We start from the raw sequence: 57189 nt of genomic DNA, 5'->3' as shown, positions 1-57189 counted from the left end.
CGGGCGAGCCGACATGCTGGACCCACTGGATGCCGAGCCATTCTCCGACCCAGGGAAGGCCGGTGATCCAGGCGGGCGGCGGGGCGCCGAAACGGTTCACTTCGGCCGCCCAGACGATCCACTGACGCACCTCGCCGATCGTATAGGAGATCGCGATGCCGATCGGCACGATCAGGAAGGTCAGGATGAAGATGATGGCGAGCGAGGCGCCGATGGTGGTGTTGCCGCCAATCCGGCGCAGCAGCTCGCGGTAGAGCGGCCAGCTTGCGAAACCGATCACCAGAGCGGCGAGAACCGGGACCAGGAAGCCATGGAAGAAATAGATGCCGGCAGCAGCGACAAGCACGAGAAGCCAGCGAGCAGCGGAGATCGGCGGGATGAGCGCAACCCTGCTCGGCGCGACTGGCCCAAGCCAGCGCGGCTCCTTCGGGCCCTTGCGATCGTTATTTCCGCTCACCACATTTCCTTTTTTCATTTTCACCATCATATGGCTTATGAGGTTCCCTGGTACAAGCCTAATGCGTCATCCATTAAAAGGAAGCTTACTCCTTGCCCTAGACGGCAGATGCGATAAAAATATGAAATCACCTTGCGGCACGGCCGGAATTACGATGCAAACCTTCTTGCCGAACTTTTCCGAACCTTAAGGATGCCGAAGCGTCTGCTGTCCCCATTCTATTGGTCGGACTGTCTTCAGGGACTTGTAATATGCCTCACAGGGACGCGGTCGACCTTAGCAATTGCGACCGAGAGCCGATCCACATCCCCGGCAGCATTCAACCTCATGGATGCCTTATCGCCTGCGACGCCGCTGGAGCGGAGATCGTGCAACACTCCGCCAATGTGGCGGACATGCTTTCGATCACGGGAGATATCAACGGCCGGCGGCTGGAGGAGATCGTCGGCGGGGAGGCGGCGCATACATTGCGCAATGCGCTCGCCACGTCCGACAACCCGGCGAGGCCGGCGCTTCGGCATGGTCTCAGGTTTGCCTCGGGAGCCGCGTTCGACGTCTCGATCCATCGTTTCGAATCCAAGGTGATCCTGGAGTTCGAGCCGGCATCGACCGATTCCGACCAGCCGCTCGAAGTGGCGCGCATGCTGATCAGCCGCATCCGCAATGTCGCCAGCCTCGACCGGCTGATCGAAAGCTCGGCGCGGCTGATCTATGCCATGCTCGGCTACGATCGGGTAATGATCTATCGTTTCGAGGAGGACGGTTCCGGAAAGGTCGTCAGCGAATACAAGAGGCGCGACCTCGAAAGCTTCAAGGGGCAGTATTTCCCGGCAGGCGACATCCCGAAACAGGCCCGCGCGCTTTACGTCAAGAACACCGTGCGGGTGATTTCCGACGCCGGCAACCCGCGCATCCCGATCGTGCCGGAAACCGACGAGGCAGGCGAGGCGCTGGATCTGTCCTTCGCGCATCTGCGCAGCGTTTCGCCCATCCATTGCGAATATCTGCGCAACATGGGTGTCGCGGCTTCGATGTCGATCTCGGTCGTGGTGGACAACGAGCTCTGGGGCCTGATCGCCTGCCACCACTATTCTCCGAAAGTGCTCTCGATGCCGCAGCGGGTGGCGGCGGAAACCTTCGGTGAATTTTTCTCGCTGCATCTGAGCGCATTGAAGCAACGGCAACTCATGGAGACGGCAGGCCAGGCGCGACGGTCGCTCGATCGCTTCCTGCAGGCAGCCTCCCACCATCCGAACATTACCGGGCTGCTGCGCAATTCGCTTGGCGAATTCAGTAAGATGCTGGCCTGCGACGGCGTCGGCCTGCTGCTCGACGGCACATGGACCGGCGAAGGGGTAGTGCCGCCGCAGAACCTGATAGCAAAGCTCGCAGAATTGGTCGGCGATGCCGCGGGCGGCAGGATCTGGTCCAGCTTCCAGCTTTCCGTGGATCTGCCGGGGCTGCACATTTCTCCGGACACGATCTGCGGCGTGCTGGCTATCCCGCTCTCGCAGCGACCGCGCGACTACCTGTTCTTCTTCCGCCGGGAAATGGTGCAGACGCTCAACTGGGCGGGCAATCCTGAAAAAACCTACGAGACGGGGCCGCTCGGAGACCGGCTGACACCCCGCAGGAGTTTCGCCGTCTGGAAGGAGATGGTGCATCAGCAGGCCCCGCCCTGGACCGATGGCGACCGTGAGATCGCCGACGCCATCCGTGCCGTGCTTGTCGAAGTGGTTCTGCATCACAACGAGTTGCTGGCCGACGAACGCGGCAAGGCGGACGTGCGTCAGCGGATGCTGAACGAGGAGCTCAACCATCGGGTCAAGAACATCCTTGCGGTGATCAAGGCGCTGGTCGGGCATTCGGTCGACGCCGACGTCAGCCTCAAGGATTATGTCGGCTCGCTCAAGGGACGCATCCAGGCGCTTGCCTTCGCTCATGACCAGGTCGTGCGCGGCGGCGACGGCGGCGTGTTGTCCGATCTTCTGGAAGCGGAGCTGAAGCCCTACAGGGAGGGAACGCGCAACGTCACGCTCAGGGGGCCGCGCATATGGCTCGACAGCCGTGCCTTTTCGGTGATGGCGCTGGTCTTGCACGAGATGTCGACCAACGCTGCAAAATACGGTTCGCTCTCGGTCAATGGCGGACGGCTGGATGTCGAGTGGCGACGACTTGCCAACCACGATTGCGAACTCGTCTGGACAGAAAAAGACGGGCCGCCGGTAAACCTCCCGTCACGCGCCGGTTTTGGCAGCGTCCTGATCACCCGCAGCGTGCCGTACGAGCTGGAGGGCGAGGCGAAGATCGAATATCCGCCCGAAGGGGTGAGGGCGCGCTTCGTGGTGCCGTCGAAACACATCCATGGCGATGAGGAGTTGGCGGAAGTCGAATCCGAGGAGCGCAGCAGCGCTGTTGGCCAGGACAAAGCTGCGCCCCGGCTTCAGGACCTCGAATTCCTGTTGGTGGAGGACCAGATGCTGATTGCCGCGGACGTGGAAGCGATGCTTGCCGAGCATGGCATCGACAAGGTGACGACGACGCCCTCAGTTGCCGACGCTTTCCGAAAGCTCAAGGAGTTCACGTTCGATGTCGCGATCCTCGACGTCAATCTCGGCTCCGGCACATCGCTGCCGATCGCCGAGGAACTGATCCGCCGGGACATTCCTTTCATTTTCGCGACAGGCTACAGCGACAGGTCGATCATCCCGGCAAGTTTTTCCGCGCCTGTCGTCCTCAAGCCTTATGAGGCGGCGGCATTGATCGGCGCCGTTACCAAGGTGCTCGGCGAACGGAGCTGACTTTCATGGCCGCGGCGGAATTCCTGATGGTCTTCGGACGCATGCTCATCGGGGGCATTTTCGTGGTGGCCGGCGTCCGGCATTTATTCATCCTCCCCACGGTGACCGCGCCGATGGCGGCGCGCGGGATACCGCGTCCGCGGCAAGTTTTGATCACCGGCAGTATCTTCGAGGCGTTTGCGGGCTTGATGGTGATCTTCGGTTTTTACGCCGGCTGGGCGGCGCTTGGCCTTGTCGCCTTCACGCTTATCGCCTCGTGGATCATCCTCGATTTCTGGAACAAGGACGGCTTTGCCCGGGAGGGCGCGATCAATGGCTGGATCGCCAATATCGGCGTGGTGGGCGGCCTGCTGATCGTGGCCGCCCAAGGTTTCTAAGGCTATCCAAGCCGGAAGTCCGGCTCAGATATCGAGGTTTTCGGCAAACGCTGCACGCTCCTGGATGAAGCGGAAGCGCGCATCCGCCTTGGTGCCCATCAGGTTGTCGACTGCCTCGCGAGTACCTTCGAAATCCACGTCGTCGATCGAAACACGAAGCAGCGTACGATGGGCAGGATCCATCGTGGTTTCCTTGAGCTGCGCCGCCATCATCTCGCCAAGGCCTTTGAAGCGGCCGATCTCGACCTTCTTGCCCTTGAACACCGTTTCCATCAGTTCCGCCCGGTGGGCATCGTCGCGAGCATAGACGGTCTTGCCGCCCTGGCGCAGAACGTAGAGCGGCGGCACCGCCAGGTAGAGATGGTTGCCGCGGATCAACTCGGGCATTTCCTGGTAGAAGAAGGTGATCAGCAGCGAGGCGATATGGGCGCCGTCGACGTCCGCATCGGTCATGATGATGATGCGCTCGTAACGGAGGTCTTCCTCGCGATATTTTGTCCGGGTGCCGCAGCCGAGCGCCTGGATGAGATCGGCGATCTGCTGGTTGGCTGAGAGCTTCTCACGGCTGGCGCTGCCGACGTTGAGGATTTTTCCACGCAAGGGCAAAATGGCTTGGTTGGCGCGGTTGCGGCCCTGCTTGGCGGAGCCTCCGGCCGAGTCCCCTTCGACGATGAAGAGTTCGGCACCCTCGGCGGTGTTCTGCGAGCAGTCGGCGAGTTTTCCAGGCAGGCGCAGCTTGCGCACGGCCGTCTTGCGGTTGACTTCCTTTTCCTTGCGGCGGCGCAGGCGCTCTTCGGCGCGCTCGATCACCCATTCGAGCAGTTTCGCGGCTTCGGCCGGGTTGCCGGCAAGATAGTGGTCGAAAGGATCGCGCAGGATGTTTTCGACGATGCGCTGGGCTTCGACGGTTGCAAGCTTGTCCTTGGTCTGGCCGACGAATTCCGGCTCGCGGATGAAGACCGAAAGCATGCCGACCGCCGAGATCATCACGTCGTCGGTGGTGATGTCCTTGGCACGCTTGTTCTGCGTCAGGTCCGCATAATTCTTGAGACCCTTGGTCAGCGCGATGCGGAGCCCCGCTTCGTGCGTGCCGCCTTCCGGTGTCGGAATGGTGTTGCAATAGGAATGCAGTTCGGGATCGCCGCCATACCAGGTGATCGCCCATTCCATCGCGCCATGGCCGCCGGTCTTTTCGGTGCGGCCGGCGAAGATTTCGCGCGTCACCGTGAAGTCCTTGCCGAGCGTGGCGGAGAGATAGTCCTTCAGGCCGCCGGGGAAGTGGAAGACCGCCTTTTCCGGGATGTCGCCGCCGGCGGGAACCATGCCCGGATCGCAGCTCCAGCGGATCTCGACGCCGCCGAACAGATAGGCTTTTGAGCGCGCCATGCGGAAGATACGGCCGGCATCGAATTTCGCATGATCGCCGAAAATCTGCGGGTCGGGATGGAAGCGCACCCGGGTCCCGCGGCGGTTATGGACGTCGCCGAGTTCTTCGAGGCCGCCCTGCGGCACGCCCCGCGAAAAGCGCTGGCGGTAGAGTTTGCGATTGCGGGCGACTTCCACTTCGAGAAGGTCGGACAGCGCGTTGACGACGGAAACGCCGACGCCGTGCAGGCCGCCTGACGTCTCGTAGGCCTTGCCGTCGAATTTACCGCCGGCATGCAGCTTGGTCATGATGACTTCGAGTGTCGACTTGCCCGGCACCTGGGGATGGTTCTCGACCGGGATGCCTCGGCCGTTGTCGGTGACCGTCAGGAAACCCTCGGCATCGAGATGGACGTCGATGAAGTCCGCATGGCCGGCAACCGCCTCATCCATCGAATTGTCGATGACTTCGGCGAAGAGGTGGTGCATCGCCTTTTCGTCGGTGCCGCCGATATACATGCCGGGGCGCATGCGCACCGGCTCCAGGCCCTCGAGCACGCGGATCGAGGAGGCGCCGTAGTCGTCGCCGGACAATGTCGTCGGAGCGGCGCGCGGTGTCGAAGGCTCCGCCTTGAGGGCGGGCGCGGGTTCGACGGCGATCGCCTTGGCTGTCACCGGCAGATCGGCAAAAAGGTCGTTATTGTCATCCATTGGCTGCGTCGGTACTACCTGTCGGGGTGCGGAAGAGGAAGCCATACCCATCTCGTGCTGTTTCGAATCACTCGCGATTCTGCCAGAAACCCGGCTTTTTCGCGATGCCGCATGGAAACGGTCGTTTTTCACCAATGCTGCGCCGATCGGGCCATGGCAAGCTTGCGAGGCTGAGGGAACCTGATGAAACCAAGCATGTCCACAGTTCATTTCGTTTTCGGCACGGTTCTTGCTGTCCTGGCAACTCTTGGCGCAGCTTCGGCGCAAGCGCAGGAAGGGCCGATAAAGCCCTTCAAGGACGAGCTTTTTTCCCGGATGACGGTGCTGCAATCCTCCGACGGCGGCGCCTACGAGGTGATCGACTACCAGGAAATGCGCGACATCAACGGCCGCGACCGCGAGCCGGAACGGCGCGTCAAGGACGAGTATGTTTCCCTGGGCGTCAGAGGCTCTCAGCAGAACGAGACGCTGGAGCTTGGCGGGCGCCGGCTCGATGTCACCAGGGTGGGACAGGCTAAGGGCGCCGCCTTCACGGTGATCTTCATCCACGGCCGCGGCGGCGACCGCCGGCTCGGCGTCAACGACTATACGTTCGGCGGCAATTTCAATCGCCTGAAAAACCTCGCGACCGGTAACGGCGGCACCTATTATTCGCCGAGCGTCACTTCATTCGACGACAAAGGGGTCGCCGATATCGCGGCGCTGATCCGCTATGCGTTCGACCAGTCGTCCGGACGGCCGGTGATCCTCGCCTGCGCCTCGATGGGCGGGTTCATCTGCCAGGGCATCAGCCGCGACAAACAGACGGTGGGGTATCTGAAGGGCATGGCGCTGCTCGGCGGCCCGCCGGACCCGGATTTGCCTAAATCGGCCCTGGCAAAGCGCAAGCTGCCCATCTATTTCGCGCATGGCGGCAGCGACAGCGTCTACAAGTCCGAGGATCAGGACGCGGTCTATCGCAAGCTGAAGACCGCACGCTATCCGACCCGGTTCACTCTGTTCGCGACCGGCAGCCACGGGACGCCGATCCGGATGGTGGACTGGCGGAAGGTCCTGAATTTTGTGCTGACCAGCCACTGAAAGGCGGCTCGTTAACCAAGGTCCTGAACCAAAACCTGTCTTTTGCATACCAATTCACGCAGGATATGTCTAAAACCAGTTTCCGAATAGACGGAGGCTTCGGTTTTGCTGGTCGGAACCGAACGGAGAGGAAATGTTTGCTTATGACGCCTGATGTGCGCCCGCTCGTTGCCGGAAACTGGAAAATGAACGGCACCCGCGAGTTCCTGACCGAAATCAAGGCGATTGCCGATGGCGTGATCGGACCGTTGTCGGAAAAGGTCGATACGCTGATCTGCCCGCCGGCGACGCTGCTCTATGTCGCAACCGCCCTGGCGACCGACAGCCCGCTGGAAATTGGCGGCCAGGATTGCCACCAGAACGTCAGCGGCGCCCATACGGGCGATATTTCCGCGGAGATGATCGCCGACTGCTTCGGCACCTATGTGATCGTCGGACATTCCGAACGCCGAGCCGACCATGCGGAGACCGATCATCTGGTCCGCGCCAAGGCGGAGGCCGCCTATGCCGCCGGCCTGACGGCGATCATCTGCATCGGCGAAACCGGCGACGAACGCGATGCCTACCAGACCCTCGACATCCTGAAACGCCAGATTTTCGGCTCGCTGCCCCTGTCGGCAAATGCTGACAACACCGTCGTCGCCTATGAACCGATCTGGGCGATCGGCACCGGACTGACGCCGACCGCCAAGGATATCGAGATCACCCATGCCTTCATGCGGGCAGAACTTATTCAGCGGTTCGGCGACGAAGGCAGACAGATGCGCATTCTCTATGGCGGTTCGGTCAAGCCGGGCAATGCCCGCGAGTTGATGGGCGTCGAGAATGTCGATGGCGCCCTGATCGGCGGCGCGAGCTTGAAAGCCGCGGACTTTCTCGCCATCTATCGGATCTATGAGGAACTGACGGCCTAAAGCTTTTGATAAGGGCTTGGAATGCGCGCGGGCCTCATGTAAAGAGCCGCCAATCTTCTTCTATTGCCTCGTCGAGGGGCAGGGATCTTTAATTCATGCAGACCGTTCTGATCGTTATTCATCTCATGATCGTGCTGGCGCTCGTCGGCGTCGTGCTGATCCAGCGCTCCGAAGGCGGCGGGCTCGGCATCGGCGGCGGCTCCGGCTTCATGTCGGCACGCGGCACCGCCAATGCGCTGACCCGCACGACCGCCATCCTCGCGACGCTGTTCTTCATCACCTCGCTGGCGCTCGGCATCCTGGCCCGGTACGAATCCCGCCCGAGCGACATCCTGAACCGCATCCCGCAGAGCCAGCAGGGCACGGGCGGCGGCATTCTCGACCAGCTCGGCCCGGCACCTGCGCCCGCTCCAGCAGGCAACGGCGTTCCGTCCGGCTCCGGCGCATCCGTTCCGGCGCCAGCAGCCCCGGCAACCGGTGCTGCGCCCGCACCCGCGGCCCCTGCGACCGGTTCGGCGCCCGCCGCTCCGGCTGCCCCGACGGGTGTTCCGACCGGCCAGTAAGGCGCGGTCGACGTTTCAAGCTCCGGCAGGCCAAAAGCCTGCCGGTTTTATTTTGTGAAGATTCCACAGCCGTTTTAACAAAGCGGACGATTTAGGCTGGCGGAATCACCAATGAAAAGGTATCCGGTGAATCCCATGGCGCGATATGTATTCATAACTGGCGGCGTGGTTTCTTCCCTCGGAAAAGGAATTGCGGCCGCGGCACTCGGAGCTTTGTTACAAGCACGAGGTTACCGGGTTCGGCTGAGAAAGCTCGATCCTTATCTCAACGTCGATCCGGGCACGATGAGCCCGACGCAGCACGGCGAGGTGTTCGTCACCGACGACGGGGCGGAAACCGACCTCGATCTCGGTCACTACGAGCGCTTCACTGGGCGTTCGGCGACCAAGACCGACAACATCACCACCGGCCGCATCTACAAGAACATCATCGACAAGGAACGCCGCGGCGACTATCTCGGCGCGACCGTCCAGGTGATCCCGCACGTCACCAACGAGATCAAGGATTTCGTTACCGAAGGCAATGACGACTACGATTTCGTCATCTGCGAGATCGGCGGCACGGTCGGCGACATCGAGGCGATGCCGTTCATGGAAGCAATCCGCCAGCTCGGCAACGACCTGCCGCGCGGCACCGCGATCTATCTTCACCTGACGCTGATGCCTTTCATTCCGGCCGCCGGCGAATTGAAGACCAAGCCAACCCAGCATTCCGTCAAGGAGTTGCAGGCGATGGGGATCGCCCCCGACATCCTGCTGGTGCGCGCCGACCGGGAAATTCCCGAAGCCGAACGCCGCAAGCTGTCGCTGTTCTGCAACGTGCGTCCGTCCGCCGTCATCCAGGCGCTCGACGTCGCCAATATCTACGACGTGCCGATGGCCTATCACAAGGAAGGCCTCGACAACGAGGTGCTCGCCGCTTTCGGCATCGAGCCGGCCCCCAAGCCGCGCCTTGAAGCCTGGGAAGAGGTCTGCAACCGCATCCGCACCCCGGAAGGCGAAGTGACGATCGCGATCGTCGGCAAGTACACCGGCCTTAAGGACGCCTACAAGTCGCTGATCGAGGCGCTGCATCACGGCGGTATCGCCAACCACGTCAAGGTAAACCTCGAATGGATCGAATCGGAGATCTTCGAGAAGGAAGATCCGGCGCCTTGGCTTGAGAAGGTTCACGGTATCCTGGTACCGGGAGGTTTCGGCGAACGCGGCTCGCAGGGCAAGATCCATGCGGCTCGTTTCGCACGCGAACGCAAGGTGCCGTATTTCGGCATCTGCTTCGGCATGCAGATGGCCGTCATCGAGGCTGCCCGCAACCTCGCCGGCATCGAGAAGGCGTCCTCGACGGAATTCGGCCCCTCCAGGGAGCCGGTGGTCGGCCTGATGACCGAATGGGTGAAGGGCAACGAGCTCGAAATCCGCTCGGCGGCGGGCGACCTCGGCGGCACGATGCGCCTCGGCGCCTACAAGGCGGCGCTCAAGAAGGACACCAAGATCGCCGAGATCTACGGTTCGACCGATATTTCCGAGCGTCACCGTCACCGTTACGAGGTGAATATCGACTACAAGGACCGGCTGGAAAGCTGCGGCCTGGTCTTCTCGGGCATGTCGCCGGATGGCGTGCTGCCGGAGACGATCGAATATCCGGACCATCCGTGGTTCATCGGCGTCCAATACCACCCGGAACTGAAGAGCCGGCCGCTCGATCCCCATCCGCTGTTTGCGAGCTTCATCGAAGCGGCCCTGGAACAGAGCCGCCTCGTCTGAGCAGATCGAAAAGGCAGGGTCTCGTATCCTGCCTTTTTTGCCGTCAGGCCAAGGCCTTGTGTTTTGGCACTGGCGGTATTGCTTCAACATCCCGTATGCTCGCGGAATTGCTCTTTTTCTATTCAGCGGTGCGATATGGCCATTTTCGACAGATTTTCTCTTAACGGACGCGTGGCCCTGGTGACCGGCAGCGGCCGGGGACTTGGCTTGCAGATGGCGAAGGCCATGGTGGAGGCCGGCGCGCATGTCGTGCTCAGCGGCCGCTCCGGCGACATGCTCGCACAGGCCGTGGCTTCGATCACCAGCGCGGGCGGCAAGGCAAGCGCAGCCGCCTTCGACGTCGCGGATCTCGATGCCGGACGCGAGGTGATCGCCAGGATTCACGCGGATCATGGCCGGCTGGATATCCTGATCAACAATGTCGGCGCCCGCGACCGGCGCCCATTTGCGGCATTCAGCGACGCCGATATCCTGAACCTGATCCAGACCGACCTGCTCTCGGCAATCGCGCTGTCCCGCAATGCCGCTGATATCATGAAGGTTCAGGGCCATGGCCGACTCATCTCGGTCACGTCGATCATCGGCAGCATGGCGCGTTCGGGCGATGCCATCTATCCGGTCGCCAAACAGGGCCTGACCGGTCTGGTGCGCAGTCTTGCGGCCGAATACGGCCCGTTCGGCGTCACCAGCAATGCGATTGCGCCTGGCATGTTCGCCACCGAGACCAATGCGGGGATTTCCGCAGATCCGGACATGATCGCCTTCATGCGGCAGCGCGTGCCTTTACAGCGGTGGGGCCAGCCCGAGGAGATCGCCGGCGCCGCGCTTTTTCTCGCAAGCGACGCCGGCTCCTTCGTCAACGGCCATGTGCTGACCGTCGATGGCGGCATGTCCATCCAGATGTGACCGCTCGTCATGCCGCCTGGGGCAGGGGGCCGACATAAACCGAACGTGGCCGGATCAGCCGGCCTTCCAGCGCCTGTTCGCGGGCATGGGCGATCCAGCCGACCGTGCGGCCGATCGCAAAGACGCCGGTGAAGGCAGCCCGCGGAAATTTCAGCGCATCGAGCAGCAGGGCCGTGTAAAATTCGACGTTGACGTCCAGCGGTCGGTCCGGCTTGCGCTCCTTGAGAATGGCGAGCGCCGCCTGCTCGACGGCTTCGGCGAGCCGGATGCGGTCGCGGTCCACCTGTCCGGTCACGACCAAGGGCCGCAATGCGCCTTTCAGCGCATCGGCGCGGGGATCGCGAACGCGGTAGATGCGGTGGCCGAACCCCATCAGCCGTTCGCCGCGATCCAGCGCCTTGTTGAGCCAGGTCTCGGCATTGTCCCCGCTGCCGATCGCATCCAGCATGTCGAGCACCGGTCCCGGCGCGCCGCCATGCAGCGGCCCTTTGAGCGCGCTGATCGCGGCAAGCACGCAGGAAGTGAGGCCGGCGCCGGTCGAGGAGACGACGCGCGAGGCGAAGGTCGAGGCGTTGAGACCGTGATCCGAGATCGTCACCAGATAGGCGTCGAGCGCTGCGACCTGTTCGCGCGTCGGCAGGCTGGCGTTCAGCATGGCGAGGATGTCGGCGGACTGGGAGAGCGACGGGCTGGGCGCGACCGGTGTCTTTCCCTTTCGGAGCCGCAGCACGGCCGGCAGGAAGACGGCGGGCGCGGCGAGCAGACGAAGAGCAGTTTCGAAATCCTCGCCGTCGGGCAGCCGCGCGATCAGGGCGCGCATCGCATCGACGGGCGGCAGGCTCAGCAGCGCGGGATCCGCGGCGCCCATATGAGTAAAAACCTCGGCGCGGGCTTGGCCGAGGCGGGCCTTGAGATCAGCCGCAGTGACCGGATGTTCCAGAAAGCCATCCAGCAGCAATGCGGCAGCGTCTTCATAGGTCGCGCGCTCGACAAGCAGGTCGAGCGATACGCCGCGAATGACGAGGCGACCCGCTTCTCCGTCCACGTCCGAAAGCCGGGTCTCGGCGGCGATGACATCTTCAAGTCCGTTGTTTTTCATGGGTGTTTCTCCTTTACGAACCTAATGATCCGACTTAGTCTTATTGACGTCAATCTTGATGCTATCGATCAATATGAACATGCTCTGGATCACCGCCGAAGAAGCGCTCTCCCGCCTCGGGACCAAGCCGCAGACGCTTTACGCCAATGTCAGCCGCGGCCGCATCCGCGCGAAGCCGGATCCTGCCGATCCCCGCCGCAGCCTCTACCAGGCAGACGACGTCAGGCGCCTCTCTGAACGGCATGCCGGGCGGCGGCAGTCGGCGGCGGTGGCAGCGGACGCGATCCGCTGGGGCGATCCGGTCCTGCCGACGACAATCTCGACGATTTCCGACGGGCGGCTTTTCTATCGCGGGCGCGATGCCGTCGAGTTGTGCGAGCGTGGGACGCTGGAGGAGGTGGCCGCGCTTCTCTGGGATACGGAAAGGGTGCAGGTTACGGCGGGGAAGGTGGGGTCGGACGGATCGAGCCGCATGGCTGCGGCTTTTGCCGGGCTGGCAGGCCGCGTGATGAACGACCTGCCGGCGCTGCGCCGCAAACCCTTCGTCCTGCGCGCCGAAGCAACGGACGTGCTCTCGACCGCCGGCATGGCGTTGGCGCCGTGGCCGGAACCGCTGCCCCTGCATGAACGGCTGGCCCTCGGCTGGCAGCGTCCCGATGCGGCCGAGCCGATCCGCAGGGCGCTGGTGCTGGCGGCCGAACATGAACTCAACGTTTCCGCCTTTGCAGCGCGCGTGACGGCGTCGTCGGGCGCCGCACTCTCCGCTGCGACGCTTTCCGGCCTTGCCACGCTCACCGGCCCGCGGCATGGCGGCGCCTGGATCAGCGTCACGGTGCTCGCCGAAAAGGCGGCGTCGATTGGCGTGCGCGAGGCAATCCGCGGCATGCTTTCCACGGAAGGCGTCGTCAGGCCTTTCGGCCACCGTCTCTATCCGCATGGCGATCCACGGGCGCGGGCGCTGATGGCGAGTTTCGAGGCGCCGCCGCTCTACACGTCGCTTGCCGAAGCAGGGGAGGAACTGCTCGGCGAACCGATCAACATCGATTTCGCGCTGGCATCGCTTGCCGCGGCGTTCAAGCTTCCGGAAGACGCCCCACTGGTCATCTTCGCGCTGTCGCGCACCGCCGGCTGGCTGGCGCATGCCATGGAGCAGGTCGAAAGCGGACACCTGATCCGGCCGCGGGCGCGCTATGCCGGGCCGGGCGGCGAATCCGGTGCATAGCGGCTGTTAAAGGCCGACAGCTTCCACAGCCGACATGACACCATCACAAAAACTCCTTTATCCTGCAGGGGGAATCACGGGTGAGCACGGACGATGTTGGGCAGCAATTTCAGCTTGAGTTTAAGCTTGTTCGTGGCACAGGGGCGCGAACGGCCAACCGCCGAGTTCTACAAGAACGTCTTCGGCGCCACGGAAACGAACTCCTATGAAATGCTGCGCCTGACGATGATCGAGCTGCAGTTCGGATCGATCGGCATCGTCGTCTGCGGATCCGACCCGGAGAGAGAGTCGGCGCCTTCCTATCAGGGTCCTTACCATCCGAAAAACGACGGCGCCGTCAGCACGATCTTCCAGCTGACGGTGCCGGATGTCGAAAGCGTCGTCGAGGCGGCGTTCGAATTCGGCGGCATGATGCGCGACAGGATCCAGACGGACATGAACGGCCGGCAGGTGGCGTCGATCTTCGATCCGGCCGGTCATGTCTGGGTATTGATCGAGCGCGGGCAGGACATCGAGCTCGGGCAGGACGAGGAATAGTTTCGTCCTGGCCGTTCGGCTCGATCAGCGGATGTTGCGGTAGGCAGCAAGAGCCCGGTCGCGGGCAAAAGCGTGATCGACGATCGGCTTCGGATAGGTTTTCCCGAGCTCGATACCCGCTTTTTCCAGGACATGCTCCGGCGCTTCGAAAGGCTTGTGGACGTATTTGCGATCCAGCCTTGCCAATTCCGGGACGTGCTCCCGGACATAATCACCATCCGGATCGAATTTCTCGCCCTGCAGGACGGGATTGAAGATCCGGAAGAACGGCGAGGCGTCGGCGCCGGAGCCCGCGACCCATTGCCAGTTGGCCGCATTATTGGCGGCATCTGCATCGACCAGCGTGTCGCGGAACCATCTCTCACCCTTGCGCCAGTCAATCATCAGGTCCTTGATCAGGAAGGACGCGGTGATCATACGGACGCGGTTGTGCATGAAGCCCGTGCGCCAGAGCTGGCGCATACCGGCATCGACGATGGGATAGCCCGTCAGGCCCATCGTCCAGGCGTTGAACTCCTTGGCGTCGTATTCCCATTTGAAGCCGTCGAACCTGTCGTCCCAGTTCCTGTCGTGAAGTTCGGGGAATTCGGTCAGCAGATTGTAGCAGAAGTCCCGCCAGGCGAGTTCGCGGCGGAAATGGACAACATCTTCAAAAGCCTCTGAGGGCAGGCCCCGGACGGCATGCCAGATGCGGGCGGCAGAGACCTCCCCATGCGCCAGGTGTGGCGAGAGGAGGGAGGTGGCATCGACTGACGGCAGATCGCGGCCGCGCCTGTAGTCGTGCAGTTCGCGATCCACGAAGTTGCGAAGCCTTTCCTGCGCTCCCGCTTCGCCCGGCGTCCACATTCTACCGAAATCCGCGGCCCAATCCGGTTTCTTCGGCAGCAGAGCCCAATGATCCAGGTTCTCGGCAGACGGTAGATATCCAGGCGAGGAGATTTTCGTCGGCGCGTCAGTTGGTTCCTGCGGCTCGCTTGCCTTCTGGAACGCATTCCAGAACGGCGTAAACACCTTGAAGGCGTTGCCGGCACCGGTGCGAATGGATTTCGGCTCGTGCAGGAGCTGTCCGTGGAAGGCGCGGATAGCGATGTCGCGCTTTTTCAATTCAATGGCGATGCCCCGATCGAACAGCGTCCGCTCACAGGCGCGGTTGACGAAGACGGTTTTCGCATCGGTCTTGCGGGAGAGATCGGTGAGCACGTCCTCGGCCTTGCCGGAGATGAGGATTAGGTCACTGCCCAGAGACTTGAGAGAAACCTTGAGTGCTGCGAGCGAGTGATGCAGCCACCACGCCTGCGCGGCACCGAGCGGTCCGATGTTCAGGCGTGCCGGCTCGCGGATATAGACCGGGATGACCGGGCCGCCGGCCTCGATCGCAGCGTGCAGCGCCGGATTGTCGTCGAGGCGCAGATCCTTGCGAAACCAGAGGATGGCGGGGGCCGATTTTTCGTGGGACACGGTCTTCTCCGTTCGGGGCATTGCTGCCCAAAGGTACGGATTTCGGAACGGATCGGATCAGTTCAGGGCCGGATCAGCAGGATCGGGCAGGGGGCGCCGGCCGGTAGTTCCGGCGCGTGCGCGGGGCGGATGATGAGGCCGCCGGAATGGGCGAAGATCTTCATCATCGACGAGTCCTGCTTCTCGAACGCCTCGGCGACCAGATTGCCGTCGCGGTCCCTCGTCAGCCTGGCGCGCAGATAATCCTGGCGCTGGTCGTTGGCGGCAAGCCTGTGCGCCGTGATACCCTGAACTTCGCGGCGCCTTTCCGGCAGGTGCGCGAGCTTGCGGATCAGGGGTTCGAGGAAGAGCAGGCTGGTAACGAGGCTCGCCACCGGATTGCCCGGCAGGCCGAGGACGTGCATGTCGCCGAGCGCGCCGACCATCAGCGGCTTGCCCGGACGCATGGCGATGCGCCAGAAATCCAGTTCCATGCCGGCGGCTTTCAGCGTCGCCTGTACCAGGTCGTGATCACCGACCGAGGCGCCGCCGAGGGTCACCAGCACGTCGGCCTTGGCCGCACGGGCCTTGTCGATGGCTGCGGTGATATCCGCGGACCGGTCGCGGACGATGCCGAGATCGAGGACTTCGCCGCCATTGTCGCGCACCAGGGCGCAAACGCCGAAGGTGTTGGAGGCAATGATCTGCGCTTGTCCGGGCGTGGCGCCGGGCGGGACAAGCTCATCTCCGGTCGCCAGGATCGCGACGCGCGGACGGCGATACACGGGCAGCTCCGGGTGGTTCATGGCCGCCGCCACCGTCAGGTGCGAGAAGTCGAGCAGCGTACCGGCGGGGAGCACGGTCTCGCCCTCCAGGAAGTCCTGGCCGCGAGGGCGCACATGCCTCCCCTTTGTGACTTCGAACCTGGTGCGGATGCGGTCGCCTTCAAGCTTTTCGGCGTCCTCCTGAATAAGGACCGAATCCGTTCCCTCCGGCAGAGGGGCACCGGTGAAGATACGTACCGTCTCGCCGTTGCCAACCGTGCCCTCAAACGCGTGTCCGGCAGCGGCAGTGCCGATCACCGACAGTTCGGCCCCGACCGTCGACGCATCCGAGGCGCTCAGCGCATAGCCATCCATGGCCGAAGCATGAAAAGGAGGCTGGGTGAGGCGGGCGACAAGATCAGCGGCCAGCACTCGGCCGCTCGCTTCGCCAAGAGCGACCGTCTCCACCGTGCCGACCGGGCTGGCTTTGCCAAGCAGGCGGCTTTTCGCCTCGGAAACCGGCAGCAATGCCATTTCTCAATCCTCTGCGCGGTAGGTTCCGGATTTGCCGCCGGTCTTTTCGAGAAGGCGGATACCACCGATCTCCATGGCCCGGTCGACGGCCTTCGCCATGTCGTAGATGGTCAGGCAGGCGACCGAGGCGGCCGTCAATGCTTCCATCTCGACACCGGTCTTGCCGGTCAGCTTGGCAGTGGCGGTCACCCGCAGACCCGGAAGAGTCTCGTCCTCGGCAATGTCCACGACCACTTTGGTCAGCACCAGCGGGTGGCAGAGCGGGATGAGATCGGATGTCTTCTTGGCGGCCATGATGCCGGCCAGCCGCGCGGTGCCGATCACGTCGCCCTTCTTGGCGTTGCCCTCGCGGATCAGTGCCAGCGTCTCGGGCAGCATTCGCACGTAACCTTCGGCGGTCGCCGAGCGGCTGGTCTCGGCCTTGTCGCCGACATCGACCATATGTGCCTCGCCGGAGGCACCGATATGGGTGAGGCCGGCCATCATTCCGCCGCCTGGGCCGCAGCCGGGCCGGTCAGGAGAAGACGCGTCGCGGCGGCGACGTCATCCTTGCGCATCAGGCTTTCGCCGACGAGGAAGGTGTTGATGCCGACCTTTTTCAGGCGCTGGCAGTCCTCATGGGTGAAGATGCCGCTTTCGCCGACGAGCAGCCGGTCGGCAGGCACCATCGGCGCCAGCCGCTCGCTCGTTTCGAGGTTGAGCTCGAACGTGCGCAGATTGCGGTTGTTGATGCCGATCAGGGGCGAGGGGAGCTTGAGAGCCCGCTCCGTTTCCTCTTCGTCATGCACCTCGATCAGCGCGTCCATGCCGAGTTCGGCCGTAACATCGTAGAGCTCACGCGCTTCGTCGTCGGAAAGCGAGGCCATGATCAGCAGTATGCAATCGGCGCCCCAGGCGCGGGCCTCGTGGATCTGGTAGGTGTCGAACATGAAATCCTTGCGCAGCGCCGGCAGCGAGCAGGCGTTGCGGGCAGCGGTCAGGAATTCGGGGGCGCCCTGGAAGCTCGGCCCATCGGTGAGAACGGAGAGGCAAGTGGCGCCGCCGGCTTCGTAAGCGGCGGCAAGCGACGGGGGATCGAAATCCGGGCGGATGAGGCCCTTGGAAGGACTTGCCTTCTTGATCTCGGCGATCAGGCCGAAGGCACCGCTATCCTGTCTGGCCTTCAGCGCGCGATGAAAGCCGCGTGGGGAGGGCTGGCCCGCGGCGCGGGCCTTCAGCTCCGCAAGCGGTACGCTCGCTTTGGCCGCGGCGATTTCCTCGCGCTTGTAGGCTTCGATCTTCTTGAGGATATCCGTCATGACCTCAATCCTTGTCGTTAGAGACGGCAACCAGACGGTCGAGCGCGGCAGCCGCCTCGCCGCCGTCCAGCGAACGGATGGCAAGCTTCATGCCCTCGGCGATCGTCTCCGCCTTGCCGGCAACGACCAGCGCGGCGGCGGCGTTGCAGAGCGAAATATCACGATAGGCATTCTTGGCACCGCCGAGCACGGCACGCAAGGCGGCGGCGTTGTGAACGCCATCGCCGCCCTTCAGCTCGTCGAGCGTTGCAGGCTGCACCCCGAAATCGATCGGCGTCAGCTCGAAGGAGCGAATCTTGCCGTCCTCCAGCGCCGTCACCTGGGTAACGCCGGTGGTGGTGATTTCGTCCATGCCGTCGCCATGCACGATCCAGACCGTCTCCGAACCGAGGTCGCGCAGGACCTCGGCGATCGGGCCAAGCCATTTCGGCGCGAAGACGCCGAGAAGCTGGCGCTTGGCGCCCGCCGGATTGGAAAGCGGGCCGAGCAGGTTGAAGATCGTCCGCGTGCCGAGCTCGACACGGCTCGGCCCGACATGGCGCATGGCCGCGTGGTGCATGGAGGCGAACATGAAGCCGATGCTGGCTTCCTTGATGCAGCGGGAGATGAGATCCGGGCCGATCTCCAGATTGACGCCCAGAACCGACAGCGTATCGGCCGTACCCGATTTCGAGCTGAGCGCCCGGTTGCCATGCTTGGCGACCGGGACGCGGCAGCCGGCGACGATCAGGGACGCCAGCGTGGAGATGTTGTAGGTGCCGAGGCCATCGCCACCGGTACCGACGATATCGATGGCATCGGCGGGGCCGGAGACCGGCAGCATCTTTGAGCGCATGGTTTCGACCGCGCCGGTGATCTCGGCAACCGTCTCGCCACGCACGCGCAGCGCCATCAGGAAGCCGCCGATCTGAGACGGCGTCGCTTCGCCGGACATCAGGATCTCGAAAGCGCCGCGCGCCTCTTCGTGACTGAGGCTCTCGCCATTGGCAACCTTGGCAAGCAGGGGTTTCAGCTCAGGCATGGTCGGCCGTCCCTCTGGTTTACTGGAGCATGGCCTGGTCGACCACGGTCTGGTTGACGGACACGCCATAGCTGTCCTTCAGACTGTTGACCATCTGATCGAGCATGTCGTCGCCGGCGGCGTTCGCCATCTGCTGCAACTGCTGGTCGCCGGAGAGCGCATCCGAAGTCGCCTGGTCGACGGCAACCACCTTCATCAGCAGGCGGCTTTCGCTATCGGAACCGAGCGCGGTCGCAGTGGTATTGACCGGACCGGCGAAGGCTGCCGCAATCGCCTCGTTGCCGAAGATCGGGTCCTCGGCACCGCGGCGCAGGCCCTGTTTATTCTCGACTGCAACGCCGAGTTCAGTCGCGATGGCGGCAAGCGTCTCGCCTTTGTCGAGGCGGCCCTTGAGTTCGGTCGCCTTGGCGGCAAGCGCCTGGCGCTGCTGTTCGGCGGTCCAGTCGGCAACGGCCTTGTCGCGCACGTCGGCGAGCGGGCGGTCGCGCTCGGGCACGATATTGCGCACCTCGAACCAGACATAACCGTCATTGCCGAGGCTGACCGGAATGGTGTCGGCGCCCGGATCGGTACGGAAAACCTCGCCGAGCAGCGCGTTCGAAGCCGGAAGCTCCGTGATCCGCTGCTCCTTTTCGTTGCGACCCGAAGCATCGGCGGTCACGGTGACGGCCTTGAGATTGAGCGCCTTGGCAGTGTCTTCGAGCGAGGTGCCGCCGCTGCGCATGTCTTCGAAACGGTCGTGGACGCTTAAGACTTCCTGCGACGCGGAAGAGACGGCAAGCCGCTTGCGGATATCTTCCTTGACCTCGTCGAAGGAACGCGTCGTCTCGGGGCGGATATTGGTAACGCGCAGGATGACCGGACCGAACGTGCCGTCGATGACGGGCGTCGTCCCACCGCTTGCGGCCACCTTGAAGGCCGGTTCGGCAAAGGCCGGATCGGGCATGCTCTCCCTGGTGAAATCGCCAAGCAGAACGTCCGTCGCGGTCTTGCCCTGATCCTTGATAATCTGGTCGAAAGTCGCGGTACCGTCCTTCAGCTGCGTCGCGGCCGCCTGGGCCATTTCCTTGTTGGGGAAGGGGAGCTGCTCGATCGTGCGCGTCTCGTGCGTCTTGTAGCTGTCCTTGCGCTTGTCATATTCGGCGCGCGCCGCTTCGTCGGTGATCGAAGACGCGTCGGCGATATCGCCCGCCTGCAGCTTCACATAGGTAAAGGTGCGGTATTCCGGTGCGCGGTAGCGGGTCTTCACGCCTTCGAACCAGGCAGCGAGCACATCGTTTGCCGGCGCCTTCACCGGATCGATATTGGCGTTGGACAGCAGGACATAGTCGATCGTGCGGGTTTCGTCGCGATAGCTCTTCAGGGCGTCGACCAGCACTTTCGGTGGCTGGAAGCCGTCCGAAACCGCCTCGACGATCTGGCTACGCACCGCGACCTTGCTGCGCTCCTTGATGTAATCGTCTTCGCGGATGCCGGCATTGCGCAGGCGAGAGGTGAAGAGGTTGCGGTCGAACTGGCCGTTGACGCCCTTGAAGGCCGGATCCTCGGCGATCAGGCCGGCGAGGCGCTCTTCCGAAAGACCGAGGTTCATGTCGTCGGAGAGCTGATCGAGTGCGGCGCCGGCGGCGAGCTGCGTGAAGACCTCGTTCTGGATCCCGAAGGCACGGGCCTGCTCGGGGGTTAGCTGCGTCCCGAACTGACGGCTGAGATTGGCGATCTGGCGCTGATAGGCGAGGCGGAATTCCTGGCTTGAAATCTGCTGCTCGCCGACGGTCATCACCGTATTGCTGTTGGCCGTCACCAGCGAGTGAGAAACACCCCAGATGGCAAACGAGGCAACCAGAAGCAGGAGAAGCGACTTGGCAACCCAGGAGCGGGCGGCGTTTCTGAGGGAATCAAGCATCGATCATCATACCTTGCGAACAGTCCTGCCGCCCGGAAAAGGCGGATTGAAGGACTGTCTCTAAATCAAACCGAGATAGAAATGAAGGCATGCTGGCGGAAAAGCGAAAACCTCCCGTTCAGGCGCGTCTGGCGGTCTTTGCAAGCGACGAAATCGGCCCCGCATCCAGCCGGTCGGCGAGGGCCTGCGCATCCCGCGGCGCGCGTACTTTCACGTCGTTGTCGAAATAGACATAGACATCCCGGCCATGCGCCTGCAACGGGGAGGGTGGCCCGACACGTTCGGCCTCCTTCGGGTCACGGCCCTTGGTCCATTGGCGGATAAGCTGCGCCCAGCGGTCGAGCGCCTCGTCATCGTAGCCGCTGACATAAAGCTGTTCGGAACCGTGCAGGCGGCAGTAGACGAAATCGGCGGTGAGATCCATCAGCAGCGGCCATTCGACCGTGTCTGCGACGACCAGGCCGATCTCGTGGTGACGCAACAGGTCGATGAAATCCTGCGAGCGAAAGCTGTCGTGGCGGATTTCCAGCGCGTGTCGGATCGGCCGGTCCGCGTCCGTTTCGACATGGGCGCGCCCGTCGAGACGCGAGTCGTGCCGCCCGGCGAGTTCTGCGGCATCTCCCGTGGTCTTCGGCAGCAGCTTCAGAAAGGGCTCGAAACGTTCGGTCGAAAATTTCATCCGCGGAGGAAACTGCCAGAGAATCGGCCCGAGCTTCTTGCCGAGACCGAGAACGCCGGATGCTAGGAAATTGGCAAGCGGCGTCTCGATGTCGATGAGGCGGCGCATATGGGTTATGTAGCGCGAACCTTTGATGGCGAAGACAAAGTCGTCGGGCGTCGCGTCATACCAGGCGGCGAAGCTCTCCGGCCGTTGAAGCCCATAGAAGGTGCCGTTGATCTCGATCGAGCGGAAATGTTCGGCGGCATAGGTCAGTTCCTGCTTCTGCGGCAGTCCTTCGGAATAAAAGACGCCGCGCCAGGGCTTGTAGGTCCAGCCCGAAATGCCGATCCGGATATCGCCCGACTGCTTCTTCATCGCACCACCTGATTTCATGGTGGTCGAACACATTTGCGGTGCCGTAGTTCCTGAATCCGCTCTATTTCGTGAAGATGAAGAAGGCTCCGAGCGCAATGAAACCGAAACCGACGATCTGCTTCCAGTGGATCGGCTCGCCGAGATAGAGCACGGAGAAGATCACGAACACCGAGAGGGTGATGATCTCCTGAATGGTCTTCAGCTGGGCGGCATTGAAATATCCGTAGCCGATGCGGTTGGCCGGCACCTGGGCGCAATATTCGAAGAAGGCAATGCCCCAGCTTACCAGGATGACCAGATAAAGCGGCTTGCTCTCGAATTTCAGGTGCCCGTACCAGGCGAAGGTCATGAAGACGTTCGACAGGATCAGAAGACCGATGGTGAGGAGAGGCGTGGCGCTTGCGAACATGATGGGAGAATCCGTGAGAGACTGCTGATGCGCTACGGCAAGCACGTTCGCACGCCAAACACAAGCCGGCTGGTCAAGGAGCGGCTGGATAGGCGGCGCCATGCCCCTCAGGTAAGAGCCCGCCTTTGCCGCCTGCAGATTTTGCCACTCGGCAGTCCCGCCGTAACGGGCATTCGCGGCAGAGCGGCGCTTCAAAACGGCAGGTCGTTTGGCCAAGGCGCTTTACGAGAACGTGAAACTCGGAAAAATCCGCAGCCGTCCAATCCGCAGCAGCGGTCATGACCCTGGCATAGGCGGCTGCGATATCCGCCTTGGCTCCGACGATGCCGAAGCGAGTGAGAACGCGCAGCACATGGGTATCCACCACGAATGCCGGCATGGCGAGCGTGCTGAAATTGAGAGTCGAAGCTGCGACCTTGGGGCCGACGCCCGGCAGCGTCTCGAGCCAGGCCAAAGCTTCGGGAACCGGCAAGTCTTCGAGAAACGACAGATCGAAATCGGCATTGCGCGCGGCGATAATGCCGAGCGCGGCCTTCAGATGCCGCGCTTTTTCATCCGCAAAGGTGACCTTGGCAATCACCGCCTCGATCTCGACCTCTGGCGCCTGCGCGAGATCAGACCAGCGGGGATAGCGGCGGACCAGGCGCTGGTAAGCGCGCAGAGAGACTTCATCCTTGGTGCGGCTGCTGATCAAGGATTTGATCATTTGCCCGATCGGTTCGCGCAGATTGTGCGGGCGGTAACCGCTGAGCTTCGAACGCAGGCGGTCACGCATCAATGCTATGTCTGTCGGCGTGCCGAAATCGAAAGCTGTCTGCATTCTTCACCATAAGAACAAATGGCGAACATTTCAAGCTGTTTTTCGCTCAGGCCCGAGTCTTGGCAGCCTGTGACCCGGTTGCCTTCATTCCCGAAACACATCCAAACAAGGTTGCTGTGGGCGAAGGTGACGGCATAGCGGTAACGGAACCTTTCCGCGATGTCCGAGCGAGGTGGCCCTCATGGCCAGGCGCAAAACATCACGGCAAGATTTAGTGGAGCGTTTCGGGACGGATTTCGTCTTCGAGAATGCGGAAGGCTTCGTAAAGCGCTTCGACCAGGATATCGGTCAGCTTGTCGGCGTCGTTATCCTGCAGGAACAGCGCGAGCGACTGTTCGGACGGCTGGTGGGTGGTTTCGTTCGACATATCATTGTCCTCAATCTGAACCGGAATCATTCCGGATGAGGCCGACGTTAGGGACGCTTGCTTGCGCCGAGCTTGACGATAAGGCCGACCGTCGGCAAGCCTCAGCGGGAGGGAACGGGCGTCCGTCGGTAACGTTCCCGAGTTGATACAATTATCGCATAAGATAGATTATGGAACTTATCGATATATCCAAAGGCCCGGGAAACAAGGGGTTCAGGACGCGACCAAAGATCAGGATCAGAGATCGACGGCAACTTCGAACGTCAAACCGTCATAGGCCGGTTCAACATGCGGCGGCGTTTCGGCCATCACCGTGTCGTAGTCGAGCGGAAGATGCATATGCGTCAGGATCGCGCGCTTGGGCGCAAATTTGGCGATCCATTCGAGCGCCTGTTCGAGCGACAGATGGCTCGGATGATACCTGTACTGCAGCGTATCGATGATCAGCACATCTAGGCCGCCGAGCCTCGAGACGCTTTCGGGCGGAAAATCGCTGACGTCGCTGCAATAGGCCACGTCGCCGATCCTAAAACCCAGCGAATGGATGTCGCCATGCACCTGCAGATGCGGCAGGAAACGGATCGGACCACCCGGCCCGTCTATGACGATCGGCTCGTCCATGGTCTCGATCAGGAACGGCCGGACGATCGGCGGATAATTGCCGCCCGGCGGCGTTTCCAGGCAATAGGCAAAACCCTGGCGGATGCGGTCCATGGTGAGCAGGTCGGCATGGATCGGAATGCGATGGTGCTGCAGGATGAAATAACCGCGCAGATCGTCGATGCCGTGCAGGTGGTCCGCATGCGCGTGAGTGTAGAGAACTGCGTCGACGCGCTGGACCTTGGCAGCGATCATCTGCTCGCGAAAATCCGGGCCGGTATCAACGACAACCACCGTGCTGCCGCCATCGGCTGCGATCTGCTCGACCATGAAGGCGGCGCGCGTGCGGCGGTTCTTCGGATTGGTCGGATCGCAGGCGCCCCAGTCACCATTCAGCCTTGGCACGCCGGGCGACGACGAGCAGCCAAGAATGGTGAAGCGCCGCCGATACCTCGCCACCGATCAAAGCCCCGGCATCTTGGAGAAGATGCGGAACGCGTTCTCCGTGGTGATCCTGGCGATTTCCTCGTAACTGACGTCCATGCATTCGGCGAGCACTTCGGCCGTGTTGACCACATAGGACGGCTCGTTGCGCTTGCCGCGCCAGCGTTTTGGCGCCAGATACGGCGCATCCGTCTCGACCAGCAAACGGTCGAGCGGCACTGTCTTGGCGATCGCGCGCAGATCTTCCGATTTCGGAAATGTCAGGATGCCTGAGAACGAGACGTAACCGCCGAGCTCGACGCCGATGCGGGCAAGCTCTGCGCCGGACGAAAAGCAATGCAGGATGAAAGGGAAGGCCCCCTTCCCGCTTTCAGCCGTCAATATCTCGCCCATGTCCTCGTCGGCGCTGCGGCTGTGAATGACCAGCGGTAGACCGGTTTCGCGAGCGGCGGCGATATGGCGGATCAGCCCGGTCTTCTGGTCGGCCGGTGTCTGCGTATCGTAGAAATAGTCGAGCCCGGCCTCGCCGATCGCGACGATCTTTTCATGCGCATTAGCGAGCCGCACCAGGTCTTCGGTCTGGATGTCCAGCTCTTCGCCGGCATTATTCGGATGTGTCCCAACCGAGCAGAAGACCGAGGGATATTGCTCGGTGAGCGCCAGCAGCCCGTCGAGTTTTCGCACCCGCGTCGAAATCGTCACCATCTGGCGGACGCCAGCCTCATGGGCACGTGACACGATCGCATCACGCTCCGCGGCGAAATCGGCAAAATCCAGATGGCAATGGGTATCAATCAGCATGGATAAGGCCTTATACGGTCGCTTCCGGCGCGACATAACGCGGGAAAACCGGCGCCGGCGCTTCGAGCGGCGTGCCGGGCTTCAGGCGTCCGGCTTCGCCGAGCGCCGCAAAGTCCCGTTTGTCCGCCGGAGCGGCCACCAGGTCCAGCAGCTTGGCCGACGATTCCGGCATGAACGGCTGCAGCAGGATGGCGATCTGGCGCACGACCTCCGCCGTCACGTAGAGCACCGTGCCCATGCGGGCGGTGTCGGTCTTTTTCAGCACCCACGGCGCCTGCGCCGCGAAATAACGGTCGGTATCGGAAACGACGCCGATGATCGCCGCCAGAGCCCGGTTGATCAGCTGCTTGTCCATTTCCTCCCGGCAGACGCCGATCAGGCCGTCGGCAGCCGCAAGCAGTTGCCTGTCGGCGTCGGTGAGCTCACCCGGTTCCGGAACATGGCCGTCGCAATTCTTGACGATCATCGACAGCGAGCGGCTGGCAAGGTTGCCGATGCCGTTGGCCAGATCCGCATTGACGCGGGTGGCGATCAGCTGGTCGTTGCAATTGCCGTCCTGGCCGAAGGAAATCTCGCGGCAGAGATAGTAGCGCACGTAGTCGAGACCGAACTTCTCCAGAAGCTCGAACGGATCGACGACATTGCCGACTGACTTCGACATCTTCTCGCCGGCATTCAGCACGAAACCGTGGGCAAAGACGCGCCTCGGCAGCGGCAGCTTGGCCGACATCAGGAAGGCCGGCCAGTAGACCGCGTGGAAGCGGATGATGTCCTTGCCGATGATATGCACATCCGCCGGCCAATACTTGGCGCGCGGGCCGTTCGGGTCTTCCATATAGCCCGTGGCGGTGATGTAATTGGTCAGCGCGTCGACCCAGACATACATGACGTGCGCGGGATCGTTCGGTACCTTGATACCCCAATCGAAGGTCGTGCGCGATACCGACAGGTCGCGCAGGCCGGACTTCACGAAGGAGATCACTTCGTTTCGGCGCTCGTTGGGGCCGATGAAATCCGGGTTCTCCTCGTAGTGTTTCAGCAGTTTGTCGCCATACTCGGAGAGCTTGAAGAAGTAGCTGGACTCCTCCACCCACTCCACCGGCGTTCCCTGCGGTCCGTAGCGGACGCCATCGCGCACCGATGTTTCGTCCTCGGCATAAAACGCCTCGTCACGCACCGAATACCAGCCGGCATAGGTGTCCTTGTAGATGTCGCCGTTGTCGGCCATCCGGTTCCAGATATCCCTGGAAGCCTCATGGTGACGCGGCTCGGTGGTGCGGATGAAATCGTCGTTGGACGCGTTGAGCAGCTTTCCCATCGCCCGGAATTCGCCGGAATTGCGCTCGGCAAGCTCTTCCGGTGCAATGCCTTCGGCGCGCGCCGTCTGCTGCATCTTCTGGCCATGCTCGTCCGTACCGGTCAGGAAGAAAACATCCTTGCCGTCGAGGCGCTGGAAGCGCGCCATGGCGTCCGTCGCGATCAACTCATAGGCATGGCCGATATGCGGCTTGCCGTTCGGGTAGGAAATCGCAGTGGTGATGTAATAGGGCGTCTTGTCGGACATCGGGGCACTCGTGCACTTGGGATTTGGGGCACTGGATTTGGATCATGCCGCTCTTAGCGCATGTTTCGCGGATGCGAAACACAAAGTTCCTTATGCGGCTCCAGCCCCTGCCCTTTGGATCAGCGCCGCGCGGCATCGAGGATCGACAGGATTGTCTGCTTGCGGTCGAGATTATAGGCCTGCGCTATGGTGATCTTCTTGGACATGTCGCTGACGAGTTTCGCCTGCCGGTCCGCCGTCGGAAGATCGCCGGCAAGGGCTGCACTGCGCGCTTTGTCGATCAGGTGATCGCTCAAATGCTCCAGGAAAAAGCCGAAGATCACTTCGCTGTCCTTGCCGGACAGGACATCCGCCAACCGGTGCATCGCCTTGCGGGCGGTGGGACCATCGGCTGCAACCACCTCCTCAAAGGCGGAGATGATCTCGGTGCCGCCATAGTTCAGGAGTTTCAGCGCCTGGGAAACGCTGCCCTTGGACATGCTCAGCACCATTTCCTGCGTCTTGCCGCCGTCGAGCGGAGTGCCGAGACCCGCAAGCGCCTTCGAAAGGTCCTGGTCACCCAGCGGGGACAATCTTAATGACTGGCATCGCGAGCGGATCGTCGGCAGCAGTTTGCCCGGCGCATGCGACAGGACCAGGAAGAGCGCCCGGCGCGGCGGTTCCTCGAGGATCTTCAGGATGGCATTTGCCGCATTGCGGTTGAGATCGTCGGCGGGATCGATGATGACGATCCGCCAGTTGCCGGTGCCTGACGTCTGCGAGAAGAAATGCCCGGCCCGGCGCACCTCGTCGACAGTGATCGCCGTTTTCGTCTTGCCGGTCTTCTCGTCCACCGGCCGGGCGAGATGCAGGAGGTTATGCGAGGCGCCGGACGCGATCTGCCGGCTGACGGATGAATTGAGATCGAGATCGGCGAGATAATCGGGCGCCGTCGCCGGATCCGGATGCGAAAGCACGTGGTTGGCGAAGCGAAAGGCGAGCGTCGCCTTGCCGATGCCTTCCGGCCCCTCGATCAGGATCGCGTGATGGCCTTTTCCGGAGCGGTAGCTGCGAGCGAGAAAATCCTCGGCGGCCTGATGGCCGTAGAGATGCGGATTGCGCGCCGGCGGCACGGCGCCTTCCAGAATGCCGGCGGCTTCCTCGCTCATCCGACCGATTCCGCACTGCTCTTCTGGGTGAAGCTCAGTTCGCGCACCAAAGGCTCGACGATCGCGAAGATCTCCTCGGCGATCGCGTCCTCGGACCGCTCGGCATCGACCACGTGACAGCGTTCCGGTTCCGCCTCGGCGATCTCGAGATAGGCCTCGCGACGTTTTTCGTGGGTCTCGATCTCCTCGCGCTCGAAGCGGTCGGGGGCGCTGTCGGCGCCGCGCTTGCGGGCGCGTTTCAGGCCGATTTCGGCCGGCAGGTCGAGGATCAGCGTGCAATCCGGCACAACACCGTTGATCGCAACCCGCTGCAGGGCCTCGATATAGTCAGGCTCGAGATTGCCGGTGACGCCCTGGTAGACGCGCGAGGAATCGATGAACCGGTCGCAGAGCACGATGGCGCCGCTTTCGAGCGCCGGCCGGATCACTTCCTCGACATGGTCGTTGCGGGCAGCGGCAAACAGGATCGCCTCCATCCGCACGCCGAACTCTTCCGCAGCGCCCGAGAGCAGAACGTGGCGCACGGCCTCCGCCCCCGGCGAGCCCCCAGGCTCCCGGGTCATCAGCACATCATGGCCGCGGCGGCGCAGCTGATCCGCCAGCCGGCGAATCTGGGTGGATTTGCCAGCCCCCTCGCCGCCTTCGAAAGTTACGAACAATCCGGAATGTTCTGCCACGCGTCTTTCCGCATTCAATTTATGCTTCGGTTATAACGCATATGGGTGCGCTGCGAAACATCGTCTTGTCAAAGCCAGAAGAACATCAGTTCGAGCAACGCGTCCGTTGCCTGGCTGACGAGGCTGCCCGTTCCGACCGGTTTGGCTGTTACCAGCGGCACTTCGCGCACAACCCGGTCGCCCGCCATAATTCTCAGCACACCGACATCCTGGCCTTCCGTCACCGGAGCCCGCAATGGCCAGCGATAGACGATTCGCCCGGACAGGCGGTCGGGATTATTGGCCGGCAGATAGATATCGACCGGTTCCCGGGCGACGAGGTCGACATGGCTCGACGTGCCGCCATAGACGCTCGCCTGGCCAATCACCTCGCCCTGTTTGAACAGGACCTTGGTTTCGAACGAGGACAGCCCCCATTCGAGCACCCTTCTCGCCTCCTCGAGCCGTTCCTTGTCGCTCGCAAGCCCACCCATCGCAAGGAAGAGCCGCGTGCCGTTGCGTGCCACCGACGCCACCAGCGCGTAACCCGAACCTTCCGCGAAGCCGGCGCCAAGGCCGTCGACGCCGATATTGAGCGAAAAAAGCGGGTTTTTGTTGCGCTGGAAGATCTTGTTCCAGGTAAAATCCGGCTGGGCGTAGATCGGATAGAATTCCGGATATTCGCGAAAGATATGGCGGGAGAGCTCGACAAGGTCGCGCGCGGTCGTGCGGCTCTCCGTGTCCGGCAGGCCGGTGGAGTTGCCGAAAACGGAGCGGCCGAGCCCGAGATCCTTGGCGCGCGCCGTCATCCGGGCCGCAAATTCGCGTTCGGAATGGGAAATGCCTTCCGCCAGCACGATGCAGGCATCGTTGCCATTCTGGACGACGACACCTTTGACGAGGTCTTCGACGCGTATCTGGGATTTCAGCGCCGCAAACATTGTCGTGGTGCCCGAGGGCGCCCCCCCGGTGCGCCAGGCAAATTCGGTGACGGGGAAAACGGTGTCGCGGCTGATCTCGCCCCGCTTCAGCGCACTGAAAACCACTTCCATGGTCATCAGCTTGGCAAGCGAGGCCGGCGGAAAGCCCTGGTTTTCATTGGAGGCGAGCAGCACCGTGCCGGTCTTCGCCTCGACCATATAAACCTGTTTCGCCTTGGTCACGAAGGCGGGCGGCGGTTCCTGCGCGCTGACGGCTCCCGAAGGTGCCCCGGCTTGCAGGAATCCTTGCAGCAATACCAGGCAAAGCAGAATCAGCAGGCGCCGCATGATCACCCCACGAACCGTCCAACCTATGCGTAGCAGCGGCGATTGCACCCCGCAATCGCCCATGAATTAGCGCACGGGCTTTTGAGCAGCCTTGGGGCCTTCCAGCACCATGTTACCGAACATGACCTGCGGGGTTTTTGCCTGGGGGGGCGGATGAATAGGCGGTTTCCAGGCTTCGCGCCTGCAAAGGCCGCGCCTGAGTTTCGACAGGGTAGGAAGAAGCAACCTGCCGGGCCTGCGTGGGAACACCTCCGGCAACCGGCCGCTCCATCGGAAGCGGGCCGACCGGCGGCAACGTCGAGAAATTCTCGAAAGCCTCGAAGGCCTGGGGTGCGGAAGGTTCCGCGGCCGGCGCGCTCGGCGTGCGGCCGGCAAGCGCGATCGGACGCGGCATGGCCGAGCCGTAACTCTGGAGTTGGTCGCCGAGCGTCTGGTTCGACGCGACCATGACGCCGGTGGCGATCTGGCCTTCCGGCCGGATCGACGGCAGGCGATCACCCTTGCGGATGTACGATGCCATCAGGAACGGCATGTCCTTCCCGTCCATGCGGGCGCGGCCGACATACTGGACGTTGACGTGGGCCGTGCCGATCCGCTTCATATCGAGCATCTCGGCCGTCTTGTCGGAAACGTCGATGATGCGGCCCGGATGATACGGGCCGCGATCATTGACCCGCACGATGACCGAGGTGCCGTTGTCGATATTGGTCACACGGGCATAACTCGGCAGCGGAAAGGTCGGATGCGCGGCCGACAGGTGCTCGCTGTCATAGACTTCGCCATTGGCAGTCAGGCGGCCGTGGAAGGCCGACCCGTACCAGGAGGCAAGACCGCTCCTGTTGTAGTTCGGATCTTCCTTGGGAACGTAGGTCTGGCCTTTGACCTCGTAGGGCTGGCCGACCATAAACCGACCGCCACCCTTCGGCACCGGGCGGCCGTCACCGACCACGCGCGGGCTCGCCTTAACGCCATATTCCTTTTCGGAGAAATACTCTTTGCTGCGGGGTTTGGACTTCGGCGCCTCGGTGGTGGCGCAGGACGCCATCCCCGCACAGACCATCGTTACCCCGAGCCATTTCGCACCCAGCGAAAGCTTGCCGCCACTCACACCCAAACTCATTCGTCCCATGCCGCCTTCACTGCCACAGGCTGCGAACGGCCCTCGCGACCGCACCGCCTTTCACAGCCATTGAACCGGTCCGGGACATACCCCTATGCCGACGGACACAATGGAAACGAACTTTTGCTAGCATCGCGGCAAAAATGCGAACGAAAACGGGGGAAAAGATAAAATTGTATTTGATATGGTTAATCGCTGGTTAACAACGACCACTCCCGACCAAGTTCAATTTGCGGAAAGCCAGGTATTACACAGTCAAGATTGCGGATCATCATGCCACTGTGTCTGAAACGACAGGCGGCCGGAAAATACCGACTGCCCATCTTCATTACGTACCTCGACAGAGATCGAGCCCTTCCCCCGCTCGGGGAATTCCTCGCGGGCGATATCGGCCAATATCCGGCTCACCTCCCGGCTGATCCCTTCGCGGGTTACTATTTCCTGGCCCTCATTGTCGCGCACGGGTCCGTTGCCATTGATCAAGTCGAAGAAATATCGCGCCATGCCTTGCTCACTGCTTGAATATTCTATCGACCGAATTTCCTTTGCCGCCATTTGTTCCCGTCCGGTGGTCAGTCTTTTCGAGGGATCCATATAGCTTCTTCATCCGTTCCTTCCCTGGATATTGATGGGCCTGCCGAGGATAACCGTGATCGACTCTTTACTTCTCAACCTGGAACAGCACGACCTTCTCACCGATCAAGAGCGCGACATCCTCAGGCGCATCCTTGGCCGTGAAAGACGATTTCTCGCTGGAGAAGACCTGGTGGTCGAAGGTTCGAGGCCCGGCTACAGCAGCCTGCTCGTCGATGGGTTCGCTGCCCGATACAAACTGACGGCGGAAGGCACGCGGCAGATCACGGCGATCCACGTCGCCGGCGACTTCGTCGACCTGCATGCCTTCCTGCTGAAAACCATGGATCACGGCGTCATCGCGCTGTCTCCATGCCATGTCAGCCTCAGCGATCATTTCGACTTGAAGCAGGTCACGGAACAGCATCCGCACCTGACCCGGATGTTGTGGCTCGATACGCTGATCCACGGGTCGATCCACCGCGCCTGGATCGTCGCCATGGGGCGGCGCTCCAAGGTCTCGCACCTCGCCCACATTCTATGCGAACTCTATGTCCGGCTGGGAGTGGTCCGCCGCACCAACGGCTGGGCCTTTCACTTTCCGCTCTCGCAGGGTGAGATGGCCGACGTGCTGGGATTGTCGCTCGTCCACATGAACCGCGTCATCCAGACGCTAAGGCGAGAACGCCTGATCTCCTGGTCCAACCACACGATCACCATTCTCGACTGGGACCGGTTGCAGGAAGTGGCGGAATTCGACCCGACCTATCTCAGCCTGTCCGTGGAGCCACGGTGACGACGCGTAAGGGGAAAATCACGGCGCGGTATCATGATACGCCAATATTGGCGGAAGAGGTGGGATTCGAACCCACGGTACGGTTTCCCGCACGCCGGTTTTCAAGACCGGTTCCTTAAACCACTCGGACACTCTTCCATCTGATTGAAAAGGTTAAGAAATCCACTTTTTGTTGAATTCTCGAAAGCGGCAGTTGCTGCCGATTGCGACCCAATCACTCGATGGCTGGCTTTTTAGCAGCTTTGACCGCAGCGTCAACGTGCTCGGCCGCATTCGCCTGCATGCCCGGCATCACATGCGAATAAAGGTCCAGCGTGATGCCAATCGCCGAGTGGCCCCAGGCGCTCGCTGGCGATCTTCGGATGAACTCCGGCGGCCAGCGGCCTGATCGAGCCGGAAGAAACCGAGAGGCAGCGGCTTATGACGCTGGAAGGGTGGCGGCTTCCGCTTCGTTTTGGATGCGCTCCTGTAGCGCGTCCGCGACGGCCTTTAGGAATTCCTTGCGGCGCTGGTCTAATGTCACCTCAGCATCAACCGTCAGGGGCGCGCGGATCTTTTCCATGAACCCCGAATGATCGAAGCGATCGGAAGCGACATTCACTTCGACCTCATCCATGAAATGAGCAAGAAGAGGCACCAGGTCGAGGTCGCTGTCCTTCTGATACTGGATGGCCATCTGCTGAGCGAGCTTGCGCATCTGTATGTACGGGCCGAATTCGGCAGTCATTTAAATCTCCTGCGGTCTGACGTGAGGGAATTAGATAGGTACGCTCTCCTCCAGCGAGAATGGAAGATTTCGCAATCAGTCTCGAGAAGACCATTTTTATTGAGAGCTATCCCGGCGCTGGACGAGTGCCAGCGCTAGTAAACGGCCCTACCGGGGCCTGTCGTACCCGGGAAATTCCATCCCATGCGAGTAACGCTGTTGATCACGGCGACGGAAAGCTCCGCAACGTGCCGCCGGTGGCCCCGGCAGAGTTGGGCGAACGCCATGATCCATGGCAAATCACATTCCTCAGTCAACCTCGCCTGCCCTATCAGCCCTCGGCAAAGCTTTTCAGCGTCTCGCCTGAAAGCCGATAACGGATCCATTCGTTCATCGGTTCGGCGCCGATCGCCTTGTAAACCCGGATCGCCGGTTCGTTCCAGTCGAGCACGCTCCATTCGAACCGGCCGCAACCGTTCTCGACGGCGATCTGCGCCAGCCGCTTCAGCATCGCCTTGCCGGCGCCGAGCCCGCGCGCCGCCGGCGTCACATACAGGTCTTCGAGGTAAAGCCCGTTTCTCGCCTGCCAGGTCGAATAGCTGAAGAACCAGATCGCCATGCCGACAGGTATCCCGTCCTGCTCGCAGACCAGTGCCCTGGTCACGGACCCCTCGCCGAAAATGGAGCTTTCGATCGTCTCGACGGTGGCCGCGACCTCATGCTCTGCCTTTTCGTAGATCGCCAGCTCGCGGATGAAACCGAGCAGCGTCGCGGCATCCTCGCGGACGGCCTCACGTATGGTCAATGCCATCGAAAACCCTGTGAATTGAATGGGCTGAAGCTATGTCTTGAAGCAGACTTCGGTGTCAAGAGCCGGATTGTGACGCTCACTCGGCCGCCGTCTTGATCTCGATCACCTCGACCTCGTAGGAGTACCCGTCCAGCATGCCGTAGGCCTGCTCGATATTCTCGATCTCGGTCTCGGCCTTGCCAATCGCGTCGTTGATCGCTTCACACCTGGATTTCAGCATGCGGCCCAGCACGTCCGTCTCGGGCTTGCGGCCGATACGGTCGATGTGGTTGCGGATGCGGGCGCGGTGGCGCTCCATCTCCAGGATATGGAAGCGGGCATTGACGATCTTGTCGGTCAGCTTGCGACGCATGGCGGCGACCGGATCGAAACTTCCCGGCTCGCGCTCGTCGAGGATGATATCATTGACCAGCGTTTCGAGAATCACCAGCCCCTGCAGGTCCTTCGTGTCGGCGAGTTCAGGGTCGTAGCCCGTGTCGTCGTAGACTTTTCGGCGCACCGGATCGGAGAGCAGTTCATAGGACACGGTCAATTTCCCGAATGTATCGACGTCGCCGCCGGCATCCGGATGAGCCGTTTTCGCGCGTTTGCGATAGGCTGACTTGATGGCTACGCCATCCGCCTCGCGCGAAACACCAAGCATCTCATAAGGGTCGATCACAGTGTCACCTGTTTTCGGCAAATCCGGTTTCATTGTCTAACGGCTAAGGCCAGCGGTCTCAACCCCTCACCGACTCTTGTGGCCAATTATGGGCAGGCCACACCCTTGCCGGATTTTCCCACAGAACAGTCAAGCCGGCTGGCGGCGCGGGCGCGGCCATGACGGGCGGCGGCCCTCGGCGACGGGCGCCATCAGGAAGCTGACCAGGACGCAAGGCAACAGCACCAGGAAGGTCGCGACGAGATCGACATGTTCGGCAATGAAGCCGAGCAGCGGCGGTACGCCGATCGTCGACAACATCAGCGTCAGACCCAGCGCCGCGAGGTTTTCCGACGGCTGGCCCCTGCCAAGCTCGATCGTCGTCGAGACCGCGAGCGGGTAAGCGAGCGCCACGCCGCAGCCGATCAGGAAAAGCGCCAAGCCGGAAAGCGTCAGGCTCGGCGTCGTCACGAGAAGGACAATTCCAAGAGCGACGGAGGCGGCCGAGGCACGCACCAGCACCATGGACCCGAAACTGTCCCGCAGCATGTCGCCGGAAAGCCGCGTCAGCCCCATGCCGATGGTGAAGGCGGCATAAAGCACGCCGGCAATCGCCGGATCGGCCTTCACCTGTTCACGCAGAAAAAAGATACCCCAGTCGTAGACCGCGCCCTCGACGATGCAGAGGCCGAAAACCATGACGCAGATCAGCACGATCATCCTGTCCGGGAGCACATACGCCCCGCGCTTGCGGTCGAGCTGCGTCTCCGCAGACGCCTCCCCGGGCATGATCCAGAACACCAGCAGGCACGCCACGACGACGAAGCCGGCGGCCATGGTCTGCTGCACGAAGGGCGTCACCGCCTTCTCGGCCAGGAAGCCGGAACACAGGGAGCCGGCCAGCAGGCCGACCGACCAGAAACCATGGCTGCGCGACAGCACCTTCCGCCCGGTGCGCTTTTCTATGCCGGCAGAGATCATGTTGGCAGCCACGTCGAAAATGGTGCGGAAGAAACCGAAGAGAAAGAAACAGATCACAAATCCCACGACGGGAAAGACGGTCAGCGCGGGCGTGAGCATGGCGCAGATCGGCAGGGTGACGAGTGCCGTCAGCCGCGGGGTAAGGCGGTCGTTGATGCGTCCGGCAAGCGGCAATGCGAGAAAGGTACCGACAGGGGCGCTCAGCAGCGCCAGACCGAGGGCGGCCTTGTCGATTCCGAGCGACGCCTGGATAGCCGGCAACCGCGTGAACAGCGAAATGAACAGGATGGCATTGCTGAAATAAAGCAGGGCCGGCGGTAAAAGGTTTTTCATCGAAATTGCATGTCCGGGCGAATCAAAATTCCCGTCGCATTCCTGACAGCGTCGGCCGATACCGACAAGCCGCGATAACGGGACCCTGCCTTGCGCCACCGATGGGCGGAATATCACGAAAATGTGCGGATAACGGCAGCGGGCGCTTCAACGCGTCATCATTCTGTAATCATTCGGATTCGTCTGCCTTAAAGAAAGGCGTTGCGCGAAAAACTCGCAGGCACCATCTTCTCCTTGCGCCCGAAGGCGCTAGCCTTGTGGTGCCCGCCCTTGGAGAAAGCCCGATGCTGGTTCGATATGTTGCAGTCGTTCTGTGTTTCGTTCTCTGTTCCTTTGCCTCCGTCAAAGCCGAGGATCCGGTCGCCAATGCCCAGGCGGTGATTTCCGGGCAGATTGCCGCGCTCATGGACGATGACGCGGAAAAGGCCTATTCCTTCGCCTCGCCCGGGATCCGCAGCCTCTATCCCAACAAGGACCGGTTCCTGGATATGGTGCGGAAAACCTACGAGCCCGTCTATCACGCCGGCAACTATGCCTTCGGCCGCTCGAAGATGATCGGCGGCGGCGAAGTGGTGCTGCAGGAAGTGATGATCAGCGCCAGGGAAGGCAAGGACTGGACGGCAATCTACGAGATGCGGCTGATGGACGACGGGTCCTACAAGGTCAACGGTGTCAGGATGATCCGCAACACCGCCAGCCAAGGCATCTGACAGCTTTAATCAGACGGGATCGATATCGCCCTTCGCCCACATTTCCTGGGTTTCGGCGTAGAAGTCGGCAAAGCGGCCTTCGGCGATCGACTGGCGGATGCCCTTCATCAGGTCCTGATAGTAGTTCAGGTTGTTCCAGGACAGCAGCATGCCGCCGAGCGCTTCGTCGGCACGCACGAGGTGGTGCAGGTAGGCTCGGGAATAGTCTCGGGCGGCGGGGCAGTTCGATTCCTCGTCCAGGGGCCGCATGTCCTCCGCATGGCGGGCGTTGCGGATATTGACCTTGCCGCGGCGGGTGAAGGCGAGCCCATGGCGGCCCGAACGGGTCGGCATGACGCAATCGAACATGTCGATGCCGCGCGCCACAGATTTCAGCATGTCGTCCGGCGTGCCGACCCCCATCAGGTAACGCGGCCTTTCGAACGGCAGGACCGGAAGCGTCGTTTCGAGCATTTTCAGCATGACGTCCTGCGGCTCGCCGACGGCAAGCCCACCGACCGCATAACCCTTCAGATCGAGCTGTTTCAGGCCTTCCGCTGAGCGGATGCGAAGCTCGGGCTGGTCGCCGCCCTGGACGATGCCGAACATCGCCTTGCCCGGCTGGTCGCCGAAGGCAACACGGCAGCGCTCGGCCCAGCGCAGCGACAGCTCCATCGCCCGCTCGATCTCCTTGGGTTCGGCGGGCAGCGCCACGCATTCGTCGAGCTGCATCTGGATGTCGGAGCCGAGCAGGCCCTGGATCTCGATCGAGCGCTCCGGCGACATGTGGTGAAGGCTGCCATCCACATGGCTCTTGAAGGTGACACCCTTCTCGTCGAGCTTCCTCAGTCCCGACAAAGACATGACCTGGAAACCGCCGCTATCGGTGAGGATCGGATGTTTCCAGCGGATCAGCTCATGCAGGCCGCCGAGCCTTGCCACGCGCTCGGCGCCCGGCCGCAGCATCAGGTGATAGGTATTGCCGAGAATGATATCGGCGCCGGTATCGCGCACCTGGTCGAGATACATGGCCTTGACGGTGCCAACGGTACCGACCGGCATGAAGGCTGGCGTGCGGATCGTGCCGCGCGGCATGGTGATCTCGCCGAGCCGCGCGCCGCCATCGGTGGCCTTGAGGTTGAACTGGAAAGTCTCGGTCATCGGTCGTCCCGGAGAAGAAGGCTGGAATCGCCATAGGAATAGAAGCGGTAGCCGGTTTCGATCGCATGGGCATAGGCCGCCCGCATCGTCTCCAGACCACAGAAGGCCGAAACGAGCATGAACAGTGTCGACCTCGGCAAATGGAAATTGGTCATCAGCATATCGACCGCCTTGAAGCGATAACCTGGCGTGATGAAGATGCCCGTCGCGCCGCTCCAGGGTTTTACCGTGCCGTCATCGGTAGCAGCGCTCTCGATCAGGCGCAAAGAGGTGGTGCCTACGCAGACGATGCGACCGCCCCTCGCCTTCACGGCATTCAACCGCGCGGCGGTCTCGGCACTCACATGGCCGATTTCCTGATGCATCTTGTGTTCGGCCGTGTCGTCCGCCTTGACGGGCAGGAAGGTCCCTGCCCCGACATGCAGCGTCACGAAATGCCGTTCGATGCCGGCAGCATCGAGGCTCGAGAAAAGCTCCGGCGTGAAATGCAGGCCCGCGGTTGGCGCCGCGACGGCACCCTCCTCGCGGGCGTAGATGGTCTGGTAGTCCTTCTGGTCCCGTGCGTCTTCCGGGCGCTTGGCAGCGATATAGGGCGGCAGCGGGATGTGCCCGACTGCCATGATCGCCTCGTCGAGCGCAGGGCCGGAAAGATCGAAGCGCAGAGTGACTTCGCCGCCCTCACCTTTCTCCTCCACGGTTGCGGCAAGCGAACCGATCAGGCAGGCATTGCCGCCGTGTCCGAACTCGATGCGGTCGCCGATCTTGATACGTTTCCCGGGCTTGGCAAAGGCCTTCCAGCGATCGGGGGCAACGCGCATATGCAGCGTCGCCGACACCTGTTGTCCGCCCGCCCCTTCGCGGTGACGTATGCCTTCGAGCTGCGCGGGGATGACCTTGGTGTCGTTGAAGACGAGCGCATCACCTGGCTTTAAGAAACCCGGCAGATCGGATATGCGGTGATCGGCAAGCACCGGTTCGCTTCCCGGCCTGACGACGAGCAGCCGGGCGCTGTCGCGTGGGCTTGCCGGCCTCAGCGCGATGTTTTCTTCCGGCAGATCGAAGTCGAAGAGATCGACGCGCATGGCTTTTCCAGAAATAAGAAACCCGCCCCGCCGACAGACGGAGCGGGCCATTCGTTTAAGTGGAATCAGACGTCGGCGGCGACGCGGACGGAAACGATCGAGTCCGGATCCTTGACCGGCTCGCCCTTCTTGATCTGGTCGATGAAGTCCATGCCTTCGATGACCTGGCCCCAGACGGTGTACTGTTTGTTCAGCCACGGGGCATCGGTGAAGCAGATGAAGAACTGCGAATTGGCCGAATTCGGGCTCTGCGAACGGGCCATGGAGCAGGTGCCGCGCACATGCGGAACGGCGGAGAATTCAGCCTTCAGATCCGGCTTTTCCGAGCCACCCATGCCTGCACGGGCCGGGTTGAAACTCTCGGAGCCCTGCTTGCCGAACTTCACGTCGCCCGTCTGCGCCATGAAATCGGGAATGACGCGATGGAAAACCACGCCGTCATAGGCGTTCTCGCGGGCCAGTTCCTTGATGCGGGCAACATGGCCCGGCGCGAGATCCGGCAGAAGCGAGATGACGACCTTGCCCTTGGTGGTTTCCATGATGAGGGTGTTTTCCGGATCCTTGATCTCGGCCATATGCTTTCTCCTTGGTACGGCGCCCGATTGTCGTCCGCGACGGGGCGCCCTTCGTTTAATTCCTGCGGCTTACTTCTTGCCGACGGTGATCTTGATCATCTTGTCGGGATCGGTGACTTCGCCATTGCCGCCCTGGCCGCGCTTGATCTTGTCGACGAATTCCATGCCCGACACGACCTTGCCGACCACGGTGTACTGGCCGTCCAGGCTCGGATATTTGGTGAACATGATGAAGAATTGCGAGTTGGCGGAATTCGGATCCTGCGACCGCGCCATGCCGACGATGCCGCGCTCGAACGGGACTTTCGAGAATTCGGCCGGAATATTCGGCATTTCCGATCCGCCCATGCCGGCGCGGGCCGGGTTGAAGCTCTTGCCCCCCTGCTTACCAAACTGCACGTCGCCGGTCTGGGCCATGAAGCCGTTGATGACGCGGTGGAAGACGACGTTGTCGTATTCGCCCTTGGCGGCGAGCGCCTTTATCTGCGCCACATGTTTCGGCGCGACTTCCGGCATCAGCTGGATCACCACCGGGCCATCCTTCAGCTGGATGGTCAGGATATCATCCGGCGCGGCAAGAGCCGGCAGGACCATCGACGCGAGGGCGAAAGCGCCGGCAACGGCAAGACGAAGCAGTTTCATGGAAAGAACTCCGGGTTTGGAAACGATCAGCGTTTCAGCTTGTTGTTCAGGGCCGTGAGGACCGCGGCAGGCACGAAGGCGCTGACATCGCCGCCCATCGCCGCGATCTGCCGGACCAATGTGCCGGTAATGGGGCGGGTTGCGACGCCGGCCGGCAGGAAAACGGTCTGGATATCCGGCGCCATCTGCCGGTTCATGCCGGCCATCGACATTTCGTAGTCGAGATCGGTGCCGTCGCGCAGGCCCCGGATCAGGAGCTTTGCTCCGTTCGCGCGGGCGGCATCGACGACCAGACGGTCGAAGGAAACGACCGATAGGCTCTCGGCACGTCCCGGCAGGACTTCGTTCAGCGAGGCGCGGATCAGCTCCGCCCTCTCCTCGAAGGAGAACATCGGCGCCTTGCCGGGATGGATTCCGATCGCCACGATGACCTTGTCGGCAACGTTCAGCGCCTGCACGAGCACGTCCAGATGGCCATTGGTCATCGGATCGAAAGAACCGGGATAGAAAGCAGTGGTCATGCCGAGGTCCGGGCCTGTTTCAGCGAAATTTTGACGCCTTTTGTCACGGAAGCCGCCCAACCGCAAGCATCTCGCAATTCTGAACGAAAGATGAATGGCCCGTTCAAGGGCGTTTCAGCGGGCCTGTGGTCTTCTGGCGATCGTGGCGGGCGAAAGACCCGCCCGTATCTCGGGAGAAACGACCAAAAATGCTGGCTTTGATGGTGTTGGGAGCCGTGGTTCTCGCTTTTGCACTGGAGGCCTTCATTGTCGCCTTCGGGCCGGAAGAAGCCTGAAAGACTTCGAATTCTGAACGCCAGATGAACAGAGCATTCAAGGAGGCTTCAGAGCGACACGGTTAAGTATCCCTCAAAATGCGGTGGAACCTGTTTGTGCGATGCGCGTTCAGGCTAACAAGAAGGACAGATGGCGATGATCGCGAGAAGGAAAACGATCATGCTGGACAAGATCACCATGATCAACCTGGTCTGGACGGCCATGATTGCGGTGATGCTGACGGCAACGGTAACCCTTTATCAAGATAAATCCCAATTGGCAGATCTGAAATATCCGCAGGTAACGGGCCGTTATAGCGATCTCTCGTACTACTGAGGCGGATACACGGACGAGAAAGGAACCCCATGTTCGTGACGTTGACAGTACTTGCAGGCTTGATCAGCATCATGTTCGTGGCTTCCGTGGCCTCGACGATTTCCGAGCTTCGGCGCGAACGCGCCGACATGAAGGATTTCAGGGATTTCGCGCGCCGCCACAGCGCATTCTGATCATTTGACGGTAGCGAACCGCGCTCACGCAGACTTCCCGTCGCACGCGGTTCAAGCAAAAGCCGGAGGATTTTCATCCTCCGGCTTTTTATTTGCCCAGCGTTTGATGAGGGTGCGGCCTATTCGGCCGCACCCTCATCCGTCGGTCCGGCTTGCGGGGCCGCGGCTCCGAGATCACCGGTCTCGCTGACGATTTCCTCCGGCAGATCATTGCCGTTTTCCTCGTCGCCTTCCGGCTCGCTGATGCGCTCGACCGAAACAACCTTCTCGTCCTTGGCCGTCGAGAAGATCGTGACGCCCTTCGTCGCGCGGCTGGCGATGCGGATGCCGTTGACCGGCACGCGGATCAGCACGCCGCCATCGGATACGAGCATGATCTGGTCGTTGTCCTCGATCGGGAAGGCGGCGACCAGTTCGCCGATCTCCGCGGTCTTGGACGTGTCGGTGGCGCGGATGCCCTTGCCGCCGCGACCTGAAGTGCGGAAATCGTAGGAAGACGACCGCTTGCCGAAGCCCTTTTCAGAGACCGTCAGCACGAACTGTTCGCGAGCCTTCAGCTCTTCGTAGTCCTGGTCGGAGAGCTGTCCCTCCTCGGTGACTTCCTCGCCAACCAGTGCGATGTCTTCTTCATCGACACCTTCGGCACGACGCTCGGCAGCCGAACGCTTCAGATAGGCAGCGCGCTGCCACGGCTCGGCATCGACATGACCCAGAATGGTCATCGAGATCAGGCGGTCGCCATCGCCAAGCGTGATGCCGCGGACGCCGATCGAATTGCGGCCTGCGAAGACGCGAACCTCATCGACCGGGAAGCGGATCGCCTGACCGAGCGCGGTGGTCAGCAGCACGTCGTCCTGATCGGTACAGGTCTCGACGGAGAGGATTTCATCGCCCTCCTCCTCCAGCTTCATGGCAATCTTGCCGTTGCGGTTGACCTGCACGAAGTCCGACAGCTTGTTGCGGCGAACAGTGCCGCGGGTCGTCGAGAACATCACGTCCAGGTTTTCCCAGGTCGTCTCGTCCTCGGGCAGCGGCATGATCGTGGTGATGCGTTCGCCGGGCTCCAGCGGCAGCATATTGATCAGCGCCTTGCCGCGGGACTGCGGCGTGCCGATCGGCAGGCGCCAGACCTTTTCCTTGTAGACGATGCCGCGCGAGGAGAAGAACAGCACCGGCGTGTGGGTATTGGCCACGAACAGGCGCGTGACGAAATCCTCGTCGCGCGTCGCCATGCCGGAGCGGCCCTTGCCGCCGCGACGCTGGGCGCGATAGGTGCCGAGCGTGACGCGCTTGATGTACCCAAGATGCGAAACGGTGACGACCATGTCCTCGCGGGCGATCAGATCCTCGTCGTCCATTTCGAGGCCGGCATCGAGGATCTGCGTGCGGCGCGGCGTACCGAATTCGTCGCGCACGGCAGCGAGCTCGTCCTTGACGATCGTCTGGATGCGCAGGCGCGACGACAGGATGTCGAGATAATCGCTGATTTCGGCGCCGATCTTGTTCAGTTCGTCGGCGATTTCGTCGCGGCCCAGTGCCGTCAGGCGGGCGAGACGCAGTTCGAGGATGGCGCGGGCCTGTTCCTCGGACAGATTGTAGGTGCCGTCCTCGTTGATACGGTGACGCGGATCGTCGATCAGGCGGATCAGCGCATCAACGTCCTGAGCCGGCCAACGACGGGTCATCAACTGTTCGCGGGCCGTCTGCGGATCGGGCGCGCGACGGATCAGGAGGATGATCTCGTCGATATTGGCGACCGCGATCGCCAAGCCGACCAAGACATGGGCGCGTTCGCGAGCCTTGCGCAGCAGGTACTTCGTACGCCGGCTAACCACTTCCTCGCGGAAGGACACGAAGGCGCGCAGCATGTCGAGCAGCGCGAGCTGTTCCGGCTTGCCGCCGTTCAGCGCCACCATGTTGCAGCCGAAGGAGGTCTGCAGCGGCGTGTAGCGATAGAGCTGGTTGAGGATCACGTCCGCATTGGCATCGCGCTTCAGCTCGACGACGACACGGTATCCCTGGCGGTCGGATTCGTCGCGCAGGTCGGAAATGCCTTCGATGCGCTTTTCACGCACCAGCTCGCCGATCTTCTCGACCATGGTCGCCTTGTTCACCTGGAAGGGAACTTCGGTGATGATGATCTGCTCGCGATCGCCGCGCATCGGCTCGATCGCTGCGACGCCGCGCATGATCACCGAGCCGCGGCCGGTCTCGTAGGCGGAACGGATACCGGCTCGACCGAGGATCAGGGCGCCTGTCGGAAAATCCGGACCAGGAATGATCTCCATCATTTCCGGCAGCTCGATCGCCGGGTTGTCGATCAGGGCGATGCAGCCGTTGATCACTTCCACCAGATTGTGCGGCGGGATGTTGGTCGCCATGCCGACGGCGATGCCGCCTGCGCCGTTGACCAGAAGGTTCGGAAATTTCGCCGGCACCACGACGGGCTCGGAGAGCGTGCCGTCATAGTTGTCGCGGAAATCGACGGTTTCCTTGTCGAGGTCGTCGAGCAGGGCGTGGGCCGCTTTCTCGAGGCGGCACTCGGTGTAACGCTCGGCCGCCGGCGGATCGCCGTCGATCGAACCGAAATTGCCCTGGCCATCGATCAGCGGCAGGCGGAGCGACCAGTCCTGCGCCATGCGCGCCAGCGCGTCATAGATGGCCGAGTTGCCGTGCGGATGGAACTTACCCATCACGTCCCCGGTGACACGGGCGCATTTGACGTATTTCTTGTTCCAGTCGATGCCGAGTTCCGACATGCCGTAGAGGATGCGCCGGTGGACCGGCTTCAGTCCGTCGCGGACGTCAGGAAGGGCGCGGCTGACGATGACGCTCATGGCGTAATCGAGGTAGGACCGCTGCATCTCTTCCATGATGGAAATGGGTTCGATGCCTGGAGGCAGCTTTCCGCCGCCGGGTGTGCTTTGCTCAGTCAAATCGGATCACGATCTCTGTTCGGAATCAGTTTCTTTTTTATAGCGGAAAGCGGTTCCGAGCGCCAATTTCCACAATGGTTTTGAACAGCTTTTGCGGCTTTAACACGGCTTTTGAACACGGTCGAAACATGCCGCGACGCGGATGGGGTGGGCTTTCTTTCGCTGCCGGCCTGTCCTAACAATCTTCGCATGCGACTGCAAGGATTGCAGCCCGACAGGGAGAGGATATGGCGACCCCCGATATGCTGGTCAATGCCCTGACCACGATGCTCGTGACACTCGACCCGCCGGGGCTCGCGCCGGTCTTTCTCGGCCTGACCGTCGGCATGACCGCCCTCCAGCGCCGCCAGGTCGCCTTCCGAGGATCGCTGATCGCCTTCGGCATCCTCGCCGTCTTCGCGCTGTTCGGGTCGAGCGTGCTGGGACTGCTCGGGATATCGATCGGCGCCTTCCGCATTGCCGGCGGCCTGCTGCTTTTCTGGATCTCCTTCGAAATGGTGTTCGAGAAACGCCAGGAGCGAAAGGAGAAGACATCTCAGGCAGCGATCACCATCGACCATATCCACAACATCGCGGTCTTTCCGCTGGCGCTGCCGCTGATTGCCGGACCGGGCGCAATCTCGGCCACCGTCCTGCTCTCCGGCACCCTGCCGGGCGTAGTCGACCGCGCGCTCCTCATCGGCGTCATCGCGCTGATCATGCTGGTCGTCTATGCGACGCTTTTGGTCGCCGAGCGGCTCGACCGTTTCCTCGGCGTCACCGGAAGGGCGATCCTCACCCGCCTGCTCGGCGTCATCCTCGCGGCGCTCTCCGTGCAGTTCGTCGTCGATGGGGTCCGCTCGGCCTTTAATCTTTAAGCCCCGCACTCTTCGGGTAGGACGCAGCGTTAGCTAAGACCGGCGCGACAGAACGGAATTTTCTGCTAAAACGCGATTCATCTCACCTCACTCAAAGGTCTCCATGATGCGCCGCCTGTTGCGCCGGCTCCTGCCGGAAGCCACTCCCGTCAGCCCCAGGGAAAGACTGCGTGCAGCGTTTGGCGCACTCGCCGGAATTCTGGTGACGGGATTGCTGGGAAGCCTGGTTTTGAAAGCGGATGCAGCGCTTCCGGCACTGGTCGCCCCGATGGGAGCGTCGGCGGTGCTGCTGTTTGCGGTGCCTTCCAGCCCGCTTGCCCAGCCCTGGTCGATCCTGGGCGGCAATATCGTTGCAGCCCTGGTCGGAGTGACTACCGCCCTTTTAATAACCGACCCATTCCTGGCCTCAGCGGTGGCAATCGGTATTGCCATCGCCGCGATGATGACGCTTCGGTGCCTGCATCCCCCGAGCGGCGCGATCGCGCTCACCGCCGTGCTCGGCGGGCCGGCTATTCACGAACTCGGATACGGTTTCGTCATCTGGCCCGTCGCCGGTAACTCGCTGGCCCTGCTGTTGATCGCGCTGGCCTTCAACAATCTGACGGGACGTCGATACCCGCACGCCGCCAAGCCGGCGACGGCCGATCACGGCACGACCGATCCCGCCTCGATCCAGCGCATCGGCTTCACCTCCGCCGACCTCGACGATGTCCTAAAAGAATACGACGAGTTCCTGGACATCGACCGCGACGACCTCGAAACGATCCTGCGGCGGACGGAACTACGATCTTATCGCCGGCGCGCAGGCCACCTCGATTGCGCCAGCATCATGTCGCGCGATGTGGTGGCGGTCGCACCCGACAATACCCTGAAGGAGGCGCACGACCTGATGCGCGTCCACCATTTCAAGGCTCTGCCGGTCACCAACGACAGGGCGGAAGTGGTCGGCATCGTCACCCAGACCGATTTTCTCGACAAGGCGAACTGGACGAGAGGCCGGCCGAAAATCGGTTTTGCGCAACGTGTGCGCCTCGTTCTGTCGGGCGCCAGCGCGCCGAACGATACGGTCAAGGATATCATGACGACGCCGGTCAAAACCGTTGCCCCGGACACGCCGATCGCAGACGCGATCGTTATCTTCGCCGAAGAAGGACTGCACTACCTGCCGGTCGCCCGGGAGAACAACAAATTGGTCGGCATTCTCTCGCAATCGGACGTGCTGGTCGCAATGCTCGCCGACAAGGCGGCCGCCTGAGCAATCATTCAGGCAGCTGCCGTTTCAGAAATCGGTGCCGATCGACCGATCAAAATGGTAAGACGGAACACATATGTAAACTGAGAGAGAGAGTATCGTAGAATCAGCCGGTTATAAATGATTTATTTTCGGCATTGTCGCGTCTGTAAACAAATCCTCTGAAATCGCCCTTTATCGGCGTGTTAGTTTACATTTTTAGTTTCGCGAAAATCCACGTCACTCATCTTTATATATGGACGCGGCTTCCGGCGGAGCTGTAATCCATCTAACGCCAGCGCCGACCAACGACGTTTCAGCTGTCATCTCAACATTCACGGATCGTAATCCTACTTCCAATTTTTTGAGCGTTGCCTCGTTCAAAGCGCCATATCTATTGGTCTCAAGGCGAGCGATAAAACTCGGATCGATCTTCGCTATTTCTGCAAGCTGACGTTGGCTAAGATCAACCAGTCCCCGAGCCGATCTGACAATGCGGCCGCCAAAGTGGTCAAGTGTCTCGTCTTCCATCTTGATGCCAGGCACGCTCCAGCGGACGCCAGCGCCGTGATGAGGAGTGGCCTCGGTAAACTCAACCAGTGCCTTCTGGTAGTGTGCTTTCAGTATCCAAGCTTCGCGGGGTAGTAGCTTGTATTTTCCGCGCTCAATCAGCTGGATTGTCTTCGGCTTTATATCGAGAGCTAATGCGACATCCGCTTGGCTCCATCCAATCAAAAGTCGTGCGGCTCGCAGTAGCGGAATTACCGGATTCATAGCCCGAAAAAACGCTCTACCAAGGAAATGTCAACATTATTCGCTGTGCGTCACTTATGGGCTATTTGCGTCATTTTTCTTTGCATTTGAGTCACGAATCAGGCTTCTTGCTGCTTGTCGGATTTAGCAAAAACGAATCAGGGTGACGTGTAATGGACAGATGGCTTGGAACTCCCGCCAGCGTGATTATCCCACGACTGCGGTCGCTTTTGACTGACCTTGAATGCCTAGCGTCTCCTGGCGGTTTCGCTGTGCCTGAGGAGGTCGTGAATATTCGAAATTGCATGCTCGCCCAACGATCTGTTCCTTGTCTTATTGGTGAGATGTCGGGACACCCGCAAATCAAGGATGGGCCAGGCGTAACCAGCGAGCTGTTCTACTTCGATGGAAAGCGCAAAATCGCTAGGTCCATCAGCCGGTGGTATGCCTTCGATGGTCTAATCGGCTGACGGCGGGTGCAATGATGGACAAAGCTCTCGCTGATAATCTCGACCGCTATATCTCGAAACTTCAAGAAGTATCAGAGCACCTGAAGGAGTTGCGCACCAGCGAATTCAGGAAAACTAACCGCAACGGCCCAGCGATTGCGTTGAAGTCTGCGCCCGACTTTCTCGCCTACTGCGCTCTTGTCGCGCTTTTTCGCAGAAACATCGGCCGCTTATCTGAACCGTCCTGCGTCGCGATCATTGTCGTTCCACCACAATGGAAGCTCGGCGACGTCGATGAAGCTGCAAGGATCATTCTTAAAGGCCAGGACGGCTTGAAGATTTGCCTTCATCCGACGTCGAAACATAAGCGTGGATGGGAAATCGATCCGGAAGAATTGCTTGAGACAGGCAAGAAGCTCATCATCTTCACGCAAGAAGGCACGGTTGTTCATGAGGATTTCGAGCTTGCCGCAACCGTCTTCGACAAACTTAACATCTGCGATCCTCGACATCTCAGAGCATTGAGCAAATTCAGGAAGTGCGGTCCCCTCACCGACGATCAGGCGGCGGTCATCGCCCTTCAGCCTTCAGATCGAATGGAAGCTATTTTTCGCCGTGACCAACCCGCGAGCCGCGCAGCGCTCAGGCTAGCGGCAACCCAGCTCGACCGATCACAAGCTCCTAAAAATCTGGATGTCACTAAAGGCTTTGGAAAAGCGAGTACCTGGGCGCTAGAGTTGAAACGTGACCTGGCAGATTGGCGGCAAGGAAAATTGCCGTGGTCGGATATCGATAGAGGTTGCCTGCTCTACGGACCAAGTGGAACAGGTAAGACTCGTTTCGCAGCCGCGCTCGCCGCCGAATGCGGTTTGCACCTGGAAGCTACGTCCGTACCCAAGTGGCAATCCTACAAGGATGGGGATTTGGGCGACATGCTCGCGGCGATGTATAAAGCATTTGCAGCTGCGAAGGAGAACGCGCCCTGCCTGCTTTTTCTTGATGAAATTGACGCCATTGGAGATCGCGCGAAATTCCCTTCACGCCATGACACGTACTCGACTACGGTCGTCAACGCATTCCTAGAGTGCCTCGACGGTGCCGAAGGCCGCGAAGGAGTTATCGTTCTCGGCGCGTGCAATTTCCCACAAAAAATCGATCCCGCCGTCTTGCGAAGCGGTCGGCTGGAAAAACATGTCCATTTCCCTTTGCCGGACGCGACCGCGAGGGGAGAAATCCTTGGGTTTCATCTTCCAAGCCTCGCCAATGACAATGCTCTCAAGGAAATTGCGGCGCGATTGCCTGGCAAGAGTGGGGCCGATCTCGAAATGCTAGCACGCGAAGCGAAGCGCACTGCCCGGTTAGAGATGCGTGATGTCAACATTGCTGATGTCAGATCAAAGGTGGTGGTGCCCGCACCGCTCGATGCGCCGACGCTCTACCGCGTGGCGATCCACGAGGCGGGACACGCCCTTATCGCCCACGCATTCTCTCTAGGAAAAATCGAACACGTTGAAGTCTATGACAACGTCAAGCACTTCGCCACAATCACGGACTCGAATGGAACGACCAAAGCCGAGCTTCCACCGCGCCACTATCTCACCCGATGGGACGCGATGAAAATGATAACAGCTGACTTGGCGGGTGCAGCGGCAGAAGACCTGATTTTCGGACACCGGTCGAACTGGTCAAGCGGAAGTCGGGAAAGCGATTTCGCCAAGGCGACAACGACAGCAATCGAGATGGTCACAGAATACGGGTTTGGAAGTTCCCTATATTTCCTTCCGAACTCCATCGATATCACCGCCGCTTCGAAGCTCTGGGAAGACCTGCCATTGCGAGATGAAGTCTCGGATATTCTCCAAGAGCAGTACCAAAGAGCGCGAGACATGCTGGATCGGCTCAAACCTTGTCTCTTGAAGCTCGCCGACGCCCTCGTGAAGCACAAACGGCTAGATGCGCTCCAATTGGAGCCCTACTGGCCAGGGGCGACCAAGACGAAAACAACGGATCGTCGAAGTCACCGGTCCCATTAGCCCGTGTCGAAAACTAGATCGAAGGCACGCAGCGTAGTCCCGCGCGGCCCCCAATCGCGTGCTATAAGTCGAGGAAAAGTATGCGTGCTTGGATCATAAGTGATATCCATCATTCGAGATTGCGTGACCTAAAAGGTGACCGCCTCGCAATTCCCGACGCCGATCTCTGCGTTTGCGTTGGAGACGTCGCGGGTGCGATTGATGACAGCATCTCATTCTTGCTGCGCGTCATCGAGCCTCGGATGCCAGTGGTCCTAATCTTGGGCAACCACGACTACTATGGCAGTGGGATCGATTTTGCTCTCGAACGAGCGCGTCGTCTTATCGAGGGAAAGCGGGTTCACCTCCTCGAAAACCAAAATCTCATTTTCAACGATTGCCGTTTCATCGGCGCAACCTTATGGACCGACTTTTGCGTGTCGGTCGGCGAAGACGAGCACGTTCCGCCCGAAGAACGAAGAGCAAAAGCCTTTGGGCTCGTCCCATCGAGAATGATGGATTTTTCCTGCATCTTTCGGTCAGATGAGCGGCAAGCAGGCGAGAATGGTATGGTAACGGTCAAGGAAATCTTTGATCGCCATCGTGCCAGCCGTGCATTCATCGACGAGGAGTTAGGAAAGCCTTTTAACGGGCGGACGATTGTGCTGACGCATCACGCACCGCTTATGCAAAGTTCCGATCCAAGGTTTTTCGGCGACATCACGAATGCGGCGTTCGCTAGCGATTTGAGCGATCTGATCGAGAGGCGGCGGCCATCTCTCTGGATTCATGGTCATATTCACAAATTCAGGGACTACATGTTCGACAAAACGCGGATCGTCTGCAATCCCGTTGGCTATCAACAAGAACGCGACTACTCAGGATTTCGCTCCAATTTCTTCATCGAACTGTGACCCACCGGCCGAACAAGGTGATCGCGGCGGGCTATCAGGATGGACGCGAATTCGCAGAAGCTCGCGTCGGACATTGTGGTGAAGTTGCCGCCAAGCGAAAGGAAATGCGCTCGCAGTTCTTTTGCAACCTGCGTGGTTTCGGTCCTCCCATAAAAGTCTTTGCTACTCGAAGTCAAAACGACGTCACCGTCCGGCAAGGAAATAGCGGAATAAGGTATTTCTAAACTCATACGCACTAAGGAAATGATCGAGCGATCACGCATCGCCGTCAACCTCGCTTACGATCTTCCGACCTCATCACCGATAGAAATCATGGACCCTTCGTCGTACCAGCCAGCGCTTCTTTTTCTGCTGCCCTTAGCGAAACTTATCGTCATGGCTTTTGCTGCTTATCCCCTGTACGTTTGCTGGTGGCGTTTTGTTGATACGCTCGGCCAAAAATTCCGCCCAGATATCAATAGTATCCTACCGTCGGAGTCACGCGAGGACACATCGAAACTAAGTTTTTCGATGAGCGCAACTCTGTTCTGGGGATTTCTCTTTGTGTGCGGGTTTCTCAGCTTTTGCGGCGTGATCACAGAAATGGCGATCACCATCCGATCTTGACCTGTCCTCTCCCGGTCTCGTCTACAGTTCTACGAAATCCTCGCGCATTTGATAGAAAAGACCTGCAGCCGCTGGACGTTCGCTTCTGGTGATGTGACCGATTGTGTTTAAGGGTACTCACGAATGTCTAACCACCGGCAGGGTCAAAGCGGAGCGAAAAGGTTGCACTTGCAAGCTACTGAGGTCGCTGTACGATTGCGCCGAAACACTGGAGAGTGAAACGGTGTCAGGTTCGCAATACCCGCGTAAAACACTTCTTGCCGCTGTACAGATTTTGAAAAGTCTTGGTCACTCGGGGTTCGAAAGGCTACTGATAGAGTTCGGGCTGCCTGATGAAAATGCGGGAAAAGGCAGCGGCCTGATGGACCGCGCAAACTCTCTGGCGAAATTCGCACTTCAAAATCCTGATGAGAGAACGGCGGATGGAGTAAATCTTTGGGACGCCGTAGTTGATCGCGCTATCGAAGAGGACAAGCGCTTCCGTCCCACCATCGCGATCCCCAACGTTACATTGCGAGAGAGGCAAGATTTTCAGCGAGCCATCGAGCAGTATCGTGGTCAGATATTGTCGGACTACAAGGAGGCCGCCCCTTTCATCGCTGAAGCTGACGCCCGTAGCGAGAACACTACCGAAGCGTTAGGATTATTCTTGGAGAGCCGCAAAGTGTCTGATGCCTCGACTGGCGAAAAGCTCGTGCCGAGCAAGGTGTTCATCGTCCATGGGAGGGATGAGGCACCGAAGGAAGCTGTTGCTCGGTTCATAGAGCGGTTGGGCTTCGAGGCTATCATTTTGCATGAGCAGACGAATAAAGGCCGGACTGTCATTGAAAAGTTTATCGAGCACAGCAACGTGAATTTTGCGGTAGTGCTACTCACCCCAGACGATTTCGGTGGATTAAGCGGAGAAGAGGCTAAACCCCGAGCACGTCAGAATGTGATTTTAGAGTGGGGATTCTTCATCGGGGCACTCGGACGCGAAAACGTCGTCGCGTTGATGAAAGATATGGTGGACATCCCATCAGACGTGGTTGGGCTCGTTTGGGAGCGCCTCGACGATCATGGTGCCTGGCGTGTAAAGCTTGCCAAGGAAATGCAAGCGAGCGGTTTCAAAATCGAGTGGGAGAAGGTTTCTCTTTAATTTTGTTAAGTTGTCTAGCTTCGTTCCCAAGCAGGCCTGACTTGCCAATACTGGATTAAACGCGGCGGTGGCCATCTGCCAGCGTTTATCTTAGTCATCGCTTGTCCCAGCCAGCATGACCGTCGCAAAATTCGCAGCCCCCGACATAGCTGTGCTCAAGGTTTCCTAAACCTCGGTCGATTATGACCTTGTGTTGAGCAAGGCTCTCTAGAACATCTGCATCATGGTCCAGTTCCTGTCGTGATACTGAAAGGTAGTCGACCCAGGTTTCGCTCTCTCCACCGGCAGCGATGAGCGGCCCTAGTGAAAGTTACAACGCACAGGTCATAATTGTGGGTTGGCGCAACCATTCAAACTGCCTCTTTCACGATGATCGGTTCAAAGAACGGTAGCAGGCTTGACCGAAAGTTGTCGGGGACGACGAAGCCAACGCTGTATCTGGCTCTGGTCAGTGAAACATAAATCCTTGCAAGTTCCTTTCCGGCATCCGCGAGGTTTCCGGACCCCAGAAACTTCAAGTAGGGTCCATGCGGAAACACCAGCGTGCGGTCGAAAGTCATTCCCTTTGACTCACCAAAATTGATTGGATTGCCGAATTCAACGATGCGCCTGCGGTCGTATCGCAGCGGCTGCGGCCCAAACGTATCAACATAGTTCTGGAGGTCTGACAGTCGAACAAGGAAGAGACCATCGTGCGGGGTTTGAACCTCTTGCAGCGACCTGGTTTTGCGGCAGTCTGGAAAAATAGTGTCGGCGAAGTCGCAGATTGCCTGATTGCACCGGCGGGAATGGGTCTGATGTTCAATCGATGCCAGCCTCTTTCGATCCCACTGCTCGAACATCCCGATAATGTCCTTGCCAGCGAACTTTTTGTTTTTGGGGTTGTCGTTGGTCTTGAAGGTCGCCTGACGATGATCGCCGACCAATGTGATTTTGATTTTCGACCGAAGCAAATGTTCGATCAGCTCAAGGTCCCAACCAGACAGGTCCTGAGCCTCATCAAAATATATCCGTTGGAAGATCGCTTCGAGGCGTTTGATGGGCAGTCCGTTAGTTTTTTCTATGATCCGGCAGGCAAAATCTGTCACGCGGTCCTGCCAAATGCCCGTGCCCTTTCCGAAATAGAATGGACCAGTCTTAGATTTGGGGATTTTTCGAAGGGCAAGCGGGATGCGCTCGAAACGGATGTGCGAGACCCACGGATCAAACAAGTGGTTTTGATAGGGCCGAACGAAATGCTTCAATACGAAGGAGTACCAGGTGCCAACGGTTAGGTGTGGCGGGATCGCACCAAAAAGTTCGTAGGCTTTCCCGGCAAGCTCATCCTTCCCCCTGATTGTGTACGTTACGAGAGCGTTCCGGCAAGCGTCTTCCGCACTGGCTTCCTGTACCAATCCGTAGGTTTTACCGCTTCCGGCGGACGCCAGGATGATCTTGTTATCTAATGGCATTCGCAATGTATTTCGGGATGTTGAGGTCCTTCGCCCGCTCATAAAGCAGCAACGCTGCCTCGGTTTTGTTGTTCGTGCAATATTCTAACAGCAGGTCAGTGTCCGGGAACTCGATACCGAGCATTTGATTCATCTTCGGGAGACCGTTCGCCTTGATAAGTTGAGGCTCCAAGGTTCGAGCCGTATCGTCGTCGTCAATGTTGATATGAATCGTGTCTTCGTTTTCGAATTTCGCGAATGCTGCCTTCTTCCCGGCGGCGTCACCGTCGTTATCGCGCACGACATCCACGTCCAGCTTTAGATGTTGGGCGATCTCCAGGAACCGGCTGAATGAGGTGCCAACCGAAATGACCTCCACCCCGTCTTCCAAGGGCAACTTTCCATAGCGCTGCCGATATCCTATCTGAACGATCAGGTCGTCCGACGGACCTTCAACCAGAATGGAGCGCTTTGCCAGAATCAATCGCAAAGTATCGTGCCCCGGCAGCCGCTGGAAATAGGCCTTGGTCTTCGGGTCGAGATGATTGAGAGTGATTGCCGTCCGACCATTGAACATAAGGACATGGTCAATGCCCAATCTGTTCAACACGAAACTGCTGTGCGTGCTGATGATGAGTTGCCGCCCTTTGCAGCGCTCGGCAAGATGGCTGACAAGCTTGCCAAGGTTCGTGTGAGAAAGGTGATTTTCCGGCTCTTCGATCAAGATCACGCCGCATTTCTCGGCCGCTTCAATGGCAAGCTTTATCTTTACCGAGTTTTGCTCGCCTTTTCCCACTAGCGGAAACGGAATGTCATCCAAGTGCGGCATGATGCCGGTTTCCCAGCTTGAGCGGGTTGTCGTGTCCATCGCGACCGATAGGACCTTGCTGGAAACGACCCCCTGCTTCCCCTTGAGGTCTTCATTCAAAGCCGTGATGCGTGTGTCTTCCTGGAAGCGATCTCGCATCGTTCTATATGCCAGGGACAACTCGCCCGCCTGGGACTTCGTCAAATAATCACGCACGATGTCCAAAACGTATTTATTTGCGGCGTAAGCATTCGGCGAGTTACTCGGATCGACCAGAACCGACTTGAGCTGGATTTTTTGGGGTGTCAGTGGCTCACCAGAAAACGCCATCCATTCGATTTCGTAAAGTTCGATTGGAATACTGTTCAAGACGTCTGTATCGCTGACAAATGCGCGATACTCCGGCAGGAAATTCTCATCAAGCTTGATCGTAAGCGTAATACCTGGCGCGTCAGCTTTGCGGCTGTTCATCGACCCTACCAGGTCCGCGACCTCGTCGGCCATTCGAAAGAACACCTCTATGGTCGCCTTGGGCGGCGCAGTAGGCTTTCCAGATTTATGTGCGGCGACGAAATCCGCGATGGCTTCGGCGTTGATCAAAAAAGGGTGCAGTTCGTACTGCGCATTCCTGCGATTAAGCTGGCATTTCAACGCAAGATTTATAGCTTCCAATAAGGTAGATTTCCCGGCCTCGTTGTTGCCAACGACTACGTTGACTTCGGCGTCAAATACTACTTCGGTTGCCTTCAGCGCTCGGTAATTGCTGATGATCACTCGCTCTATCGACATCTTGGATTGATTCGCTCCTCGTGCACGCCCGATACTACTTCTACGGCTGAGGCGGACAAGATGTTAATCAAGGCCAGATTGCATGAATGTAGCCCTGCAATCGTCGGCGAGATGGGCATCCTCGCCTTGCATTGTTCGAATTCGCATCGCTGTCGCCTTCCACCCGCATTAACGTAGTTTCAAGGCCTCTTCGAAGGACGATGCAGCGGCTCTATCGACGGCACATCCCTCACCCGGCGACGTCGGCCCGATAACGGGCACGGTCATCGGGACCATTATCACGGGTGTCATCACTTCCGGCTTCACCTTCCTTCGCTTGCGCGAGTAGACTGACAACTGGCAAGGGTGCGAACTGGACACCGCTTACCCCGAACAAAGCGGGTAGCCAATCCTTCATCTAAGTCGATGTATGCTCCCACTCATTTTTTGATGGAACACTCATGCAGGAAGAAGACGATCCAAAGCTCGTGACAAAGGAGGCTGTACAAGCCATTTCGCTTTGGTCGAAGGGTGTGTTGGAAAAGTATGCCGCCAATATTCCTGAGGCTCAGCTGGTATCTTCGGCAACCAGAAAGTCGGTTGCCAAGCGCTTAAGCGAAAATGGCGCGAAGAAATTCACGACGGTTAGGTCTTTGCCCCTGCTCGTATCCTCGGAGGTCCTTAGCTACTGCGAACGCATAAGAATTTACCCATTCATCACGCAGTACCGCGTAGAGCTGAACAAGGGCTCACTAGAAATGATCGCTGCTTGGCAACTGCATAGCCACAGTTTGCGGCAGAATGAGCTGTATGTCATTCACGAACGAGGCGGGGATATCCTCGACTTCGCGCATCATGTTGCAACGGACTTGGGTTTGGGGAGTGAAAATCGCGCGAAAGAGTTCGAGAAACGTTTCAAGAAGCAGTTCGATTGGCGTCTTCGCGACAGGCATCGCGTCGTGCATGCGCACGAGAGGCCCTCGATGACCTCCCGCTTGGCCGACTTGATGATCGCAACGGACGACTCGACGAAGGAAGACCTCAAAGACTACTTGTTGGGGCTTCTCGCCAACCTGTCCGAGCTGCTGCCGGGCGAGAAGACCGACGACCCGAAGGAAAAAATGAGGCGACTCCTTTCTGTGCGCGACGTTTACGTCAAGGCCGCAGAAGAGGAAGCGACGCAGATGATCGAAATGTTCGTCGACGAGATGCAAAAGACCATCAGCCCGTTGACGGGCGTCGCGGCAAAGTGATGCTTCTCTGGCATGGATCATTGCGATTGGGGCAACCGAAAAAGCGTGGGCGTTCTCGGTCTCATTGGACCTTCGCGCTGACCGTCACCACAGGCGCGGCTCCGTAAACCCACCGACCTATTCACCGGACATTTCCACCCCTAGTATCTTAAAGCAACGGATATAATATCGCTAAAGTTTAACGGCGCTTGATTCGGGTCACTCTTGTTCACAGCCACCGCAGAAACCATCGACGGCCTGCTGCGACAGGTATATCAGCAGCTCCTTTCCGATGATCAACGGAACCGACGCGTTTACTCGCGTAAAGGCTTTAGCACGGAAATCTTCGGCGCTCTTCTTGAACTGAAGAATCCCAGGGCGCGTGTCAGTCGCTCAATCGGCCGTTCCAAAATCACCAGCGCCTTGGGCGAAATGTCTTGGTATCTCGCCGGTAGCGACGCCCTTCCTTTCATCAAGCATTACCTCGACCGGTACGACGAGTTTTCAGATGATAAGACGACGCTCAACGGAGCATATGGAAAGCGGATGTTTGGCATTCGCGGGCGATACAAGGTCGGAGATAAGGTAAAAATCGGTACAGAGTGGCAGCGGGTGATCGATACATTGAAGGAACGGCCCGGATCGCGAAACGCGACGATCCAGTTACTTTCCAATGCCGACGTCAGACGCGACAGCCTGGATATACCCTGCACCTGCAGCCTGCAGTTTGTTGTCAGGGACGGACTACTGGATTTGGAAGCTCATATGCGGTCCAATGATGCCTACCTTGGCCTT

Annotated in this window: 56 protein-coding genes and 1 tRNA gene (2 of these 57 running past the window's edge); 21 read left to right on the top strand and 36 right to left on the bottom strand. The window is 60.3% G+C overall.

What is annotated here, in order from left to right; all coding sequences use genetic code 11:
• A protein-coding gene (locus tag J2857_RS07640; RefSeq protein ID WP_245363049.1) for an AI-2E family transporter crosses the window boundary here: on the bottom strand, positions 1-475 show its beginning. It extends 764 nt beyond the left edge of the window; 475 of the gene's 1239 nt are visible here — the first part of the coding sequence; it begins with the start codon at positions 473-475; the stop codon falls past the left edge of the window.
• Positions 476-708: 233 nt separating this feature from the next.
• Between J2857_RS07640 and J2857_RS07635 the strand changes: the two genes are divergently transcribed.
• Together J2857_RS07635 and J2857_RS07630 are read left to right on the top strand one after the other, a co-directional pair.
• Entirely contained in the window at positions 709-3258 is a 2550-nt protein-coding gene (locus J2857_RS07635) for an HWE histidine kinase domain-containing protein (protein ID WP_210009478.1), read from the top strand.
• A 5-nt stretch (positions 3259-3263) separates the two neighbouring features.
• On the top strand, positions 3264-3635 hold the full coding sequence (locus J2857_RS07630) for a DoxX family protein (protein WP_210009477.1): 372 nt from the start codon (positions 3264-3266) through the stop codon (positions 3633-3635).
• 24 nt (positions 3636-3659) lie between these two features.
• Here J2857_RS07630 and parE read toward each other — a convergent pair whose 3' ends face one another.
• Positions 3660-5711 (bottom strand): DNA topoisomerase IV subunit B, encoded by a 2052-nt coding sequence (gene parE, locus J2857_RS07625; protein ID WP_210009475.1) that lies wholly within the window; start codon positions 5709-5711, stop codon positions 3660-3662.
• 195 nt (positions 5712-5906) lie between these two features.
• Between parE and J2857_RS07620 the strand changes: the two genes are divergently transcribed.
• The 5 genes from J2857_RS07620 to J2857_RS07600 all read left to right on the top strand — a co-directional run bounded on the left by J2857_RS07620 (position 5907) and on the right by J2857_RS07600 (position 10938).
• Positions 5907-6791 (top strand): alpha/beta hydrolase, encoded by an 885-nt coding sequence (locus J2857_RS07620; protein ID WP_210009474.1) that lies wholly within the window; start codon positions 5907-5909, stop codon positions 6789-6791.
• A gap of 143 nt (positions 6792-6934) precedes the next feature.
• Positions 6935-7705, top strand: coding sequence for a triose-phosphate isomerase (tpiA, locus tag J2857_RS07615; protein ID WP_210009473.1), 771 nt, complete (start codon positions 6935-6937; stop codon positions 7703-7705).
• A gap of 95 nt (positions 7706-7800) precedes the next feature.
• Positions 7801-8268 (top strand): preprotein translocase subunit SecG, encoded by a 468-nt coding sequence (gene secG / locus J2857_RS07610; RefSeq protein ID WP_210009472.1) that lies wholly within the window; start codon positions 7801-7803, stop codon positions 8266-8268.
• Positions 8269-8403: 135 nt separating this feature from the next.
• The gene (locus J2857_RS07605; protein ID WP_210009471.1) at positions 8404-10032 is read left to right on the top strand and encodes a CTP synthase; all 1629 of its coding nucleotides are present in this window, start codon (positions 8404-8406) and stop codon (positions 10030-10032) included.
• A gap of 135 nt (positions 10033-10167) precedes the next feature.
• Entirely contained in the window at positions 10168-10938 is a 771-nt protein-coding gene (locus J2857_RS07600; RefSeq protein WP_210009470.1) for an SDR family oxidoreductase, read from the top strand.
• A gap of 7 nt (positions 10939-10945) precedes the next feature.
• Here the strand turns inward: J2857_RS07600 and J2857_RS07595 are convergent, their stop codons facing one another.
• Positions 10946-12037: a citrate synthase/methylcitrate synthase gene (locus tag J2857_RS07595; protein WP_210009469.1), complete on the bottom strand. Its 1092-nt coding sequence runs from the start codon at positions 12035-12037 to the stop codon at positions 10946-10948.
• Positions 12038-12116: 79 nt separating this feature from the next.
• Between J2857_RS07595 and J2857_RS07590 the strand changes: the two genes are divergently transcribed.
• Both J2857_RS07590 and J2857_RS07585 read left to right on the top strand, forming a co-directional pair.
• Complete coding sequence (locus J2857_RS07590; protein WP_210010078.1) at positions 12117-13259, top strand: citrate synthase; 1143 nt, start codon at positions 12117-12119, stop codon at positions 13257-13259.
• 132 nt (positions 13260-13391) lie between these two features.
• A complete protein-coding gene (locus tag J2857_RS07585) occupies positions 13392-13796 on the top strand; it encodes a VOC family protein (RefSeq protein ID WP_306871253.1) in 405 nt (134 codons plus the stop codon).
• Between the two features lie 24 nt (positions 13797-13820).
• On the opposite strand, the gene J2857_RS07580 is transcribed toward J2857_RS07585, so the two are convergent.
• From J2857_RS07580 to J2857_RS07495, 18 genes are all read right to left on the bottom strand, one after another.
• Positions 13821-15254: a cryptochrome/photolyase family protein gene (locus tag J2857_RS07580; protein WP_210009467.1), complete on the bottom strand. Its 1434-nt coding sequence runs from the start codon at positions 15252-15254 to the stop codon at positions 13821-13823.
• A gap of 62 nt (positions 15255-15316) precedes the next feature.
• The gene (locus J2857_RS07575; protein WP_210009465.1) at positions 15317-16531 is read right to left on the bottom strand and encodes a molybdopterin molybdotransferase MoeA; all 1215 of its coding nucleotides are present in this window, start codon (positions 16529-16531) and stop codon (positions 15317-15319) included.
• 3 nt (positions 16532-16534) lie between these two features.
• The gene (moaC, locus tag J2857_RS07570) at positions 16535-17014 is read right to left on the bottom strand and encodes a cyclic pyranopterin monophosphate synthase MoaC (protein ID WP_210010077.1); all 480 of its coding nucleotides are present in this window, start codon (positions 17012-17014) and stop codon (positions 16535-16537) included.
• Positions 17014-17829, bottom strand: coding sequence for an indole-3-glycerol phosphate synthase TrpC (gene trpC / locus J2857_RS07565; protein ID WP_210009464.1), 816 nt, complete (start codon positions 17827-17829; stop codon positions 17014-17016). The genes moaC and trpC overlap by 1 nt, the downstream gene beginning before the upstream one ends.
• Before the next feature lie 4 nt (positions 17830-17833).
• Positions 17834-18850 carry an anthranilate phosphoribosyltransferase gene (gene trpD / locus J2857_RS07560; protein ID WP_210009463.1) on the bottom strand — a complete coding sequence of 339 codons (1017 nt, stop codon included), beginning with the start codon at positions 18848-18850 and terminating at the stop codon, positions 17834-17836.
• Positions 18851-18869: 19 nt separating this feature from the next.
• The gene (locus tag J2857_RS07555) at positions 18870-20753 is read right to left on the bottom strand and encodes a peptidylprolyl isomerase (protein WP_210009462.1); all 1884 of its coding nucleotides are present in this window, start codon (positions 20751-20753) and stop codon (positions 18870-18872) included.
• Between the two features lie 118 nt (positions 20754-20871).
• Entirely contained in the window at positions 20872-21789 is a 918-nt protein-coding gene (locus tag J2857_RS07550) for a DUF72 domain-containing protein (RefSeq protein ID WP_210009461.1), read from the bottom strand.
• A 61-nt stretch (positions 21790-21850) separates the two neighbouring features.
• A complete protein-coding gene (locus J2857_RS07545) occupies positions 21851-22198 on the bottom strand; it encodes a DMT family protein (protein WP_210009460.1) in 348 nt (115 codons plus the stop codon).
• 73 nt (positions 22199-22271) lie between these two features.
• Positions 22272-23018, bottom strand: a complete 747-nt coding sequence (locus J2857_RS07540; protein ID WP_210009459.1) for an endonuclease III domain-containing protein — start codon at positions 23016-23018, stop codon at positions 22272-22274.
• Between the two features lie 211 nt (positions 23019-23229).
• Positions 23230-23385, bottom strand: a complete 156-nt coding sequence (locus J2857_RS07535) for a hypothetical protein (RefSeq protein WP_210009457.1) — start codon at positions 23383-23385, stop codon at positions 23230-23232.
• A gap of 237 nt (positions 23386-23622) precedes the next feature.
• Complete coding sequence (locus J2857_RS07530; RefSeq protein ID WP_210009456.1) at positions 23623-24444, bottom strand: MBL fold metallo-hydrolase; 822 nt, start codon at positions 24442-24444, stop codon at positions 23623-23625.
• 3 nt (positions 24445-24447) lie between these two features.
• The gene (locus J2857_RS07525) at positions 24448-25230 is read right to left on the bottom strand and encodes a TatD family hydrolase (protein ID WP_210009455.1); all 783 of its coding nucleotides are present in this window, start codon (positions 25228-25230) and stop codon (positions 24448-24450) included.
• Between the two features lie 10 nt (positions 25231-25240).
• Positions 25241-26794: a methionine--tRNA ligase gene (gene metG / locus J2857_RS07520; protein WP_210009452.1), complete on the bottom strand. Its 1554-nt coding sequence runs from the start codon at positions 26792-26794 to the stop codon at positions 25241-25243.
• Between the two features lie 119 nt (positions 26795-26913).
• Positions 26914-27942 (bottom strand): DNA polymerase III subunit delta', encoded by a 1029-nt coding sequence (locus J2857_RS07515; RefSeq protein WP_210009451.1) that lies wholly within the window; start codon positions 27940-27942, stop codon positions 26914-26916.
• On the bottom strand, positions 27939-28619 hold the full coding sequence (tmk, locus tag J2857_RS07510) for a dTMP kinase (RefSeq protein WP_210009450.1): 681 nt from the start codon (positions 28617-28619) through the stop codon (positions 27939-27941). The genes J2857_RS07515 and tmk overlap by 4 nt, the downstream gene beginning before the upstream one ends.
• A gap of 68 nt (positions 28620-28687) precedes the next feature.
• Entirely contained in the window at positions 28688-29866 is a 1179-nt protein-coding gene (locus tag J2857_RS07505) for a D-alanyl-D-alanine carboxypeptidase family protein (protein WP_245363045.1), read from the bottom strand.
• A gap of 112 nt (positions 29867-29978) precedes the next feature.
• Positions 29979-30986: a septal ring lytic transglycosylase RlpA family protein gene (locus J2857_RS07500; RefSeq protein WP_245363044.1), complete on the bottom strand. Its 1008-nt coding sequence runs from the start codon at positions 30984-30986 to the stop codon at positions 29979-29981.
• 255 nt (positions 30987-31241) lie between these two features.
• A complete protein-coding gene (locus J2857_RS07495) occupies positions 31242-31580 on the bottom strand; it encodes a DUF6894 family protein (protein ID WP_373426800.1) in 339 nt (112 codons plus the stop codon).
• A 55-nt stretch (positions 31581-31635) separates the two neighbouring features.
• Here J2857_RS07495 and J2857_RS07490 point away from each other — a divergent pair, with 55 nt between their 5' ends.
• A complete protein-coding gene (locus J2857_RS07490) occupies positions 31636-32355 on the top strand; it encodes a Crp/Fnr family transcriptional regulator (RefSeq protein ID WP_210009449.1) in 720 nt (239 codons plus the stop codon).
• A gap of 48 nt (positions 32356-32403) precedes the next feature.
• On the opposite strand, the gene J2857_RS07485 is transcribed toward J2857_RS07490, so the two are convergent.
• The 5 genes from J2857_RS07485 to J2857_RS07465 form a co-directional block, all read right to left on the bottom strand.
• Positions 32404-32493 (bottom strand) — tRNA-Ser (locus J2857_RS07485).
• 280 nt (positions 32494-32773) lie between these two features.
• Entirely contained in the window at positions 32774-33082 is a 309-nt protein-coding gene (locus tag J2857_RS07480) for a hypothetical protein (RefSeq protein ID WP_037087039.1), read from the bottom strand.
• A gap of 310 nt (positions 33083-33392) precedes the next feature.
• The gene (locus tag J2857_RS07475; RefSeq protein WP_210009448.1) at positions 33393-33872 is read right to left on the bottom strand and encodes a GNAT family N-acetyltransferase; all 480 of its coding nucleotides are present in this window, start codon (positions 33870-33872) and stop codon (positions 33393-33395) included.
• Positions 33873-33948: 76 nt separating this feature from the next.
• On the bottom strand, positions 33949-34566 hold the full coding sequence (locus J2857_RS07470) for a J domain-containing protein (protein WP_210009447.1): 618 nt from the start codon (positions 34564-34566) through the stop codon (positions 33949-33951).
• Between the two features lie 96 nt (positions 34567-34662).
• Positions 34663-35826, bottom strand: coding sequence for an MFS transporter (locus tag J2857_RS07465; protein WP_210009446.1), 1164 nt, complete (start codon positions 35824-35826; stop codon positions 34663-34665).
• A gap of 284 nt (positions 35827-36110) precedes the next feature.
• Here J2857_RS07465 and J2857_RS07460 point away from each other — a divergent pair, with 284 nt between their 5' ends.
• The gene (locus J2857_RS07460) at positions 36111-36536 is read left to right on the top strand and encodes a DUF4864 domain-containing protein (protein ID WP_210009445.1); all 426 of its coding nucleotides are present in this window, start codon (positions 36111-36113) and stop codon (positions 36534-36536) included.
• A 9-nt stretch (positions 36537-36545) separates the two neighbouring features.
• Here J2857_RS07460 and tgt read toward each other — a convergent pair whose 3' ends face one another.
• The 6 genes from tgt to J2857_RS07430 all read right to left on the bottom strand — a co-directional run bounded on the left by tgt (position 36546) and on the right by J2857_RS07430 (position 40812).
• On the bottom strand, positions 36546-37676 hold the full coding sequence (gene tgt / locus J2857_RS07455; RefSeq protein WP_210009443.1) for a tRNA guanosine(34) transglycosylase Tgt: 1131 nt from the start codon (positions 37674-37676) through the stop codon (positions 36546-36548).
• Positions 37673-38758: a tRNA preQ1(34) S-adenosylmethionine ribosyltransferase-isomerase QueA gene (gene queA / locus J2857_RS07450; protein ID WP_210009441.1), complete on the bottom strand. Its 1086-nt coding sequence runs from the start codon at positions 38756-38758 to the stop codon at positions 37673-37675. Before queA ends, tgt begins: the two co-directional genes overlap by 4 nt.
• A 65-nt stretch (positions 38759-38823) precedes the next feature.
• A complete protein-coding gene (locus J2857_RS07445) occupies positions 38824-39333 on the bottom strand; it encodes a peptidylprolyl isomerase (RefSeq protein ID WP_210009440.1) in 510 nt (169 codons plus the stop codon).
• A 69-nt stretch (positions 39334-39402) separates the two neighbouring features.
• The gene (locus tag J2857_RS07440; protein WP_210009438.1) at positions 39403-39975 is read right to left on the bottom strand and encodes a peptidylprolyl isomerase; all 573 of its coding nucleotides are present in this window, start codon (positions 39973-39975) and stop codon (positions 39403-39405) included.
• Positions 39976-40001: 26 nt separating this feature from the next.
• Positions 40002-40496: a pantetheine-phosphate adenylyltransferase gene (gene coaD, locus J2857_RS07435; RefSeq protein WP_210009436.1), complete on the bottom strand. Its 495-nt coding sequence runs from the start codon at positions 40494-40496 to the stop codon at positions 40002-40004.
• Between the two features lie 103 nt (positions 40497-40599).
• Positions 40600-40812 (bottom strand): hypothetical protein, encoded by a 213-nt coding sequence (locus J2857_RS07430; RefSeq protein WP_210009434.1) that lies wholly within the window; start codon positions 40810-40812, stop codon positions 40600-40602.
• Positions 40813-40931: 119 nt separating this feature from the next.
• Between J2857_RS07430 and J2857_RS07425 the strand changes: the two genes are divergently transcribed.
• Both J2857_RS07425 and J2857_RS07420 read left to right on the top strand, forming a co-directional pair.
• Positions 40932-41087, top strand: a complete 156-nt coding sequence (locus J2857_RS07425; protein WP_210010113.1) for a hypothetical protein — start codon at positions 40932-40934, stop codon at positions 41085-41087.
• Between the two features lie 35 nt (positions 41088-41122).
• Entirely contained in the window at positions 41123-41260 is a 138-nt protein-coding gene (locus tag J2857_RS07420; RefSeq protein ID WP_210010112.1) for a hypothetical protein, read from the top strand.
• A gap of 119 nt (positions 41261-41379) precedes the next feature.
• On the opposite strand, the gene gyrA is transcribed toward J2857_RS07420, so the two are convergent.
• Positions 41380-44196, bottom strand: a complete 2817-nt coding sequence (gene gyrA / locus J2857_RS07415) for a DNA gyrase subunit A (RefSeq protein WP_210009432.1) — start codon at positions 44194-44196, stop codon at positions 41380-41382.
• 227 nt (positions 44197-44423) lie between these two features.
• Here gyrA and J2857_RS07410 point away from each other — a divergent pair, with 227 nt between their 5' ends.
• Positions 44424-45053 (top strand): MarC family protein, encoded by a 630-nt coding sequence (locus tag J2857_RS07410; protein WP_210009430.1) that lies wholly within the window; start codon positions 44424-44426, stop codon positions 45051-45053.
• Between the two features lie 106 nt (positions 45054-45159).
• The gene (locus J2857_RS07405) at positions 45160-46308 is read left to right on the top strand and encodes an HPP family protein (RefSeq protein ID WP_210010073.1); all 1149 of its coding nucleotides are present in this window, start codon (positions 45160-45162) and stop codon (positions 46306-46308) included.
• A gap of 216 nt (positions 46309-46524) precedes the next feature.
• On the opposite strand, the gene J2857_RS07400 is transcribed toward J2857_RS07405, so the two are convergent.
• Positions 46525-47058, bottom strand: a complete 534-nt coding sequence (locus J2857_RS07400) for a helix-turn-helix domain-containing protein (RefSeq protein ID WP_210009429.1) — start codon at positions 47056-47058, stop codon at positions 46525-46527.
• Positions 47059-47518: 460 nt separating this feature from the next.
• On the opposite strand from J2857_RS07400, the gene J2857_RS07395 reads away from it, so the two are divergent.
• The 4 genes from J2857_RS07395 (at position 47519) to J2857_RS07380 (ending at position 52156) form a co-directional block, all read left to right on the top strand.
• The gene (locus J2857_RS07395; RefSeq protein ID WP_245363042.1) at positions 47519-49519 is read left to right on the top strand and encodes an AAA family ATPase; all 2001 of its coding nucleotides are present in this window, start codon (positions 47519-47521) and stop codon (positions 49517-49519) included.
• 80 nt (positions 49520-49599) lie between these two features.
• Positions 49600-50412 (top strand): metallophosphoesterase, encoded by an 813-nt coding sequence (locus J2857_RS07390; RefSeq protein WP_210009428.1) that lies wholly within the window; start codon positions 49600-49602, stop codon positions 50410-50412.
• Between the two features lie 243 nt (positions 50413-50655).
• Positions 50656-51018 (top strand): hypothetical protein, encoded by a 363-nt coding sequence (locus J2857_RS07385; protein ID WP_210009427.1) that lies wholly within the window; start codon positions 50656-50658, stop codon positions 51016-51018.
• Between the two features lie 223 nt (positions 51019-51241).
• Entirely contained in the window at positions 51242-52156 is a 915-nt protein-coding gene (locus tag J2857_RS07380) for a nucleotide-binding protein (RefSeq protein WP_306870377.1), read from the top strand.
• A 350-nt stretch (positions 52157-52506) separates the two neighbouring features.
• Here J2857_RS07380 and J2857_RS07375 read toward each other — a convergent pair whose 3' ends face one another.
• Complete coding sequence (locus J2857_RS07375) at positions 52507-53607, bottom strand: UvrD-helicase domain-containing protein (RefSeq protein ID WP_210009426.1); 1101 nt, start codon at positions 53605-53607, stop codon at positions 52507-52509.
• Positions 53594-55183 (bottom strand): ATP-dependent nuclease, encoded by a 1590-nt coding sequence (locus J2857_RS07370; RefSeq protein WP_245363041.1) that lies wholly within the window; start codon positions 55181-55183, stop codon positions 53594-53596. The genes J2857_RS07375 and J2857_RS07370 overlap by 14 nt, the downstream gene beginning before the upstream one ends.
• A 440-nt stretch (positions 55184-55623) precedes the next feature.
• On the opposite strand from J2857_RS07370, the gene J2857_RS07365 reads away from it, so the two are divergent.
• Positions 55624-56415 (top strand): hypothetical protein, encoded by a 792-nt coding sequence (locus J2857_RS07365; protein ID WP_210009424.1) that lies wholly within the window; start codon positions 55624-55626, stop codon positions 56413-56415.
• 204 nt (positions 56416-56619) lie between these two features.
• On the top strand, positions 56620-57189 hold the 5' portion of the coding sequence (locus tag J2857_RS07360; RefSeq protein WP_210009423.1) for a thymidylate synthase. The gene runs 477 nt beyond the window's last position; 570 of the gene's 1047 nt are visible here — the first part of the coding sequence; the start codon lies at positions 56620-56622; the stop codon falls past the right edge of the window.

Source organism: Neorhizobium galegae (genome assembly GCF_017877055.1).
GTDB lineage: Bacteria > Pseudomonadota > Alphaproteobacteria > Rhizobiales > Rhizobiaceae > Neorhizobium > Neorhizobium galegae_D.
Note: the sequence above shows the minus strand (reverse complement) of the source record. Positions and strands in the feature narration are given on the sequence as shown.

Excerpts from the sequence above, each read along its gene's own strand:
- J2857_RS07405 (WP_210010073.1), top strand. The coding sequence starts at position 45,160 with ATGCGCCGCCTGTTGCGCCGGCTCCTGCCGGAAGCCACTCCCGTCAGC.
- J2857_RS07505 (WP_245363045.1), bottom strand. The coding sequence starts at position 29,866 with ATGCGGCGCCTGCTGATTCTGCTTTGCCTGGTATTGCTGCAAGGATTC.
- J2857_RS07445 (WP_210009440.1), bottom strand. The coding sequence starts at position 39,333 with ATGGCCGAGATCAAGGATCCGGAAAACACCCTCATCATGGAAACCACC.
- J2857_RS07410 (WP_210009430.1), top strand. The coding sequence starts at position 44,424 with ATGGCGACCCCCGATATGCTGGTCAATGCCCTGACCACGATGCTCGTG.
- J2857_RS07480 (WP_037087039.1), bottom strand. The coding sequence starts at position 33,082 with ATGACTGCCGAATTCGGCCCGTACATACAGATGCGCAAGCTCGCTCAG.
- J2857_RS07385 (WP_210009427.1), top strand. The coding sequence starts at position 50,656 with ATGATCGAGCGATCACGCATCGCCGTCAACCTCGCTTACGATCTTCCG.
- J2857_RS07595 (WP_210009469.1), bottom strand. The coding sequence starts at position 12,037 with ATGAAAAACAACGGACTTGAAGATGTCATCGCCGCCGAGACCCGGCTT.
- coaD (WP_210009436.1), bottom strand. The coding sequence starts at position 40,496 with ATGACCACTGCTTTCTATCCCGGTTCTTTCGATCCGATGACCAATGGC.
- J2857_RS07400 (WP_210009429.1), bottom strand. The coding sequence starts at position 47,058 with ATGAATCCGGTAATTCCGCTACTGCGAGCCGCACGACTTTTGATTGGA.
- J2857_RS07425 (WP_210010113.1), top strand. The coding sequence starts at position 40,932 with ATGCTGGACAAGATCACCATGATCAACCTGGTCTGGACGGCCATGATT.
- J2857_RS07635 (WP_210009478.1), top strand. The coding sequence starts at position 709 with ATGCCTCACAGGGACGCGGTCGACCTTAGCAATTGCGACCGAGAGCCG.
- J2857_RS07540 (WP_210009459.1), bottom strand. The coding sequence starts at position 23,018 with ATGCAGACAGCTTTCGATTTCGGCACGCCGACAGACATAGCATTGATG.
- J2857_RS07550 (WP_210009461.1), bottom strand. The coding sequence starts at position 21,789 with ATGAAGAAGCAGTCGGGCGATATCCGGATCGGCATTTCGGGCTGGACC.
- J2857_RS07600 (WP_210009470.1), top strand. The coding sequence starts at position 10,168 with ATGGCCATTTTCGACAGATTTTCTCTTAACGGACGCGTGGCCCTGGTG.
- J2857_RS07460 (WP_210009445.1), top strand. The coding sequence starts at position 36,111 with ATGCTGGTTCGATATGTTGCAGTCGTTCTGTGTTTCGTTCTCTGTTCC.
- J2857_RS07365 (WP_210009424.1), top strand. The coding sequence starts at position 55,624 with ATGCAGGAAGAAGACGATCCAAAGCTCGTGACAAAGGAGGCTGTACAA.
- J2857_RS07515 (WP_210009451.1), bottom strand. The coding sequence starts at position 27,942 with ATGAGCGAGGAAGCCGCCGGCATTCTGGAAGGCGCCGTGCCGCCGGCG.
- J2857_RS07495 (WP_373426800.1), bottom strand. The coding sequence starts at position 31,580 with ATGGATCCCTCGAAAAGACTGACCACCGGACGGGAACAAATGGCGGCA.
- J2857_RS07390 (WP_210009428.1), top strand. The coding sequence starts at position 49,600 with ATGCGTGCTTGGATCATAAGTGATATCCATCATTCGAGATTGCGTGAC.
- secG (WP_210009472.1), top strand. The coding sequence starts at position 7,801 with ATGCAGACCGTTCTGATCGTTATTCATCTCATGATCGTGCTGGCGCTC.
- J2857_RS07470 (WP_210009447.1), bottom strand. The coding sequence starts at position 34,566 with ATGAAACCGGATTTGCCGAAAACAGGTGACACTGTGATCGACCCTTAT.
- J2857_RS07620 (WP_210009474.1), top strand. The coding sequence starts at position 5,907 with ATGTCCACAGTTCATTTCGTTTTCGGCACGGTTCTTGCTGTCCTGGCA.
- J2857_RS07475 (WP_210009448.1), bottom strand. The coding sequence starts at position 33,872 with ATGGCATTGACCATACGTGAGGCCGTCCGCGAGGATGCCGCGACGCTG.
- J2857_RS07605 (WP_210009471.1), top strand. The coding sequence starts at position 8,404 with ATGGCGCGATATGTATTCATAACTGGCGGCGTGGTTTCTTCCCTCGGA.
- tpiA (WP_210009473.1), top strand. The coding sequence starts at position 6,935 with ATGACGCCTGATGTGCGCCCGCTCGTTGCCGGAAACTGGAAAATGAAC.
- trpD (WP_210009463.1), bottom strand. The coding sequence starts at position 18,850 with ATGCCTGAGCTGAAACCCCTGCTTGCCAAGGTTGCCAATGGCGAGAGC.
- tgt (WP_210009443.1), bottom strand. The coding sequence starts at position 37,676 with ATGACCGAGACTTTCCAGTTCAACCTCAAGGCCACCGATGGCGGCGCG.
- J2857_RS07440 (WP_210009438.1), bottom strand. The coding sequence starts at position 39,975 with ATGAAACTGCTTCGTCTTGCCGTTGCCGGCGCTTTCGCCCTCGCGTCG.
- J2857_RS07590 (WP_210010078.1), top strand. The coding sequence starts at position 12,117 with ATGCTCTGGATCACCGCCGAAGAAGCGCTCTCCCGCCTCGGGACCAAG.
- trpC (WP_210009464.1), bottom strand. The coding sequence starts at position 17,829 with ATGACGGATATCCTCAAGAAGATCGAAGCCTACAAGCGCGAGGAAATC.
- J2857_RS07375 (WP_210009426.1), bottom strand. The coding sequence starts at position 53,607 with ATGCCATTAGATAACAAGATCATCCTGGCGTCCGCCGGAAGCGGTAAA.
- J2857_RS07395 (WP_245363042.1), top strand. The coding sequence starts at position 47,519 with ATGATGGACAAAGCTCTCGCTGATAATCTCGACCGCTATATCTCGAAA.
- J2857_RS07630 (WP_210009477.1), top strand. The coding sequence starts at position 3,264 with ATGGCCGCGGCGGAATTCCTGATGGTCTTCGGACGCATGCTCATCGGG.
- J2857_RS07465 (WP_210009446.1), bottom strand. The coding sequence starts at position 35,826 with ATGAAAAACCTTTTACCGCCGGCCCTGCTTTATTTCAGCAATGCCATC.
- J2857_RS07525 (WP_210009455.1), bottom strand. The coding sequence starts at position 25,230 with ATGCTGATTGATACCCATTGCCATCTGGATTTTGCCGATTTCGCCGCG.
- metG (WP_210009452.1), bottom strand. The coding sequence starts at position 26,794 with ATGTCCGACAAGACGCCCTATTACATCACCACTGCGATTTCCTACCCG.
- J2857_RS07575 (WP_210009465.1), bottom strand. The coding sequence starts at position 16,531 with ATGGCATTGCTGCCGGTTTCCGAGGCGAAAAGCCGCCTGCTTGGCAAA.
- J2857_RS07535 (WP_210009457.1), bottom strand. The coding sequence starts at position 23,385 with ATGTCGAACGAAACCACCCACCAGCCGTCCGAACAGTCGCTCGCGCTG.
- J2857_RS07500 (WP_245363044.1), bottom strand. The coding sequence starts at position 30,986 with ATGAGTTTGGGTGTGAGTGGCGGCAAGCTTTCGCTGGGTGCGAAATGG.
- moaC (WP_210010077.1), bottom strand. The coding sequence starts at position 17,014 with ATGGCCGGCCTCACCCATATCGGTGCCTCCGGCGAGGCACATATGGTC.
- queA (WP_210009441.1), bottom strand. The coding sequence starts at position 38,758 with ATGCGCGTCGATCTCTTCGACTTCGATCTGCCGGAAGAAAACATCGCG.
- J2857_RS07545 (WP_210009460.1), bottom strand. The coding sequence starts at position 22,198 with ATGTTCGCAAGCGCCACGCCTCTCCTCACCATCGGTCTTCTGATCCTG.
- J2857_RS07370 (WP_245363041.1), bottom strand. The coding sequence starts at position 55,183 with ATGTCGATAGAGCGAGTGATCATCAGCAATTACCGAGCGCTGAAGGCA.
- parE (WP_210009475.1), bottom strand. The coding sequence starts at position 5,711 with ATGGATGACAATAACGACCTTTTTGCCGATCTGCCGGTGACAGCCAAG.
- J2857_RS07555 (WP_210009462.1), bottom strand. The coding sequence starts at position 20,753 with ATGCTTGATTCCCTCAGAAACGCCGCCCGCTCCTGGGTTGCCAAGTCG.